This is a genomic window from Sphingomonas pruni NBRC 15498, from assembly GCF_001598455.1.
Lineage (GTDB): Bacteria > Pseudomonadota > Alphaproteobacteria > Sphingomonadales > Sphingomonadaceae > Sphingomonas > Sphingomonas pruni.
This window is the reverse complement of sequence record NZ_BCYZ01000008.1, coordinates 56,065-106,611: the sequence shown is the minus strand read 5'-3', so window position 1 is coordinate 106,611 and position 50,547 is coordinate 56,065. Positions and strand designations below refer to the sequence as shown.

Genomic DNA, 50,547 nt, shown 5'->3' with positions numbered 1-50,547 from the left:
TGCCGGGGAGGAATTCGCAGACCGCTCTCGCTCTCTCCCTAGTGCATCGCCAGTAATACTGCTAAATCGTCGCCAACATTTTCCGGGGGGAAATCATGGCCACTGCAGCCGACACGCAGATGCATCCGCTCGTCCGGGAGCGCCTGTTCTTCTTCGTCATGGCGCTGGTGATCGCGGCGACCGTCATCAGCGGCTTTTCGCTTCAACTGGCGATGGGCCGCTCGAGCTTTGGCGCGCCGTGGTGGGTGCACGTCCACGGCCTGACGTTCATGGGCTGGATCGGCATCTATCTGGCGCAGAACTTCCTGATCTGGCGCGGGGAATTGACGCTCCACCGTCGGCTCGGCCGCGTCGCCGCTTTTTATGTCGGCTGGATGGTACTGGTCGGGCTCAGCGTGAATACTCTGACGGCGATAAACCACCGCATTCCGCCGTTCTTCGAGCCCAATGTCTTCCTGGTGATGGACTGGCTGACCGTGCTGACCTTTGCCGGATTGACTCTCGCCGGCGTGGCGATGCGAGGACGGACCGACTGGCATCGCCGGCTGATGCTGTGCGGCGCGATCCAGGTCATGACGCCGGGCGTCGGGCGCCTGTTGCCGCTGCCGTTGATGGGGACATGGATCCTTTGGGGCATCTGGGCAGTGATGCTGGTCTATGTCGCGGTCGCGATGATCTATGACCTGCGCACCCGCGGTAAGGTGCATCCGGCCTATTTCTGGGGGTTCGGCGCGATCACTATAGTGGTGGCGTTGATGCGCCCGATCGCGTTTAGTCCGCCGATGCTCAGCCTGACGCATCACCTGATGGGTTGATCCGCTCCCCGCCCGGGGCCATGTGGGCGCCGACACTTGGCGGAGCGGATCATGGAACAGCGGACCAACCTCACGGGCCTCGATTTGCGCGCCGAAATCGATCGGCTGCGCAAGGAACGCAACGCCGTCATCCTGGCGCATTATTACCAGAAGCCCGAAATCCAGGACATTGCCGACTTTGTCGGCGACAGCCTCGACCTCAGCCGCAAGGCGCAGGCGACCGACGCCGATGTCATCGCGTTCTGCGGCGTGCGCTTCATGGCCGAGACGGCGAAGATCCTGTCGCCCGAAAAGATCGTGGTGCTGCCCGACATGAACGCCGGCTGCAGCCTGGAGGACAGCTGCCCGCCCGAACAATTCGCGGCGTTCCGCGCGCAGCATCCCGACGCGATCGCGCTGACCTACATTAACTGCTCGGCGGCGGTGAAGGCATTGAGCGACGTCATCGTCACCAGTTCGTCGGCGGAAAAGATCCTCAGTCAGATCCCCAAGGACCAGAAGATCATCTTCGGCCCCGATCGCAATCTCGGTGGCTATCTCGCGCGCAAGACCGGCCGCGACCTGATCCTGTGGCCGGGCGTGTGCATCGTGCACGAGGCATTCAGCGAGACCGAATTGCTCAAGCTCAAGGCGCAGCATCCCGGCGCCCCGGTCGCCGCGCATCCGGAATGCCCGGCGGTGATCCTCGACCATGCCGATTATGTCGGTTCGACCAGCGGCATCCTGAAATATGCGCAGGAATTCCAAGGCGACACGCTGATCGTCGCGACCGAGCCGCACATCATCCACCAGATGGAAAAGGCGCTGCCGAACAAGCACTTCATCGGCGCGCCGGGCGCGGACGGTAACTGCAACTGCAACATCTGCCCGTATATGGCGCTCAACACGATGGAGAAGCTCTACGTCGCGTTGCGCGATCTCGAACCGCGGATCGAGATGGAGGAGGACCTCCGTCTCAAGGCGAAGAAGAGCCTCGATGCGATGCTCGCGATGGCGAGCGGGACCGTCGGCATGGGCGATCTGGGGCCGGCGAAGGTAACCGGGGATTGAAACGCTTCGGCCTGATCGACTTCCTTCTTGGGCGTCGTCACAAGGCGACGAAATCACCCGGTGGCATCTTCGAGCGAACGGCCGAGCAGACCCGAACAATGTGGCGGCAGCGGTGGTTGGGGGCGCTAAGATACTTTGCCGATGAAAATACTCAGCGGCGCTGGTTGGATCGCGAGGATAACCCCTATTATTCGTACGTCGAGTGCATGGCTGGCTATTTCGACGATACCTTCTTCCCGGGCAATGAGATCGAACGATGGTTGCCGTACGGCTACATGACCGATGCGGAATATCAGCTGATGCTACCGTTCCATCGCTTGGCCGAGAGATATTGTCCTCCGAATAACGATGCCCGCGATTGCGATTCAATCCTGGCCGATGATCGGTGGAGGGAAGTGGTCGTCGCAGCGCGCAAGGCGCAGGAAGCTCTTGCTCAAATGATCTCCGACCCGAATGAGCTTATTGCTCTCAAAATGGCGCCGGACTGGGTTGAGCTGGAGGGGGGAGGTTTTCGATCGGATGGTGGCGCGTTCATCATCCCGGCTAGCTGATTATCGCTCCAGCCTCCCATCCTCCACAGCCTCGGCCTCATAGCCAAACAGCACCTTGGCATCCGGCGCCTTGATATTGTCGGACACCCGCGCAGTGCCCAACGTCCGGAGCAGATACCGAATGATCGCCCTATGCGCCTTCTTCTTCGCGTTAGCGCGGACGCAGGTCCAGGGCGCGGCGTCGCAGTCTGTCATCGCGAGCATCGTGTTGCGCGCCTGGGTATAATCGTCCCACTTCTTCTGCGCGACGTCGTCCAGCGGCGAGATTTTGAGCGCCTTGAGCGGATCGGTGCGTCGATCCTTCAGCCGCGCGGCCTGTTCGTCCTTCGATATGTCGAGCCACAATTTGACCAGCCGGATACCGCTCTCGACCAGCATCCGCTCGAACCCCGGCACGTCGCGCAGGAACTGGGCCTGCTCCTCGACCATCGAGAAGCCATTGACCACCTCGACGCCGGCCCGATTGTACCAACTGCGGTTGAAGATCACGAGTTCGCCCGCCGCCGGCAGATGCGCGACATAGCGTTGGAAGAACCATTGCGTGCGCTCGCGGTCGCTCGGCTTGGGCAGGGCGACCACCCGCGTGTTGCGCACCGACAGATGTTCGGTGATCGCCTTGATCGTGCCGTCCTTGCCCGAGGCGTCGCGCCCCTCGAGCACGATCACCGCGCGCTCGCCGCTCTCGACCATCGCCTGCTGGAGCCGGACCAGCCCGAGCTGGAGCGCGTCGCCGCCGTCCGTCTTCTTCGCCATCGCTCGTTCTCCGCGCCCGAGGAGCAAGTGTGTCCGAGTGCTCGCCCGGCTTCAAGCGGACATGCGCGGCCTGCTGGTCCGGGCGTGGAAGATCGCATCCGATCGACCCCGACCTGATGAGGACGGACCCTACAACTTGCCGGCCATCTCCGCGAGCTTTGCCACCGTGTTCATGTTGCGTGCGGTGCCCGACTTGGCGGCAGGGATTTTGAGCTTCGAATTGCCCATGCCGTGATCGGTGTAGCGGATGTATATCTCGCGCTCGCCGAGTGCCATTTCCTCGCCATCGACATTGGTCGCCTTCGCGAGAGCGTCCTTGGGCGGCGCCTCATCCAGGAACGTGGCGGCAACGCGATTGCCCGGGGCATCGGGAAACGGAATGGCGTCGCGTACCGCCGCCATTTCGGCGGCGGTGCGCACCATCACCCCGACCGGTTTGCCGGCATATTTTTCCATCGCGGCCTCGAGTGCAGCTTTCACCGCTTTCTCGCTCTTGTTCGAGGTGAAGACGACATTGCCGCTGGCGATAAAGGTCTTCACCTTCTCGAACCCGGCCGCTTCGCACATCGCCGTCAATTCGGTCATCGGCAGCTTGCCGGTCCCCCCGACATTCACAGCTCGGAGCAGGGCGATATAGGCGGTCATCTCGGTCTCTCTCCCTTTCGCGACAGGGTCGGCCGCTCCCGCGCCTCGTCATCGATCTTGCCTGGAATATGGCCGGAGACAAAGGTTTTTGGCCCTAAATTCAAAATCGACCTGCGCCGATTGACCTGGATCGATGCGCACGGCACGGGATGACGCTAGTTGGGGCCGGGGGGACCAATAGTGGACGATCGGGAAGCGCGTACGGCCGTATTGCGGCCGCTGGTGGGAATCAGGTTCATCGCCGTCGCGGCGACGGTATTTCATCATTCGGGATCGACCTGGCTTTCGGCGCAGCCCTGGGCACCCAAGATACTCGCCAATTCCGCGCTGCACGCCCAGATGGCCTTGGGCTTCTTCTTCGTGCTCTCGGGCTTCATCCTGCAGACACTGTATCGCGGGCGGCTGAGCGAGCCGGGAGCGTGGCGGCGCTACGGCGTCTCGCGGGTCGCGCGAATCTATCCCGTCTATCTGATCGGCGTCCTGCTGATGGCGCCTGCCTATGCCGTGGCGGCGTGGAGCGCCTTGCCGCAATTCGCGCTGATCCAGTGCTGGGCGACGCTCGGCAACACCTGGGGATGGCAGAACTGGAACCCGCCGGCCTGGATGCTGTCGGTCGAGTTCTTCTTCTATCTCTGCTTTCCGCTGCTGTGCGGCCTGGTCGAACGCGCCCCGCGCTACCTTCTGTTCGCCGGCGTGGCCCTGGTGGCGGTGTTCGCGATCGTCACCGGCAGCGTCGACCCGCCCACGGAAGTGCAGCGTTTCGCGTGGATGAACTACCTGCCGCTGCCGGTGTTGCGTCTGCCCGAATTTTTCGCCGGCATGTTGCTGGCCGAGTGGCAGGCGCTCCGCGGCGTTCGCGCGCTGCCGATCCCGCCCGAGCTTTCATTGCTCGTATTCGTCCTTGTGCTCGGCCAGGATTCGTTCGGCTTGCAGGCCGCTTGCGCCGTGATCCTGGCGACCTTGGTCATCCTGGGGCTGGTCAACGCACCGCGGGCGCCGTTCACGCGATTGATGAACACGCGTGGCTTCATGCTGTTGGGGGCGGCGAGCTATGCCCTCTATATCATCCACGAGCCGGTCAATTTCGCCTTGCGCGCCATCGCCGGCGGACGGTCGCTGCTCATGCTGCAATATCCGATCGATCTCGCGCTCTCGATCGCCATCCTGTTCCTGGTCGAGACTCCGGCGCGGAAATGGATCAACGCGCGCTTCGCCACGATCGGAAAGAGGCGTCCGGACGGCGCGGTAGCGGCGGTCGCGGAAGCGGCGGCCTGACGATTATGGGGTCGCGCGTCCGATCGCGGCGCGCTACCAGCATGGTCATGTTCGACCTGCCCGGTTTCGACCTCTCCGCTTTCGTTCGCGCCACGCTCGCTGAGGATCTGGGCGAGGGCGGGGACATTACCTCCGCTGCTGTCATCCCGGCCGAAGCGCGCTTCACCGGCGTGATGGACAGCCGCGACGCGATCGTCGTCGCGGGCCTGCCGATCGCCGAGGCGTTCTTTCGTGCGCTCGATCCGGACGTGGCGATCGAGCGGCTGGTTTCCGATGGTCAGCGCGTTGCCGCCGGCACCGACCTGATGCGCCTCGAAGGCATGGGCCGCGCGATGCTCACCGCCGAACGCTCGGCGCTCAATACTATCCAGCATCTGTCGGGCATCGCCACGATGACGCGCGCTTATGTCGACAAGATCTCCGGCACCGGCGCCATCCTGCTCGACACGCGCAAGACCATTCCGGGGCTCAGGCTGCTCGAGAAATACGCCACGCGGATGGGTGGCGCGACCAATCATCGCATGGGCCTGTGGGATGCGGCGATGATCAAGGACAATCACGTCGCAGTGGCCGGATCGGTCGCCGAGGCGGTGCGCCGCGCCGTCGCCGCCGGGATCGAGCGGATCATCGTCGAGGTCGATCGCGTCGACCAAATCGAGCCGGCGCTGGCGGCGGGCGCGACCCATTTGCTGCTCGACAATATGGACGTGCCGACCCTGCGCGGGGCGGTGACCCTGGTCGGCGGGCGCGTGCCGACCGAGGCATCGGGAGGCGTGCGCCTCGACACGATCCGCGCGATCGCCGAAACCGGCGTGACCTATATCAGCGTCGGCCGGCTGACCCAGTCGGCGCCGGCGGCGGATATCGGCCTTGATTTCGCGGCGATCGGCTGACCATTATAAGGATATCAGGGGTTTAGGGGGATTTCATGGTTAGACCGAAGTCGATCCGGCTGTTCGAACTTTTCTATCTGGGATCGGTGCTGGTCGAGGTGGTGAATACTGCTCTGACCTGGGCGGATACCAATACCAACTCGCAGACCATACAGGTCAAGCAGATGCTCGGTCCCTGGTTTCCGGCGCTGCTCACCGTCTTCACCTTCACCTTGTGGCTGTTGCTCTGGTATTTCACCGCGCGCGCACGCAGCAATGTCGCGCGTTGGGCGATCGTCATATTCTATGCGCTGGGGCTGGTCGGGTTCGTCTTTTCGCTCGCCGTCGGCGCGGCACCGGCTGCGGTTCCGCTGGGCTTGGCTGTCGCTTCGCTGGTGCTGACCACGATCGCGGTCTTCTTCCTTTTCCGCCGCGACGCCGTGGCCTGGTTTGGAGCATCAGCGTGAAACTGCCTCTGTCGTTCGCTACTGCGATGCTCGTCTCATTGCCGGGCGTGGCCAACGCGCAGGCGCTGATTTGTACGCCGAGCGCCAACCCGCCGCGGCCCAACCCGGAATTGCCGACGGCCGATCAGCCGCAGCGCGTGCTGCCGATCGGCGGCTATACGCTGGCGATCACCTGGGGTCCGCAATTCTGCCGCAACGGCGGGTTTACGCCCGCGGCGCGCTTTCAGTGCGGAAGCGGCAACCGGTTCGGGTTCACGCTGCACGGCCTGTGGCCTGACGGTGTCGGCAAGGACTGGCCGCAATATTGCACCGCAACCGATCTCGTGCCGCCGGCAGTGATCAAGGGAATGCTCTGCACGACCCCATCGGCGCAATTGATCCAGCACGAATGGGCGAAGCACGGCACCTGCATGGGAACGACCCCGGCTGCCTATTTCGCGCGGTCGAGCGCGATGTACGCCAAGCTTCGCTATCCCGATATGGACGCGCTGTCGCGCCACCCGCTGACCGTCGGCCAGTTCGCGGCGGCGTTCGCCGCGTCCAACCCGGGCATTCCCGCCAGCGCGGTCCGCGTCACCGCGAAGAGCGGCTGGCTCGACGAGCTATGGCTGTGTCTCGATCGGCGCTTTGCTTACGAACGCTGCAAGCCGAATACCGGCGGGCTTCCAGGGAATGCGCGGCTCAAGATCTGGCGCGGGCGGCGCTGAGGTTTCCAATACTATTTGGCAGATCGCCGTCCAGATTTTCCCCTCCCTGTAAGGGAGGGGATCAAGGGGTGGGTGAGCATCGGGCGAGGCTCGATGCCTCGTCCGATGCTATTTTGCTCGGCGGAATTTGAGTTTTTGAGAGCGCGCAGACGCGCGCGCCCACCCCCAGGCCCTCCCTGTTCAGGGAGGGGAGTTTGAATATCAAATGCGCATTCGTGTTTGAGACGGCGCCGGGCCGTTGCGCCCGCGGCTAACCCTCGACCACCGCCGTCGACGGGTGGTGCTTGTCGAGATGCTTGCGGATGATCTTCAGATTGCGGCTGTTCGAACGGAAGAAGAAGTCGGGCACCGCGCCCACCCAGGGGATCAGCCCCAGCGCGAAGTCGACGCCGACATTTCCGAACATCCGCGCCATCTGGGTTTTCGACATGCCCAGGTTGCGCGCTTCCCATACCATGTACGATCCCAGCGCCGCGCCGACCAGGTCGCCGATGCCGGGGACCAGGTCCAGGATCACGTCGAGTCCCAATTTCTGCTTGGTGCCGGGGATCGTGAACAATCCTTCGAGCAGATGCTCCAACCCCTCGATACGCTTGCGCACGGAGGCGGCATCACGCCCCATCGGGACGATCTGGCTGATATCGGGACGGGGGATACGGGTCGTGTTGGCCATGGTCCAGTCTAGTTGGTGTCGTTCCGTAGTCGATTCAACGGGTGCCACGCCCGCGGGTTCCCCTGCCATTGCTGCAGCCGCAGCGAGACCAGCGACCAGCGCAAGGGCGTAGCGATCGGGATAAAGGCGATATCGGCCGCCAGCGCGGCATCCGCCTCAGCGATGTGCGTGGCGCGCTCGGTCAGGGTCGGGGCATCGCGCGCGGCGGTCAGCGCGGCTTGGGCGTCGTCGCTGCACAGCACGCAAGCGGTGGCGAGATACCAGCGCGCGCTGTCATAGGGCGCGACCTCGTCGACCAGCCGCAGGTCCGCGTCGGCGCGCATCGCGACGCGGATCGGCCGGATCCCGATCGCCGCCAGCCGCGCGCCGATCTGGCCCCACAGCACGTTACCCCCCGGGGTATCGGGCAGCGCCACGCGCAACGCGATCTCTCCCGGGTTGGCGAGGCGATAGGCCGCCACTTGCTGGCGGGCGTCGGCCAAGCGGGCATCGGACGTCAGCGTCGCCCAGGAGGAGACTGATGGCGCGCTCGCGGAATCGAGCTTGTCGGGCAACAGCCGCTCGACCGGCTGCCCCCAATCGGGCGTGAAAGCAGCAATCAATGCCGTGCGATCGATCGCCTCGGCAATCGCGGCGCGTCCGGCCGCTGCGGCGAGAAAGCCGTCCCGCCTGACGACCGCCAGGCCGAACAGCCCGGCGGCGGGATCCAGCCGGATATTCGTCGGCGCGACCTTGGTCATCGCGATCAGCGGCCAGTCGCCGACCGACCCGCCGGCCACGAAATCCGAATCCTTGTGGGTGAAGCGCAGCACCGCGCGCGCGGCGCTTTCTCCGATCAGCTGGACGTTCTGTTCGGGGCCGGGTTCGGCGACCTCATCGTCGGGCGACCGTGCCGGATCGAAGGCTGGACGCACCATCACCGAATTGGCGGCGGCCGCGGACACCCGGAACGGACCGCTCCCGCCCGGCGGATTTTCGCGCCGCACGGCCAATTCGGGCTGGGCGAACAGCTTGAGCAGATCGGGACGCGGCCGGCTGAGCCGCACCTCGATAACCTGGTCGGTCATCGCCACGATGTCGTCGATCGCGGTCAGGAACGGCTTCAACGGATTGCGCGATTGCGGAGCGATAGCGCGCTTCAGGATGATGGCGACGTCCGCCGCGGTGATCTTGCCACCATTGCTCCATTCCGCCTCGCGCAGGCGGAAAATATAGGTGCGGCCCTGATCGATTACTATCCAGCGCTCGGCCAGCCCTGGCTCGATCTGACCGCTCGCGTCGAAGCGCACCAGCCCTTGCGCGGTCGAGTCCAGTAGCAGGCGCTGCGTGGTATCGGCCGGGCGCTTGTTGATGTCGGGATAGGAGGGCCGCCCGCCGATCGCGCTCACCACGACCGGCCCGGTGTCGGGGCGCGGATTGCACGACGCGAGCAGCAGGAGCAGCAGGGCGGGGATGCGGCGAAGCGCGGTCATTCCGGTCTTGTGCCAAACTCCTTGCGCCTGCGCCATGCTGCCGACGACGGGACCGAACGTCCGCCGGGAAGAAGGACGACAAGGTCCCAGGCATAAAGCATTCAAGTTCCAACTAATTTAAAGTTGCTGAAAGTTTCCGTGCGCGCCTGATTAGGTCATGAAATTGGTCGCGATAGTCCGTGTCCCCCAATCCGGACGCGATGACTGATAAGCGCGCCGACATTCGACCGTCCGGCATGTCGGCGAATTACCGGAAAATAGATCTTCGACTGTTGTGCCCGATCTTCCCGCAATCGAGGTCGGCCGGGGCGCGCGAACTAGTGCGCTGTGGTGCAACGCGATTCATCGGCTCGCCGCGCAATGCGCTCCAATCGTCCCTGAGAGCGGCTGGGGCACGTGCGTCGTTCATCTGCGAGAAAGGTTGGCCCGAACACCCAGCACCTCCCTGATGTTCGCGTACGGCTGCGCGTTGCACGTCCGGAGGGAAATTGGTGTGGCGCGCGCAAACTGCCCGATGGGCAACACGGAGAGGACGGCCGGACGATACGTGCGACCACCGAAGTCCGACTGGTTAGATTTCAAGGAGCAATGCGATGACTGCCATTTCCAAAACCCCCAGAATGCTTTTCATGCTCGCCCTGCTTACCGGCACGATGTCGGCTGGCGTGCATGCGCAGCAGACCCCGCAGGATACCGCTCCGGCCCCCGCTGCGGCGCCCGCCAACCCTGACATCACCGTGAACGGCACCGTGCCCGCCGATCTGTCCGGGATGCCGGACGGCCCCGAGGTCGAAGGCTTCATTTCGGCGCGCAATGACCAGAAGATGCAAGTGACCACCGCCGGCGGAGCCAAGACGGTTGTCCTGCTCAGCGACGCAACCCGGATCAAGTCCAAGGGCGGCCTGCTCGGCATCCGGAGCAACAAGCTTGCCGCCGACCGACTGCTCAACGGCCTGCCGGTCAGCATCAAGACCGTACAATGGGGCGGCGGCCTCGTCGCGGACCAGATCGCGCTCAAGAGCAAGGATCTGCGGACCGCGTCGATGATCCGCAACGGTACCGACCAGCGCTTCGGCGAACAGGCAGCGGCGACCGAGGCGCTGCGCGGCCGCGTGGCCGATATCGATCAGTATAACGTCAAGGGCACGACCAACGTGACCTTCGCCACCGGCAGGGCGGATCTGTCGCCCCAGGCGAAGGCCGATCTCTGCGCCGCCGCACAGCAAGCCGAAGGCATGAACAACGCCCTGCTTCTCGTCGTCGGTTACACCGATTCCACCGGCAGCCAGGATTTGAACCAATCGCTCAGCGAGAAGCGCGCCAGCCGCGTCGTCAATTATCTCCAGCAGGCGTGCCACTGGAAGCCCTATCGCATGCTGACCCCGACCGGGATGTCCGAAGCGGATCCGGCGGCCCCCAACGACACCGCCGCCGGCAAGGCGCAGAACCGTCGCGTCGCGGTGAACGTTATGGTCAGCAAGGCCGTCGACGGCATGTAAGCGCCTCGGGGTGGGCAACGCCCACCCCGAGTTCCGCTCTGGCCAAGGCAGGTCCTGACGATCCCGACGGCGGCGGGCCCAATAGCCGCGGGCCCAATGGCGGCGGGCGCGAACGTCCGTGCAGAGGTCGGGCGGCCTCGACCGCACCTGCAGGCGAGCTACTCCAGGTCGGTCTGAATCCATTGCGGGGAGTGGTGGATGTCGATCGTCTGAAGGCGGCCCGGCCCCAGATTCTCGAACTTGTGCGGCACCCCCGCCGGACCGAGCACGACCTCTCCGGCAGAAGCGTCGATCACGATGTCGCCTACGAAGAAGCGGGCGCGGCCCTGTATTACGATGAAGGTCTCGTCATACGGATGAACATGCAGGCGCGGCCCTACGCCGATCTCGTCGGTGCCATAAGCAAGCACCGTGACCGGCCCGTCGAGGTCCAGTCCCGCAACCGATCCTCTCCACGGTCCTTCTCCCTTGGGGTCAAACAAGGTTGCTCGTGACGCCGGGCGCCCATCCGGCCGAACGCTGGCCGGGTCGAAATCCTTTCGTGCCATTCTCACCTCCATCCCCGCCGGCATTTCGAACGGCCATGACGCCATAACGCGCGTCTTTCAGCAGCCCCGGGGTTAGCATCGGTTGCCACAATGCGCGACGGGGCGTGTTGGCCACCCGATGCCCGGTGCGACTCAATGGTGGCTTAATGAGCAGGGAGGGCTCATTGCGGAAGTCGACCGGCTCGCCGCCCTCTATGACGAGCCGAACGCCGGACAATGATGCGCGGACGTTCTCGCGCCTCCTGAAGATCGAGTAATCATGCGCGTACCCCGCTTTCTTTCCACGACCTCCAACGACATGGCGATCGACCTCGGCACGGTGAATACCATCGTTTACCTGCGGGGCCGGGGCATCGTGCTCAACGAACCATCGGTCGTCGCGATCGAGCTGATCGACGGCTTGAAGCGATTGCGGGCGTTCGGAATGGAAGCCAAGCTGATGATCGGGCGGACGCCGCAGGGCACCTCGACCGTGCGTCCGATGCGCGACGGCGTCATCGCCGACGTCGATATCGCCGAACAGATGATCAAGGCGTTCATCGACAAGGCGCATGGCGGCCCCTCGCGGCTCCCGCGCCGGCCCGACATTCTGGTCTGCATTCCCTCGGGCGCGACTCAGGTCGAGCGGCGGGCGATACGGCAAGCCGGGACCAATGCCGGCGCGCGCCGGGTTCGCCTGATCGAGGAGCCGATGGCGGCTGCAATCGGTGCGGGACTGTCGATCAACGATCCGGTCGGCACGATGATCGTCGACATCGGCGGCGGCACGACCGAGGTCGCGGTCCTCTCGCTCGGCAACCTCGTGCATCATGCATCGGCACGCGTCGGCGGCGACAAGATGGACGATGCCATCGCGTCGAGCATTCGCCGCAACCACAATCTGGTCATCGGCGAGACGACGGCGGAGCGGATCAAGATGGAGATCGGCATCGCGCGGATGCCGGAGGACGGGCGCGGGCTCGTCATGGCCGTACGCGGCCGCGATCAGGTCAATGGCGTGCCGCGCGAGATCGACATCTGCCAGGGCGACATCGCCGGGCCGCTCAGCGACCTCGTCGATCAGGTGATCGAGACCGTGCTGCGCACCCTCGGCGCCACCGAGCCGGAACTCGCGTCGGACATCCATGATCACGGTATCGTCATGACCGGAGGCGGCTCGCTGCTGACCGGCATCAGCGACGCGCTGGCCGAGGCGACGGGCGTGCCGGTCATCGTTGCCGAAGATCCCCTGACCAGCGTGGCCGTAGGAGCGGGCAGGGCGCTCGAGGACGAGGCCTACTCGGGGGTGATGATCGATAGTTAGGAGACGAGGGTGCTGGTCGGGCTTGCGCGTGTCCGGGTCAGAGCAAGCTAGGGCGATCTGCGATACTCCATGACGATGGCTTCTCCCTAGTGTGCTGGATAGCGTAGGAAATGCTCTCTTGCGGGCGCGGGCCGAACCGCGCAAGAGTCTGCCAATGGGCGACTGGCCGGCACCTAGCGCAACCTCTTGGACTTACCAATGGACGGCGGCGCTGCGGGGTTGCGTGGGCAAAATCGTCGCCAGTACCCGCGTGCATGAATTGGCGATCTACGGCCCCGACGAAGCGCCGTACTTCTCCGATCCTAAACTGCCTTTTGCACAGGCGATGACGCTCGAAATTAATTTCACGGACGGCACAATCCTGCATGTGCTGAATACCCAGGACGACGAGTCATTCCCGCTATGGCCGAGTATTGCGAGCGAACAGCTGTCGCCGAAAGCCGAATTGCTAGCGCTGCCATTTCGGCTTCGAGAGATGAACGAGTTTCCGAAAGGAGAGATCAGTGCGATTGACTGGTCGCTCGACGATGACGATCGGCTACAGAACATTCAGGTTCGGATTGGAGCTGAGACCGTGATTTTGTGTGCCGGTGAGGTCTACGAGGATTGGGATGCAAGTCTGACGGTCCGCACAGATGACGAAAGCGTTCTGATTTTCTTGGACGCGGACGCCTATCGCCAGACCGTGTTCGATCGACCCGTATACGCTGTGCCCGAAGCGCGCCGAACCTAACGTAACGGACTTGCTTAAGCGCTAGAACCGCACTTGGTGCGCTTGCTACCTAGTACCGACAAAATGGTGCTGCCGTTGAGAATTGAACTACGACTTCCACCGCACCAGGCCGTGCAATTTTTGGTCAGCTTCTCAAGTTACAAGCCTGGAAGTTGCCAGTCGGCTCCCGTCCCAAATTCCGCCATCGCGACCGAGCTGAATTGGCGCCGCGCACGCTCCATTCCCCGAAGCTTAAAAGGCGAGAATACGTGACGGGGCTTTAGCGTTCTGAGGCCGCGGCCAAGTCTCTCTTCGCCCTAAAGGATAATTCTTTGCGGTCCATCGTCGGCGTTGGTCAGCCTGGCTGCAACCCCTGACTTTCACGGCTGGGTCAGAAAGCCAGGTTGCCATACCGCGACACTCGCTCCGGGCGAACCCCGCTCCATCGATTCCGTCTTAGTGACGGCTGGCTTGCGGCTTGAGCTCTAAAGAGAGTTCTTCCATTCGCTGGAGCGTTCACTCTCCATGCATTGCGATATAAGCAATAAAAATGGGAAGGCGAGCGCGTAAATCATAGTTTAGAATAGATAGATTTCTCTCGGAAGAAAATTCGGTCGAATTGACTCGTTGCTAAAAAAGCGTCAAATATTACTCGGCGCTTCGAGAACCGACAGGAGCCGGCATGGCGCTTCATCGAAGGGAGAGAACTATGCGGCATATCCTGAAGGCGTCGGTCAGCTGCCCACTTGCAATGGTCGCGATGGCGGGGGCTTATGACATCGGGTGGCCCGAGGCGGCGTCGGCGGCGCCACCTGCGGGATATTCATTGGCCTATGCCGATGAGTTCAACGCGACCGCCCTCAACACCAATGACTGGTATTATCGCATCGCCGAGCCCTATGCCGGCGGCTATGTCCGATCCCAGAACGTCTCGCTCGACGGCAGCAGCCTGCGACTGAGGTTCGGCTACGAGGATGTGAACGGCGACGGTGTGTCGGACTATACCGGCGGCGGTATCATGTCGCGCAACAACTTCGGCTATGGCTATTACGAGATCCGCGCCCGTCTCTTCGGCGGCACGACCGGGTTGCATACATCCTTCTGGTCGATGGGCATTCGCCGCGACCTCTCGGGCGCCGGCGGCGACCCGAAGATCGATCAGGATATCGACGCCGCCCTGCAGCCCGAAAACAACCAACTCTACGAGATCGATGCGTTCGAACATAATTCGCCGGACAGCATGGACATGGGCGACTTCGTCCAGGCGGCCGGGGAAACCAGTCACCGGCTGGGGGCGCGAAACGGTGCGCTGATGGGCGTCAACTATAGCGACTGGAACGTATACGGGTTCGAGTACACGCCGACCTATACCAAATTCTACGTCAACGGCGTGCTCAAGTTCACCATCGACAACACCACTAACGGCTACGTCTTCACGCCGCAGACCTTTTGGCTCACCGCGATCCGCACGGCAAATCCGTCGAACCTCGGGGCGCTACCGGGATACAGCGATTTCGATTATTTCCGTTATTACAACAAGCCCTTCACCGGTGCCAATCTGCTCGGCAACGGCAGCTTCGATGCGACCCCCAACAACGCGTTCGCGCTGTGGAATCCCCCGGCCTGGATAGAGAATTACGACAAGGCCGCCAGCTATCTGGTGACGGACGACTTTTACAACGGCAACCGTGCTCTCGTTCAGATGTCCAACGCAGCCTATCAGGTGACGACCAAGCAGAATCTGAAGTTCATTCCGAATGGCACCTACCGGCTGACTGCGCGCGTCAAGAGCTCCGGCGGTCAGGCGCAGGCGCTGATGCGCGTGCTGAACTTTGGCGGAACCGAGCGCACGGTCACCTTTCCGACGACGAATAGCTGGACGCTCATCACCATCGATAACATCGCCGTGACCAGCAAATCGGCGACCATCGCCTTCACCTCAACCGCTGGCGCCAATCAGTGGATCAAGGTCGATGACGTTCAGTTCACCCAGACGGGCTGATGCGTTGCATACGGGGGCGGATTTGTCGCGATGGAGTGAGGCTAGCCCCGCCCGGCGCCAGCCCCTCTTCGCGGTCCTCCGTACCGTCCGCCGCCCGGGAATGCCGTCGCTAGTCGGGTAGCAAACTTCACGCGAACGATCGTCTTCCGATGCACGCATCCAGCTATGCGACGTTCAGCACGTCGCTTTCGACGCCACAAATAGAGGAACTTCCAGCATCATGAAGGACACGGGCCCGCGCTTCGGGCCGCACCGCAACGCCGGTTGCCGCCTGCGCGACCATGTCTGGCGGGGCCGGCGCTGCGTATCGATCGAGAACGAGACGCTGCGGGCAGTCATCTGTGCCGACAAGGGGACGGATAAGCGCTAGAACCGCACTTGATGCGCTTGCTACCTAGTACCGAGAAAATGGTGCTGCCGGTGAGAATTGAACTACCACTTCCACCGCACCAGGCTGTGCAATTTTTGGTCACCTTCTCAAGTTACAAGCCCGGAAGTTGCCAGTCGGCTCCCGGCCCAATTTCAGACAGCGCCTTGGCAAAACGATTGGCTTTGGCTCCCGTGGCATCCGGCCTCTTGCCCGCCGCCGATGAACGATAGATTGGGTTTACCTAGTCACGGGGCTCGCCATGACCAAAGCAGGATCATCGCTAAGGATTGCTGTCCGCCGCCTGATAGGCCGCAACCGAACCGCCAAGCGGAGGCGACGGATGGCGCTTGGCCCACGCCGCGCGCACCGCTCTGCGGCCGGGACGCTCGACCAGATGGAGCGCCACATTCGCCAGCGCCAAAACGACGATCGAGAAGGTCACATAGAGAGCGATGACACCTATCCAGCTGGCGTGCGACTTGCCGAGCGCGGCGAAAAAGAGGTTCAGGACCGGATAATGGACCAGATAGATGCCATAGCTGCGGTCCCCCAGCCACAATAACGGGCGCGTTTCGAACGTCTTGATGCGTAACACAAGCAACAACGCCGACGGCCAGGCCAGCAGGTCCAGCGGCAGCAATGGACTGAAAGAGCCGACATTGATCGTCGCGCCGATCGCCAATGCCGGGACTAGGACGATGGTCGGCACCCGCGCCAGTATCTCGCGATGCTGCCACATCAGCTGACCGATGAAGAAGCCGAGCACCCCGCCGATCAGATAGTCGGCGCCCCAGGGCCCACCGGGCAATCCGAGCAGGGCGAGTTTCGCCACGATGAGCACGGCCAGGGCCACCGAAACCCAGGTGACCGCGCGCTTGCCCGAACCGGCGGCCAGGGCGAACAGGAAGTAGCAGAGGATTTCGACCGAGATCGACCAGCTCGGTCCGACGAATCCGCTATCGGCCCCGGGCACGATCCCTTGCAGCATGAACAAATGGCACAGGAAGATCGGGAGCGTGTTTTCCGGCCTTCCCCAATCCAGCACCGCCACGATCAGCAACATGGTGAGGTGAAGCGGATAGAGCCGCGCGACGCGCGCCACGGCGAAGTCGCCGAACTGGCGCGCGGTGCGCAGGTCCGCGCCGCCGCGATAGACATGGGCGAAGATGTAGCCGGAGATCAGGAAGAACAGATCGACGAAGGTCCAGCCCCATCGAAAGAGCCAGCCGGCGACGCCGCCGAAGAAGTCGCTGAGGCCGTTATAATAGAAAATCTGGAGGTGATATCCGGCGACGACGCACGCGGCGATGCCACGCAGCCCGTCAAGCCGCGCCAGTCGGGGAACGGCCGAGGCATTGCCGGGGATATCTGCGCGCGGCTCCATCAGGGTCCGCGCTAACGACCCGACACTATTTTATGATTAACGCGAGTTGCTCGCGCGTCGGTCGCGCGCCAGTCTACCAAATCTGGTGCGGACGGCGGGACTCGAACCCGCACACCCATAGGGCGAGGGATTTTAAGTCCCGTGCGTCTACCAATTTCGCCACGTCCGCGTCGCGGCACAGGTCGCTCAGGCGCGCGTCTGGGTCAAGCCGGGAGTTGGAAGGCGAGGGTGCCGTCACGCGAGTGAATCGCGTGACGTCGGTCAGACGCGGAGCGCCTGCCGGCCGGCCTGCGGCGAGTCCTGGTTCAAGCTACGCTTCGCAGCGCTTGAACCAGGCCGCCTTGGCTCAAACGTTGAGCCGGACGCGCATTTCCTTGCCGGGCTTGAAATAGGGAACGCGCTTGGCGTCGACTTCCACTACTTCGCCCGTCCGCGGGTTGCGGCCGGTGCGCGCGCCGCGCGCGCGGGTCGAAAAAGCGCCGAAGCCCCTCAGCTCGACGCGGCCATCGGCCGCCAAGCGCCGCGAAATCTCATCGAAGAACGTCGTGACGATCGCTTCGACATCGCGGAGCGCAAGATCGGGATTGGCTTCTGCCAGTTTTTGAATCAGTTCCGAACGAATCATACGAACACGGTCTCCCCAGAATCGAAGGACCACCGGGGCATTCCCGGTCTTCTCCATCGACTACCCGTTTCCCGAGAATTCCCCCTCACGGAAAAAGGGCCCCCACCGACGTACATCATAAAGAAAATCAGTCGAACGCAATAGGACCGATTCGACAGTTAAATTGCAACAAAAAGGGTAGCATCCTCAGGATGCTACCCAATCTGTGTCTTACTTCTTGGTGTCGCGGGCCTTGAGCGCTTCGCCCAGGATGTCGCCCAGAGATGCGCCCGAATCGGACGAACCGTATTGCGCGACGGCCTGCTTCTCTTCGGCGATCTGCATCGCCTTGACCGAGAAGGTCGGCTTCTTCGAACGATCGAAGCCTGTGACCATGGCGTCGAACTTCTGGCCGACCTGGAAGCGCTCCGGACGCTGCTCGTCGCGGTCGCGGCCGAGATCGGTGCGCTTGATGAAGCCGGTGGCGCCATCCTCGCCAACCTGAACCTCGAGGCCCGCGTCGCGGACTTCGAGCACCGACACGGTGACGATCGAGTTCTTGTTGAGCTTGTCGCCGGCGCCCGAGACGACCGCGGCCGAGGGGCCGCCACGCTCAAGCTGCTTCATGCCGAGCGAGATGCGCTCCTTCTCGGCGTCGATGTCGAGCACGATCGCCTTCACCATCTCACCCTTGCGGTGCAGGTTGAGCGCATCCTCGCCCGAAATGCCCCAGGCGATGTCCGACATGTGGACCATGCCGTCGACGTCGTTGTCGAGGCCGATGAACAGGCCGAATTCGGTGGCGTTCTTGACTTCGCCCTCGACCGTCGAGCCGACCGGATGAGCAGCGGCGAACGCTTCCCACGGATTGGCCTGGGCCTGCTTGAGGCCGAGCGAGATGCGGCGCTTGTCCTCGTCGACCTCGAGCACGACGACATCGACTTCCTGGCTGGTCGAGACGATCTTGCCCGGATGGACGTTCTTCTTGGTCCAGCTCATTTCGGAGACGTGGACCAGGCCCTCGATGCCCGCTTCGAGCTCGACGAACGCGCCGTACTCGGTGATGTTGGTCACGCGGCCGGTCATCTTCGCGCCGACATGATACTTGGCGGCGGCACCATCCCACGGATCGCTCTCGAGCTGCTTCATGCCGAGCGAGATGCGCTGCGTGTCCTTGTTGATGCGGATGATCTGAACCTTGACGGTGTCGCCGATGTTCAGGACCTCGCTCGGGTGCTGGACGCGCTTGTAGCTGAGGTCGGTGACGTGGAGCAGGCCGTCGATGCCGCCCAGGTCGACGAACGCACCGTAATCGGTGATGTTCTTGACCACGCCGTCGATGATCTGGCCCTCATGCAGGCTCTGGATGAGGCCCGAACGCTGCTCGGCGCGGGTCTCTTCGAGCACCGCGCGACGCGACACGACGATGTTGCCGCGCTTGCGGTCCATCTTCAGGATCTGGAAGGGCTGCGGGATGTCCATCAGCGGCTGGACGTCGCGGACCGGGCGGATATCGACCTGCGAGCCGGGCAGGAACGCCACGGCGCCGTCGAGGTCGACGGTGAAGCCACCCTTGACGCGGCCGAAGATGACGCCTTCGACGCGGGCCGATTGGACGAATTCGGCTTCGAGCTTGTCCCAAGCGGCTTCGCGGCGCGCGCGGTCGCGCGACAGCATCGCTTCGCCATTGGCATTCTCGACGCGGTCGACGAACACTTCGACTTCGTCGCCGACCTTCAGGTCGGCCTTCTGACCCGGCGCGGCGAATTCACGCAGCGGCACGCGGCCTTCGCTCTTCAGACCGACGTCGATGACGGCCATGTCGTTTTCGATGCCGGTGACGGTGCCGTGCACCACGCGGCCTTCGAAACCATCGGCGTCACCGAGGGTCATTTCGAGCATTTTCGCGAAATCGTCGCGCGTCGGGTTTGCCGTAGTGGCCATAAAAATAGTGTTCCTAATCAACTGTTTCCGGCCAACCGGTTGTCTCCGGTGGTCTTGGCCAAAACGCCGCGGCGACCGAACGCCGACGCGGCATCCGAAGGGCAGACGCTGCGGAGGAGGGACTCAACGCTAAAATGCGAAAAGGGCGCGAGAGGAGTCCTCCGCGCCTTCCTCCGCGAGAACCTGCTCGCCGGACGGTCGCGCACATAGCCATTTCGCCCTTGGGAGGCAAGCCGGGTGTGAGGGTCAGGGCGCCTGATCGACGGGAATTGGGGCAGGGCGACCGAAAGTGCGGAAATGTCGTGGCGTCGAATGGCGGATTTCTCGCCGCGAGCCAAGGCAGTGACTGCCACGCCGAACGAAGCGGATCGCTGCTAACGGATTGCGGCCTAAACGATATCCCACCCCCGGCGAAGGCCGGGGCCCAGTTTCGCGAACATGGAGATGGCGTCCCCTCGCCGTGAATGCGTCGGTACTGGACCCCGGCCTTCGCCGGGGAGGGGAGTGGGAAGGTCAGCATTCAACCATCCGAGCACCGGCCGATCGGCCTATCGCTTTCGGTCTTCCAGCCTCGTCCACCGCGACCATCACGAACTCCGCTGTCGCGGCACGGCGGCGATCGCCGTTCAGCAGGTTTTCGGCCCATAACTCGACCCCGACGCGGACCGAACTCCTGCCGCTCATCATCACCCGGGCGATCAGCTCGACCATCTCGCCCTCGCGCACCGGCGAGCGGAAGTCGATCCGATCGGATGCTGCCATCACCATCACCGCGCGGGCGTGCCGGGTCGAGGCGATGAAGGCGGCCTTGCCGAGCATGCGGAGCGCATCCCCGCCGAACAAAGTGCCGTAGTGGTTGGTCTGCGGCGGGAACACCATGTCGACCATGTGAAGCCGGTCATCCGTCGGTTCGGGCTCCCCATGATCGAGTGGCGGCAGCGGCAGGGCGGTGTCGGGGCCCCTGACGGCGACCAAGGTGAACAGCCCTCGCGTGCACAGCCGACGCTCGCCGCTGAGCAGCGCCTCGGCGGTCAGTTCGATCTCGACATCGACCGACCGCGTGCCCGCGCGGGTGACTCGTCCCACCGCCTCGATCAGCTCGCCCTTCAGCGCGGGTGCGGCGAAGTCGATCCGTTCGGAGGCGGCAGTGACGAAGGGCGCCCGGCCATGGCGCGAGGCGGCGAGGAACGCCACCTTGTCCATGTGCGCGAGCGCCACCCCGCCAAACAGCGTGCCGTGATGGTTGGTGTCGCCCGGGAACACCATATCGATGAGGCGGACGACACCGGACATCAGGCCGGCTCCGCCACGCGGACGCGCAATTCGCGGGCGGCGGCGACCATCGCGTCGATCGCCGGCTTCACTTCCTCCCATTTGCGGGTCTTAAGCCCGCAATCGGGGTTCACCCACAATTGCTCGGGGCGGAGGTGATCCTGCGCCAGCCGCATCAGCGCGACCATTTCCTCGACCGTCGGCATGCGCGGGGCATGGATGTCATAGACACCCGGCCCGATCGCACTCGGATACCGATAGCGCGCGAACCCCTCGAGCAACTCCATCTGCGAGCGCGCGGTCTCGATCGAGATCACGTCGGTGTCCATCGCGCCGATCGACGGCAGGATGTCGTTGAACTCCGAATAGCACATATGGGTGTGGATCTGCGTCGCGTCGGCCACGCCTGCCGCCGAGAGCCGGAAGCAATCGACCGCCCAGTCGAGATAGGGCTGCCAGTCGCGCCGGCGCAGCGGCAAGCCCTCGCGCAACGCCGCCTCGTCGATCTGGATCGCCTTGGCGCCCGCTTTCTCCAGGTCGACCACCTCGTCGCGGATCGCCAGCGCGATCTGCCGGCACGATGCCTCGCGGGGCTGGTCGTCGCGGACGAACGACCAGTTGAGGATCGTCACCGGGCCGGTCAGCATGCCCTTCATCGGTTTGTCGGTCAGGCTCTGCGCGTAGCGCCACCATTCGACCGTCATCGCCCTGGGCCGCGACACGTCGCCGAACAGGATCGGCGGGCGGACGCAGCGCGAGCCATAGGATTGCACCCAGCCGCTGACGGTAAAGGCGAAGCCCGAGAGCTGCTCGCCGAAATATTGCACCATGTCGTTGCGCTCGAATTCGCCATGGACGAGCATGTCGAGCCCGGCGGCCTCCTGCCAGCGGATCGCGCGCTCGGTCTCCTCGCGGAGGAACTGGTCATAGGCCGCGGCATCGAGTGTCCCGCGATTATGATCGGCACGCGCGCGGCGCACCTCGGCGGTCTGCGGGAACGAGCCGATCGTGGTGGTCGGGAAAGCGGGGAGGGCAAGCGCATCCGCCTGTGCTGCGGCGCGGACAGGGTAGGGAGATCGCCGCTCGCGATCGGCCGGCGTCATCGCCGCGAGGCGCGCCGCCACCGCGTCATCATGGATCCGCGGCGAGGTCTTGCGTGCCGCGGCCGCCGCGCTTGATGCTGCCAGGTCGTCGGCGACGCTGTCACGGCCTTCATTGAGCGCACGCTTCAGGGTGGCGAGCTCGCCGACCTTCTGCACCGCGAAAGCGAGCCATTGCGCGATTTCCGGATCGATCTTGCGTTCCAGGGCCAGGTCGACCGGCGTGTGGAGCAGCGAGCAGGAGGGGGCGAGCACGATATCGCGCTTTGCGGCGATCGGCTCGAGCCGGTCGAGCAACGCGGCGAGGTCGGCGCGCCAGACGTTGCGCCCGTCGATCACGCCGAGCGAGAGCAATAGCGACTTGGGCGCCTTGGCCAGCACCGCGTCGAGTTGCTGCGGCGCGCGAACCAGATCGACGTGAAGCCCGGCGACCGGCAAGTGGATCGCGAGATCGAGATTGTCCTCGAGCCCGCCGAAATAGGTAGCGAGCATCAGCTTCACGCCGGCACGCGGCAGTTTGGCATAAGCGCGGGTGATCGCGTTGCGCTGGCGTTCGCTCAGGTCGAGCACCAGCACCGGTTCGTCGATCTGCACCCAGTCGGCGCCGGCCTGGCCAAGCTGGGTCAATATGGCGGTGTAGAGCCCCAGCACCTCGTCAAGATAGTCGAACGGATCGACCCCACGTCCCTTGGCGAGGCTCAGCCAGGTGACCGGGCCGAGCAGGACCGGGCGCGTCTCATACCCCTGCGCCTTGGCCTCGCGATACTCGTCGACGATCTTGGCCGAGCTCAGCGCCAGTTTCTGCCCGGCGACCAGTTCGGGGACCATATAATGGTAATTGGTGTCGAACCATTTGGTCATCTCGCACGCGGTCAGGCTGCCGTGCCCGTGCCCGCAATCGGCGTCGTCACCCGTCGTGCCCCGCGCCATCGCGAAATAGGTGGCGAGGTCGGAAGCGCCCGCCGCCTTGCCATAGCGTTCCGGGATCGCGCCCAGCATCAGGCTGGTGTCGAGCACATGGTCGTAAAGCGAGAAATCGTTGGACGGCAGCCAGTCGGCGCCGAGCGCCCGCTGCCGCGCCCAGGCGGCGGTGCGCAGTCCGGCGGCGGCTTCGAGCAACTCGCTTTCGGACGATTGGCCCGACCAGAATTTCTCGAGCGCGACCTTCAATTCGCGGCGCGGCCCGATGCGCGGGAATCCGAGAGTGGCAACAGTGACGGTCATGGTCTTCATACCCCGATGAAAGGCAGGGTAGGGACCAGACACGAGCACGCACGGACGGCACGGGGCCGACCGCAGGATGCAAGCGGCCAGCCCGGACACCCCGCCGGTGGACGTTATCGCGTCGGAGGCAGGTCTCCTGGCTCACGGGTCAACACGCCGGTCCGGCCTTCCCAGGGGCGAGCCCCCAGTGACACTCATCGACCGCCGCTCGCCGCTTACAGTTGCGGGGGCAGCGCCGGCCTTGGCCCCGAAGAACCGCACCGGCTTCCCGTCTTAGCTTCGGCGCGGGCGAACCCGTCCGAAGAACCTCGACACGCAGCTTATCCCGCTGAAAATGCATCAGGTCAAGCGAGATATAAAGAATTCTTTATATGATTATTCCTCCCCGTTTACGGGGAGGGGGACCGCCGCCGAAGGCGGTGGTGGAGGGGCAGTGCGGCAAGCGAGTCCGGCGCGGCCCGGCCCCTCCGCCACGCGCTGACGCGCGCGGTCCCCCTCCCCATGAATGGGGAGGAACTAGGAGGATTTACCGCCTCGCCGCCGCTTTCAGCTGCACTTGCCGCTCGACCAGTTCGATCGCGCGCTTCACTGCGGCCTCGATCGACAGGAAGCTGGTGTCGAGGATGCCGGCGTCGACCGCCATCACCAGCGGCGCGGCGTCGCGCCCCATGTCGCGCTGATCGCGCACGCGGATATCGGCCAGCACCTTGTCGAAGCTGAGCGTGCTGCCGCGTTCCTTCAGTTCCGCGTGGCGGCGGCGCGCGCGGATCTGGGGCGTCGCCTTGACGAACAATTTGGCGTCGGCGTCAGGCGCGATCACCGTGCCGATATCGCGCCCGTCGAGCACCGCGCCGCCTTCCTGCTGCGCGAACTTGCGCTGGCGCTGCAGCAACGCCGCGCGGACCAGCGGGTGCGCCGAGACGATCGAGGCGAGCTGCCCCGCTTCGTCGGTGCGCAAGGCGGGGTCGTCGAGCAAAGCGTCGTCGAAATTGCTCGCCGCAACCGCATCGGCTTCCCGGGTCGGGTCGAGGTCCATCCGCCGTACATTCTCGCCGACCGCGCGGTAGAGCAGGCCGGTGTCGAGATGCGGCAAGCCGTAATGCTTGGCCAAGGCGCGGGCGACGGTGCCCTTACCGCTGGCGGCGGGACCGTCCACGGCGATGATCATACGCTTAACTCCATGAACCGCGTCCTAGGCCCGTGCATCCTGTCGCGCCAGCCAACCGCGGATCAACGCGACCGTTTCCAGCGTCCGGTCGGCGAAGATACCATGCGCCGATCCGGGAATCGTGGCATATTCGGCACCGGGCACCCGCGCGGCGAATCCGGCAAGCGTGGTCGGGCGCGCTTCGTCATATTGGCCGCCCAGGAAGATCGTCCGCCGCCCGTCGAGCCTGGCCAGCAGCGGCTCTCCGTCATAATCCTTGAGGCTGCCGGTGCAGGCGAATTCGCTCGGCCCCCACATCGCATTGTAGAGCTTGGGGTTGAAGCCGTGGGGATGCGCGCTGGCATAAGCGATCGCGGCGGGCTTGGCCGGCTCGCGACCGTTGAACGCGCGGTAAAAGGCATTGACGCCGTCGTCGCAGCCCCGGCTGGGGCCTTTGTCGCAGCTGGCGATCTGCGCCTGTACCGCGGCCGGCAAGGTCGCTCGCAAGGCATTGGCATCGGCGATCCAGCTTTTGGTCGAAACCAGCGGGCTGGCCATCGCCAGGCCGCGCAACGCCGCCGGCCGCCGCGCGCCATATTCGAGCGCCAGCGTGCCGCCCCAGCTGTGCCCGAGCAGATGCCAGCGACCCACGCCAAGCGCCTTCCTGACCAGCTCGATCTCATCGACGAAGCGGTCGACCCGCCAATTCTTCGGATCGTTGGGCCGGTCCGACTGCCCGCTATCGAGCTGGTCGTAGAGAATCACAGCGCGCTCGTCGGCCAAAGCGACCGCCGGCATGAAATGCTCGTGATCGCCGCCCGGCCCGCCGTGCAGCATGACGATTGGCGGCTTGGGTCCGCCAAGCTTGCCATTGACCCGGACATAGACGCGCCCGCCCTCGACCGGGACCATCCTCTCGAGATCGGGCGCCGGATAGCCGTCCGTCTTGCGCGCGAAGAGCGGGTGGGGGAGGGCGAAGCTGGCGCCAAGCGTGAGGCCGCCCGCGAGCAATTCGCGGCGGCCGATCAAGCGCGTCATGCCTGGCCCGCCAGTTGCTCCAGCGTCTCGAAGAACACCGGATAGCTCGTCGCGACCGGCGCGACATCATCGATCGTGATCGGCCGCCGCGCGACCAGCCCCGCCACGGTCATCGCCATCGCGATGCGGTGATCGAGCAAGGAGGCGACCGTGCCACCGCCCGGAATGGGCTCGCCGCCGCTGCCGGTGATGGCAAGGCCGTCGTCGAACTCCTCGACCGTCACGCCGCACGCTTCGAGTGCGTTCTTCATCGCCGCGATGCGGTCCGATTCCTTGACGCGCAATTCGTGCGCGCCGCGCGCGACGGTGCGCCCCTCGGCCAGTGCCGCGGCGACGAACAGGACGGGATATTCGTCGATCATGCTCGGCGCGAGATCGGGCGGCACGTCGATTGCCTTCAGCGGGGCGTGGCGCACGACCAGGTCGGCGACCGGTTCGCCGCCGACGATACGCGGATCGATCTCGGTGATATCGGCGCCCATCATGCGCAGCGCGGTGAAGATGCCCGCGCGCGTCGGGTTCAGCCCGACATTGGCGATCGTCACTTCGCTGCCCGGCACGATCGATGCCGCCACCGCCCAGAACGCCGCCGAGCTGGGATCGCCCGGCACGACGATCTGCTGTGGCTTCAATTCGGCCTCGCCATGGACCGAGATGACGCGCCCGCGATTGCTTGCCTCGACCGTCAGATTGGCGCCGAACCCGGCCAGCATCCGCTCGCTGTGGTCGCGCGTCGGCACCGGCTCGATCACCCGCGTGATCCCCGGCGTGTTGAGTCCTGCCAGCAGCACCGCCGACTTGACCTGGGCCGAAGCGACCGGAAGCGTGTATTCGATCGGCACCGCCGGACAGATGCCGCGCACCATCATCGGCAGACGGCCCCCGGGGCTGGAGGTGAACTCCGCTCCCATCAGCGACAGCGGATCGATCACCCGGCCCATCGGCCGCTTGCTGAGCGAGGCGTCGCCGACGAACGTCGCGGTGATCGCATGGCTGGCGACCAACCCGGCAAGCAGCCGCGTCGACGTTCCCGAATTGCCCATGTCGAGCGCGCCTGCCGGCTGGAGCAGTCCGCCGACTCCCACGCCCCAGACGCGCCAGATCCCGTCTTCGCTGCGCTCAATGGTTGCCCCCATCGCCCGCATCGCTGCCGCCGTCGCCAGCACGTCCTCGCCTTCGAGCAATCCTTCGATTCGGCTCTCGCCAACCGCCAGGCTCGACAGCATCAGCGAGCGGTGGCTGATCGACTTGTCCCCGGGAACGGTGACGCGGCCCGACAGGCGGGCGGACGATTCGATTTGCAGGGATCTGGCGGGGGCGTGCGACATCGGTCGCGGGCTTTGACAGCCACCTTGCGCTATGGCAAGGCGCGCGCCACTTTAGGGGTCGATCCCCGAAATTTACATAAATCGAAAGGTACAAATCGGCATGGTCAAGCCGGAATGGGGCACGAAGCGTACGTGTCCGAAATGCGCAACGCGCTTTTACGATCTAGGCAAGGACGACCCGGTGACCTGCATCAATTGCAACACCGCCTGGGCACCCGAGCCGATCCTGAAATCGAAGCAGCCGCTGCCGTTCGAGGTCATCAAGGCCGAGAAGCCCGAAAAGGACGATTCGGACCTCGAGGGTGACGATCTGGAGATCGGCATCGAGGACGAAGGCGAGCCTTCGGCCGACGATGAAGTCGATCTTGGCGGCGACGACGATCTCGGTGTCGAGACCGGCGGCAACGAAGACGAAAACTGATCGACGCATTTTTTTTAAGGCAAGCGGGCTAACCCCCGCTTGTCAAAGGGGCGCCGTCCGGTTAGGGGCGCCTTCCTTCCCGGAATGTGTGGGGCCGTAGCTCAGCTGGGAGAGCGCTGCAATGGCATTGCAGAGGTCAGGGGTTCGATCCCCCTCGGCTCCACCAACCCCAAATCGCTGGATGTGCCGCGCGGTCGAGCGCCGTCTCGCGCCGCGCCCTGATTGCGGCAAGATAAGCTGCGATCGATCAGAGCGTCGGTGGATATGCCGACAGTCGATATCGCGCCCGAACACAGAGATCGATGGCCGGCCAATCGCATCCGCCGACAGCGGTGGGCGGTCCTAACGCCAATTCGCGTTTCGCCATTTGATTCCAAACACATGTTATTTCGCTATCGCAACGATGGGCGCAAGGTCGCCGCGAGAGTTCACCGCGTGTTCCGGGCGTTCAAACCAGGGTGCGACGCGGTCAGTGGGCTGGGCTCGCGTGACCGAAGGGGAAGCAGGTGGAGCGGATTTTCGTCAGAGCGTCCGAATTTCCGCGTCAATTTGGTCATTTGAGTCAGACGGGCAGGACCGTCTTCGTTACCCATCACGGCCGCGAAACCCACGCACTTCTTCCGATTGCCGATTACAACGACTTCGTCGCCGCGACACAGGGTGGGGATCAGGATGCGGCCGTCTCCGATGAGGAGCTTGCCGACTGGCTGCCCTTGATGCTGGTCGTCGTCGACGAATCGGGCACGATCGTGATGGCCAATCGCACGGCCCATGCGATGGCGCACAAGGCGAGCAACTCGCTGCCTGGATGCGGCCTGTTCGAGGCAGTGCCCACGCTGCGCGAAACCATGTTCCAGGGCTATTACAATCGCACCGCGCGGACCGGCGAGCCATGCTCGTTCGAACTGCCTGGCTTGTTCGGTATGGATACATGGCATCGGGTCGAAACGTTTCGCGTCAATCATGGGATCGCGATCCTGGCGCGCGACGTCACCGAGGAGGCCAAGGCGTTTCGCATGGCCGACACCAAGAAAGCGCTGATCGAGGCCATGCTGGCGCATGGCGGGATCGGCCATATCTGGATCAACGTCCGCGGCCGCATCGCGGAGGTCGATCGGGCGATGAGCGACTTGCTCCAACTCCCGCGCGAACGGTTCGACAATATTTCCGTCGTCGACCTCGTCCCGATCGGCCGGCGGGTCGCGCTCAGGGAAATCATCGAGGATGTGCTGTCGCACGGCGGCACGCGACGCTTCGAAACCGAATTCCTGCGTAACGACGGAAGCACCGTCCACGCGGTTGGCGCGATCAAGGATTTGAGCAGCGTTTACGGTTCGGAGGGCGCCGTGATGGTGGTAACTCGCGCATAAGTCGGCGGGCATCCTGCTCGCCCAGGTCTAACCTATGCTGGATGGGTCATTTCTAATTCAAGCTAATGCGGCGGCACCGTTTCCGGGTCATCGCTCATTGGTCGCGGCCGGGCCTCCCCCTCGTTCGGCCGCGGCGTCGCGCTGAAATCGGCAACGCCCGATCGGCATCGACGGCTATTGCAGCCGTTGAAACTATCGATCCTGGTCCGGCACTATTCGAACGGCATCCGCGAAACTCAACGAGTGGATCAGGTTGCCGCCTTCGTCCTCGATCTCGATCCGTTGCCGCAGGTTGATCTCCCCCTCCAGCGCTTCCTGCGCGACCACGGCCCGCGCTTCCTTCAATGCCATGCGCGCCAGCTGCGCCGGGTCGTCGACGTCCGCGCCTTGCGGGTCGAGCAGGCGTTCGACGCCATCGCGTAGGTGGAAATAGTACCTCACCACGTACCTTTCCGAATAGGCGCCCCATCATTTCCGGCGCATGCTGATCTATGATAGTTGAGAACTATCTAATCTAAAGCGTGGTCGCGACAACTAGCGTCATTAGGCCGAACGCATGACGAAGACCGAACGAGCTTGCGATACATCTCCGCTGGAAACGTGCGTCCGGCGCCTTCGGTTGCATTCTCCGCTGTCCGATGGCGATGCCGAATTGTTCAAGGCCTTGCCGTTTAAACTATCGAAACAATTGCCGAATTCCCAGCCCGTTCGTGAAGGAGACCCCACGACTAGCTGCATGATCCTCGTGTCGGGCTATGTGCACCGCTTTCGCCTGACCGAAAGCGGTGATCGCCAGATCATGGCGATTTATGTGCCGGGCGACCCGATCGACTTCGACCGCCTCTATCTGCCGGTCGCCGATGACAGCCTGCAGACCATTCGCGAAACCGTTGTCGCGCGCGTCTATCAATCGGACCTTCGCCAATTGATGGCGCGGCGGCCGGCCATCGCCGAGACGGTGATCCGATCGCTATTGGTGGATTCGTCGATTTTTCGCGAGTGGACGCTCAATGTCGGGCGTCGCGACGCGCGCGCGCGCATCGCGCACCTGTTTTCGGAAATTGCCGTACGCCTGGATGCGCAGGGTTATGATCTCGCGCGCGTGCCCCTGCCGCTCACGCAGGACCATATCGCCGATGCCACCGGCCTGACGCCGGTGCATGTCAATCGCACGCTGAAGGCATTGCGGGCAGAGGGATGTATCGAGCGTCTCACCGGCGGGCTGGTGGTGATTCCAGACTTGGACAGGCTGAAAGCGGTGGGCGGATTCGACGGGCGCTATTTGCATCTCGTCGACTGAAGAAACCGTGCCGGGCAGGCGGCGGCGCCGATCCCGCTACCTATGGCGCGTGTCGCGCATGCGCTGTGCTTCCGCCGACCCTTCGTCGAGGAAGACATAAAGCGCGGCGATCAGGCCGTCGCGGACCAAGATGACGTCCCAGCCGGTATAGGCCGGCGCCGCGCCGCGCGGCCCCGATCCCCAGCCGAGCCGCCCGGCATCGTGCAGCACCTGCGGTCTGCCCGGCACATAAGCGAAGTCGGGATGCGTCGCGCGCAGCACGCCTGCGAACTCGGCGATCGCGGCATGGCCGGTGATCGGCCCGGTCGGCGCATAGAGTACGCCGTCCTCCGCCCAGAGCTCGTCGATCGCGGCGCGGCGGCGCTCGCCATCGCGTTCGCCGAACACCTCCTGGAGATTGCGCAGCAACAGCTCGCGGACGCGGTCCGCGGATTCAGCGTTCGCTATCATCGTTCCCTCCGTCTTTAGACTCCCCCGGAGCCGCGCCCCGGGGGAATCCCTTCGTCAGATCTGTGCCTGGCCGCCATCGACGAACAGCTCGACGCCGTTGACGAAACTGGCATCGTCGGAGGCGAGGAACAGCACCGCCTTGGCGATCTCCTCGGGCTGGCCGACGCGGCCGGCGGGGATCAGGCTCGCCAGATAGTCCTTCGTCCCCTCGGCCTGCTCGCCGCCACCGAACAGCTCGTTCAGCCCGGCCGTGTCGGTGACGCCCGGGCTCACCGCGTTCACCCGGATGCGCCGGTCCTTGAGGTCGAGGATCCAGTTGCGGGCGAAGTTGCGGATCGCCGCCTTGGTCGCCGAATAGACGCTGAACGCCGGCGTGCCCGAAATGCTGGTGGTCGAGCTGGTCAGGACCACCGACGCCCCGTCCTTCAACAGCGGCAACGCCTTCTGCACCGTGAACAGCACGCCCTTCACATTGGTGGCAAAGGTCTTCTCGTAATGCTCCTCGGAGATCGCGCCCAGCGGCGCCATCTCGCCGCCGCCGGCATTGGCGAACACCACGTCGATCTGCGCGTGCTGCTGCTGGACCGCGTCATACAGGCGGTCGATATCGGCCAGCTGCGCCATGTCGCCGCGCACACCGGTCACCCGGCCGCCGATCGCTTTCACCGCCGCGTCCAGCGCATCCTGCCGGCGCCCGGTGACGAACACCGACGCCCCCTCGGCCGCGAACGCCTTTGCCGTCGCCAGGCCGATGCCGCTCGTGCCGCCGGTCACCACCACCACCTTGTCCTGAAATCTGTTTGCCATCGTCCGTTTCCTTCTCTCTGCGGCACAGCGCCGCTGCCCGCTTTAGATGCGGCGTGAACGATGGTGCGTGTAGTCGGCGAATATGGCACTTAGCGTTCCATTGGAGGAACGATGATGCGGATCGATCTCAACGATTATGCCTATTTCGCGGAAGTGGTCGCGCATGGCGGCTTCGCCGCGGCGGGGAGGGCGCTGCGCGAGCCCAAGTCGAAACTCAGCCGCCGCGTCGCCGGGCTCGAGCAGCGGCTTGGCCTGCGCCTGATAGAGCGGTCGAGCCGGCGTTTCCGCGTCACCGATACCGGCCAGGCATTTTACGAGCGTTGCCGCGCGATCCTGGCCGAGGCCGAGCAGGCGGAGGCATTGGTGATGCAGGCCCAGGCCGAGCCGCACGGCCGCATCCGCTTCAGCTGCCCTACCGGCATGATCGAGCCGATCTCCGGGCTGATCTCGTCCTTCCTGCTGCGCTATCCGAAGGTCCGGCTTCAACTGGTGGCGACCGATCGCCCGGTCGATCTGATTGCGGAGCGCGTCGATCTCGCGCTCCGCGTCCGCGTCAGCCTGACCAGCGACGCGGCGCTGACGATGCGCTCGCTGGGCAGATCGACCCGCATCCTGGTCGGCAGTCCGCACCTCGCCAACCGGATAGAGACGATCGAGCACCTCGCCCAAATCCCCGCGCTCGCGACCAACGATACGGCCGACGATCTCGAATGGCATCTGGAGTCCGAAGCCGGGCGAACGCACCTGCTGCGCATCGAGCCGCGCCTGGGGTGTGAGGACATGGCGGCGGTGCGCAATGCGGCGATCGACGGGCTGGGGGTCGCAATCCTGCCCGATCATGTCTGTAACGAAGCGCTGAAGGCGGGGCGCCTGGTCCGCGTGTTACCCGAATGGCGCGGCGTTCAGGGGATCGTGCATCTGGTCTTCACAACCCGCCGCGGCCTGCCGCCGGCCGTACGCGCGCTGATCGATCATCTCGCCGCCGGCTTTCCGAAAGGTCCTGCCAGCGGCGCGACGCGCGGGACGGGCGAATGACCGCGCGGACGAGAGCGGGGCGGGGCTAGGGTGTGCCCCATTCAATCTGAATCGGGCTCCTGCGAAAGCAGGAGCCCAGAACAGCAAGCATCGTGCTAGATAACTCTCAATTACCGTAACGGGTGCATAAATCCCTAAACACTAATTCGATGTTTTTGTACCTGTCGCCGCAACACATGTCACCGTAATACTGCCGCGCGCTGGGGCGAACTCGTGCCTTGGAACTGGCGCCCCGAATTCCAGACGATCCCGGAAAAATTCAATGTCGCAATTCGCCATAATAGCGGCGTGACAACGGTTCAACGTGGGTCGCTGCCGCCAACGACAATACCTTCGCTGGGGATGAAATAATCAACATGCCTGCTTCCAATCTTTCGTCCGTAGGCATTGGAATTGTTAAAATATTCTACCAGTCTGTAGTCACTGACATCTCGTAAACACATCAGACCCGTCATACCATCGTAGTTCCACTTCGCTTTTTGCCCGAGTGACGCAAGATTACCATCCTTCTCTTTGTTTCGAAGGCGATCTGAGGCGTCTTGTGAGAGCTTAAAAATGTAGCTTACACCGCCAGAAAGACGGTCGCAGACATCATACTTGATAAATTGCCCGTCTCGATATTCTGGTGGTAGGGACCGGCGAAATCCCTCTTGTTCGGCTGCCCGTTGCCAGTGACACGAGCCGACCAGCGCCAAAGACGCAGCGACGCACAAAGCGAGAATACGGGCTAGAACGCGTAACATCATTGGGTGGTTCTGCTCCACTTCCGATCGTGCAGCCGTCCTCAGGGCAGGTCTAGATTCCGTGCAGCCAATGCCCACTTTCCACCAGTTATCACAGTTCGAAATTACGGTGACGGGTGTATAAATCCCTAAACTCAAATTTGGCCGTATTGCACCCATCACCGTAACGTCGAAATTTTGGGTGAAATCATCATATCGCGCTCCTATGCTCCAGAGATACTGCGTTGGGGCGGGGGAAAATTGTGACGCGATTTGGGACGCAGGGGCGGATTGCCGCTGTTGTGTTGCTGACCATCACCGGACATGCCAGCCGGGCTCAATCCGCTCCCCCCACACCGGCGATCAGCGCCGACACAGTGGCCGTGCCCTCGCTCGCCTTCGATGAGCAGCCCGAGATGGTGAAGGCCTATGACAAATATTTCTACTATCACCGCGATGGCACGACTTTCGCCGAAGCGTTGTCGGACCTCCAGGAGTGCGACGGATATGCCAGGGGCCTGGCATACCGCATCAAGCCCGATCCAGACGATCCACTGGTCAAGAACTCGCCTATTGGCCCCGTTTTCGAAGCGATCGGCGCGCGCTGGGCCGACAAGATGTTCGGCGTGCCTGAAAGGCGCAAGGCGCGGCGCACGAACATGCGCGTGTGCATGGGCTATAAAGGCTATCAGCGCTACGGCTTGCCGCAGGCGATCTGGCAATCCTTCAATTTCGATGACGCGGCCACGGCACCGGCCGAAGCCGACCGCCAGAAGATGCTGATGCAGCAAGCGAAGATCGCTTCTGGCCCGCGCCCCCTCAAGACGGAGCTGAAGTGATGCGCTTATTGCAAGCGGCTCTTGCCCTTCTGCTTCTGCCGCTCATCTGCAAGTCGGCAGTCGCGGTCGATTATGCCGAACATGTCACCGGCAACGGTCCCGTCACCATCGATCCGACCAAGGCATACATCGCCTTTCGCATCCTTCAGAAAAGCGAATTCCGGTTCGAGCGCCTTCCGTCGAACGAGGAGATCGCCCAATATGATCAGGACCGCAGAGCAGCGTTCGACGACTACAAGAAGAAAAAGCCCAAGGGCAACGATTTCGAATTCGACCCGCTTGAAGCCCGGTTCTCCGTCAACACGCAGATCGGCAAGATATTCGACAAGCAAGACGGGCAATATGTCTATCTGATCGCGGTCAAGCCGGGCACCTACGTTCTGTACGGCCATATGTGGCAGGAGGGTCCAGGCGACATGGATACCTGCTTTTGTATGGGGACCGTCAAGTTTGAGGCGGCCGCCGGCAAGGTGACCGATCTCGGCCGCATCCGGATGCCCGATGACTGGGACGTGCCCGCACCGCCAGCCAATCCCGCCGGTATCCTGCCGTTCGTCCTGATCCCGCCCGCGACTCCTCTGCGGCCAGCCGGGCGGCTGCAAGGGTTGCCCGTGGAGCCAGCCGTCCTTCACGCGATGGACAAAATGCCGAACTCATTCGGTGTCGTCATCGACAGGCTTTTTCCCATCCCGGGCGTGCTTGCTTACGAACGCGACAAGGTGGTCGACCCCAAAAGCACTGCACGATCGCGCTGAGCAACATTGACAACTTGCTGGCCAAGCCCCGGCTCACCCCGCCGCGATCACACTGATCTCCACCGCATATTCCGGCCCGGCCAGCCGCGCCTCTACCGTCGCGCGTGCCGGTTTGGCGTCGGGCGCGACCCAGGCGTCCCACACCGTATTCATCTCGGCGAAGCCGGCGATGTCGGCCAGATAGATGGTCGCGCTCAGGATGCGGCTCTTGTCGCTGCCGGCCTCGGCGAGCAGGCTGTCGATCGTGCGCAGGATCTCGGCGGTCTGGTCCGCCACGCTCTCGCCGGCATTCTCCTCGGCGACCTGGCCGGCGGTGAAGATCAGGCCGTTAAACGCCACCATCTGGTTCATGCGCGCGGTCGGGTGCCAGCGTTTGATCTCGGTCATGCGATTGTCCTTCGATACGGGTGACGGGTTCGGGCCAAGGGGAGCCGGCGAGCTAGGGCGCAGAATGCGCTGTCGACGATCATCTACGGATCGTCGAGGCCATGGAAAGGGGTGATGATCGGCAGGCGCATGATCTGATGAAAGCACGTCCGGCACCGCTACCCGATGCCGCTGCAACCGTCCCATTCGGGGACGGAAATTAACCAATGTTAACGATGGTCGAAATCGTAAACAGCGCGTTAACTACTGGCTATGCCAGGGTATCTCGAATTCGCCCCACGGGGGGCCAGCCACCCTTTCCGCCGCCGGCTCGGGCTTGACGATGCGTTGCCGCGAAGGAGTGAAGATGGCGACCTGAGGCTCTTTGTGATGAGCTTCACCGCCTTCTTCATCTGCATCTACACGCTCATTCTCTGACCCGCTCCGCCGAGCGGAAGGCTGTCCGCTAGTCGCAGGCCTTGTGCAGTTTCTGCGCGAGCCACGCCGATATCGGACACATGGCAGCGACGACGAACAGCATGTTGGTCGGGGTCACCCCGGCATGCGACAGCGCGGTGACCATCGCCGCGCCGATCGCCATCGAACCCGAATTGACGACATTGTTGGCGGCGACCGTCCGCGACGTCTCGTCCTTGGTCACCGTCGTCGTCAGGAAGGCGTAGAGCGGCACGACGAACATCCCGCCGAAGACCGCGATCCCCATCAGGGCGCCGATCACCAGCAGCGCGCGCGGCATCGCGATGAATTCCAGCCAGCCGTAATAATGGCCGACCGCGGGCGGCCACGTCTTGCACAGGATCGAGAACAGGACGACGAACGCGCCCATGATCAGCACCGAGGCGGGGCCGTATTTGGCCGAGGTGTGGCCCTTGAGCAGCGAGTTGATCGCGACCGATCCGATCGCGATGCCGATCGAGAATAGAGCGGTCAGCAAGGTGGCGACGTGCTTGTCCGCGGTCAGCACGTTCTTGGCCAGCGGCGTGAAGATGATGATCAGCACCGCGCCCATCGTCCAGAAGAAGCTGATCGCGCAGATCGCCAGGAACAGCCGAGGGATGTGCATCGTCCCGCTGATCAGCCGCCACGAGGCGGTGAAGGGGTTGTAATTGATCTTCAGCTCGGGGCCGACGCGCGGGGCAGGGGGGACCCGCCGCCCGGCGAACCAGCCGATCCCTGCGACCACCAATGTCCCGATGACGGCATGCTCCACCTTCATGAAGCCGGCGAGCACGGTGCCGAGCAGGATCGCCAGATAGGTCGCCGATTCGACCAGCCCGGTGCCGCCCAGCACCTCATCCTCGTCGAGATGCTGCGGCAGGATCGCGTATTTGATCGGACCGAAAAAGGTCGAATGGATGCCGAGCGCCAGCACCGCGGTCAGCATCGATGCCATGCCGATCGTGGTATAGCCCGCTTTGGCGAGCAGCAGCCCGGCGCCGCCGACCGCCATGATGACGATTTCCGCGGTCTTGACGATGCGGATGATCTTGCTCTTGTCGTTGGCGTCGGCGAGCTGACCGGCCAGCGCGGACAGCAGAAAGAAGGGTATGATGCTGATCGCGGTGGCCAGCGCGGTGAAGCTCTGTTCGTACTGTGGGTTGTTATAGATCTGATAAACCACGACGATGACCATCGCCTGTTTGAACAGATTGTCGTTGAAGGCACCGAGGAACTGCGTGACGAACAGCGGCAGGAACCGGCGCTCCTTCAACAAGCCGAGCGCACTATGCATTACGAGTTTGGGGCCCCGTCGTGGCGAAAGAAGTCGGTCCCTTAGCCGAGCGGCATAGCCAGCGACAATCGCTCAATTGGTGAATGTGGTTTGGCGCGGGGCACTTTTTGCCGGCGTTGCCGGTTACGGGTAGACGCCTTAGGAAGTGCGATCATGTGGACGCTGCCCAACATCCTGACCCTGTCGCGCATCCTCGGCGTGCCCTTGCTCGTCGCCTTCTTGTGGTGGCCGGGCTGGGAGCTCGGCTATGCGTTCGCCTTCGTCCTCTACGCGCTGATCGCGCTGACCGATTATCTCGACGGCTATCTCGCCCGTGCCCAGGGCACGGTGTCGAAGCTCGGCATCTTCCTCGACCCGATCGCCGACAAGATCATGGTCGCCGCCGTCATCCTGATGCTGGTCGCGACGCGCGACATCGGCGGCTGGCACGTAATCGCGGCGATCATCATCCTGGTGCGCGAGATCATGGTGTCGGGATTGCGCGAGTTCCTCGGCGGGCTGCAGGTGTCGGTCCCGGTGTCGCAACTCGCCAAATGGAAGACGACGCTCCAGCTCGTCGCGCTCGGCGCGATGATCCTGGCGGGTGCGCTCCCGGCTTGGCCGATCGTCCACAGCATCGGACTGGTCGCTTTGTGGGGCGCCGCCGCGCTCACCATGGTCACCGGGTGGGACTATCTGCGCGTCGGCCTGAAGCACATGGACTGATGATCGACCTGCTCTATTTCGCCTGGGTGCGCGAAAGCATCGGAATCGGCCATGAACGCGCGACGCCGCCGGCCGAGGTCGCCAACGTCGCCGGACTGATCGACTGGCTCGCGATGCGGGGCGGGGGCTATGCCGAGGCGCTTGGGGACAAGACCAGGCTCAGGGCCGCGGTCGACCAGCTGTTCGTGCCGCTCGATGCGTCGATCGCTGGGGCGCGCGAAGTCGCGATCTTCCCGCCGGTGACCGGAGGATGATCCGCGTGCTCGTCACCGAGGCGGCGATCGATATCGCGGCCGAATTGGACGCGCTCGAACGCGCCTGCGGCGGCGCGGTGGCGACGTTCACCGGACTGGTGCGCGACGATGGCGGGGTCGAGGAACTGTTCCTCGAACATTATCCGGTTGCTACCGAAAAGGCGCTGAGCGACCTGGCGGCGGAAGCGGCTCGACGCTGGTCGCTGGCGGCGGCGACCGTGATCCACCGCGTCGGCGCGATGGCGCCAGGCGAGCGCATTGTCTTTGTCGGCACGGTTGCTGCGCATCGCGCCGAGGCGTTGGAGGCCTGCGCTTTTCTGATCGATCGGCTCAAGACCGACGCGCCGTTCTGGAAGCGAGAGACACGCGGCCAGGACGCGCGCTGGGTCGGCGAACGCGAAAGCGATCGCGACGCCGCCGACCGCTGGAAGCGGTCATAACTGCGGCTTTTAAAGATAAGTTAAGGACGTTCCTTCTCCGTCATGCCGGCCTTGTGCCGGCATCCAACCAACCGCACCGGAATCCTTAGAACCTCCGGCTTTTCCGCTGCCGCCCGTTGGACCCCGGAACAAGTCCGGGGTGACGGAAGGCAACGACGAGAGCCTTACCACCACCCCGGTCAGGTGCGATGGCCCCGTCCCTGGCGGGAGGGGATTGGTTGAAAGTCGCTCGTCGCCGAGATCAGTTCAACTTCGGCAACAGCACGCCGTTGACGACGTGGACGATGCCGTTCGACTGGTGGACGTCGGGCGTCTCCAGATAGCTGACATTGCCGTTGACGCTGGTCAGCGTGACGACGTTGTTGCCGGTGATCGTCACCTTGAGCGGCTGGCCGGCGACGGTGGTCAGCGTGGCGGTGCCGTTGCCGGCTGCGATCTGCGCCTTCAACTGCGCGAAATCGATCGTGCCAGGGACGACGTGATAGGTCAGCACCTTGGCCAGCAGCGCCTTGTTCTCGGGTTTCATCAACTGCGCGAGCGTATCCGGCGGCAGTCGCGTGAAGGCGTCATTGGTCGGCGCGAACACGGTGTACGGTCGGGGACCCGACAAGGTGGCGGTCAGATCCGCGGCGGTAATCGCCTTGACCAGCGTCGAGAGGTTGGGCGCGGCGGAGGCGTTGGCGACGATCGTCTTGCCGGCGTCCATCGCCACGCCGCCGACCGACGGATTGGGAGCGGCCGCAGCGGCGGGGGCAGGAGCGGCGGTCTGTGGGGCGGGTCCGGCCGGCGGAGCGGCGGGCGTGGTCTGCGCGAAGGCGGGAAGGGCAAGGACCGGCGCGAGAGCAAGTGCCGGGATACGTAACAGCTTCATTCTAAGAGCATCCTTTCATAGGTGCACCCGTCCCGGGTGTCCTTCAGGATACGCTTGAATGGTCGGTTGGTTTCCTTTCGCCCGACGCGGAAAAGCATCAGGCCGCCGCCTTGAGGATGTCGGCCAGCAGCCGGAAATCGCGTTCGCGCGGCGATGCGCGCCGCCACACCAACGCGATGGTGCGCGTGGCGTGATCCCCCGCGAGCGGCCGCGCCGAGATCTCGGTATTGTCCAATATGCCCGCCTGCACTGCCATTTCGGGCAGCATCGTCACACCCAGGCCATTGTCGACCATCTGCACGATGGTGTGGAGCGACGTGCCCAGCATCATCGCATGCGCGCCAAGTTCGGGCCGGTTGCAGGCGGCGAGGGCATGGTCCTTCAGGCAATGTCCGTCCTCGAGCAGCAGCAAGCGGTCCTCGTCGATATCGGCCGCCGCGATCACTGCGGGGGGATTGGGCAGCTCGGCATCGGGAAAGGCGACGAACAGGCGGTCGTCGAACAGCGGCGCCGCGGTCACTTCGCCACAGGCATAAGGCAGTGCCAGCAGCACGCAGTCGGTGCGGCCGTTGTGCAGGCCTTCGCACGCCGCGCCCGTGGTCTCCTCGCGCAGGAACAGTTTGAGATCGGGATAATCGCGACGCAGCGCCGGCAGGATGTGCGGCAGCATGAATGGCGCGATCGTCGGGATGACGCTCATCCGCATTTCCCCCGACAACGGCCGCCCGGCGGCGCGCGCCATGTCGCCCAGTTCCTCCGCCTCGCGAATTACCCGCCGTGCCTTGTCGGCGATGCGGTCGCCAAGCGGCGTGAACCGCACGACGCGTCGCGTCCGCTCGACCAGGGTCACGCCGATCAGCGTCTCGAGCTCGCGAATCCCCGCCGACATGGTCGACTGGGTGACGAAACAGGCTTCGGCCGCGCGGCCGAAATGGCCATGGTCCTTCAGCGCGACCAGATATTGCAGCTGCTTCAAGGTGGGGAGGTAGGTAGTGCTCATTCATCGCCTCAATCGATCAAGGTCGCGTAAATAACCTATTGGATCGTTCAAAGGCCAGCCTATATGCGACCGTGACGGAAGAGGCCCGAAGGCCCGCCGATCCCGAGAGGATGTCCAAGAAGGCCGACCCCAATTCCTTTGGCAGGAGGCCCAAGATCATGTTGACCGTCGGAGACAAGTTCCCCGCCATCACCGTTCCCGTCCAGCAGGGCATCGACGCCTTGCCCGCCGGCGAGACGATCGATGTCACCACCCATGCGCCGGGCAAGTGGAAGATCGTATTCTACTGGCCCAAGGACTTCACCTTCGTCTGCCCGACCGAGATCGTCGGTTATGCCGGGCTGAAGGGCGATTTCGAGGATCGCGACGCGGTGCTGATCGGCGCCTCGACCGACACCAGCCATGTCCATCTGGCCTGGCGCAAGTCGGATCCGGATCTGGCCGCCGCCGACTTCCCGTGGATTGCCGACAATGGCGGCAAGCTCGCCGCCGCGCTCGGCATTCTCGATGCGGACGAGAACGTCGCCTATCGCGCCACCTTCACCGTCGATCCCGACGGTGTGATCCAGGCGGTGCAGGTCAACGGCCTCAACGTTGGCCGCAACCCGCAGGAGACGCTGCGCGTGCTCGACGCTCTGCAGACCGACGAGCTTTGCCCGTGCAATTGGAACAAGGGCGACGATGTCCTCAAGGTTGCCGCGTAACGACTTCGTCTAACAGGTGCGGCCTTTGAATCAGGGGCCGTATCCCCCGGCGCGGGGTCTTTCCCCCCCTCGGCCCCGCGCCACCTATTTTCCGAACTTTCGCCCCGGCTTCGGCCGGGGCCTTATCCCAACGCCGGCGATCATCGCCGCGAGGAGCCTATCGCATGTCGCTCAAGGATTTCGCCCAGTCGCTGCCCGATTTCGCCAAGGACATCCGGCTCAATGTCGGTTCGCTGCTCAACGAGACGTCGCTCGGCGACCAGCGCAAATACGGCCTGCTCCTGGCCTGCGCACATGCCTCCGGCCATAAGCCGCTGGTCGAGGCGGCCGAAGCGGAAGTCGCGGACAAGCTGTCGCCCGAAGCCGCCAACGCGGCACGCGCGGCGGCGGCGGTGATGGCGATGAACAACGTCTATTACCGCTTCACGCATCTCGCCGGGAACAAGGAATATGCCAACATGCCGGCCAAGCTGCGCATGAACGTGATCGGCGCGCCTGGAATCGAAAAGGACGATTTCGAGCTGTTCAGCCTGGCGATCAGCGCGATGAACGGCTGCGGCCTGTGCATCGACGCACATGAGAATGTGCTCAAGAAAGCCGGCGTGACGGCGCAGGCGATCCAGGACGCGGTGCGTTGGGCGGCGGTGATGAAGGCAGTCGCGACGGTGCACGCCGCGGTCGCCTGACGGATTCTATTTGCTCAACGCCTGATAGATTGAGAACGCGCTGGTCAGGGTCAGTAGCACGCCGACCATCGCCATCAGCGGGCGTGCCGGCACCTTCTTGGCGAGCCAGCCGCCCAGCGGCGCCGCGAGCAGCCCGCCGATCAAGATGCCGAGCGTCTGCAGGGTGAAAGCGGCGAAGCCCAAGGTGAAGATGAACGTCGCCGAGATCGTCGCGGTCAGGAAGAATTCGGCGGTGTTTACCGTGCCGATCGTCTCGCGTGGGCTGGCGCCCTGCACCAGCAGGTTGCTCGTCACCACCGGCCCCCAGCCGCCGCCGCCCGCCGCGTCGAGAAAGCCGCCGACAAGCCCCAGCGGTTCGATCACCTTGGGCGTCCGCGGTTCGACGCGGCCACGCCAGGCGCGAAACAGCAGATAAAGGCCGATCGCGCTCAGATAGGCCATGACGAACGGGCGCGCGACCGAGGCGTCGATCGACGACAGCACATAGGCGCCGAGCACGCCGCCGATCATCCCGGGGATCACCAGCCGCGCGAACAGCCGCCAGTTCACGTTGCGGTGCAGGACATGGCTGATGCCCGACGCGGCGGTGGTGAAGGTCTCGACCGCATGGACGCTGGCCGAGGCGACGCGCGGCGGCAGGCCCATCACGCTGATCAGCAGCGTCGAGTTGATCAGCCCGAACGCCATGCCCAACGCGCCATCGACCAATTGTGCGGCGAACCCGATCGCGATGAAGGGCAGAATCGCCTCGATCGAGGCCAGCGAAACATCGACCATTATCACCGCAAACTCCCTGCGATCCGGTCCGTTGCATGACGTACGCACCTAATTCCCACAACAAAGATGGGCTTTTGTCCGGGGAAGTTGCGGCGGGCCGGTTATGGAAATCGCCGGCATGGCGTCCTAGATATGCTGAAACCGGCGAAGGGGACGCGCCCATGCTTGCTGGCCTCAGGGCTTATCTCGACTCGATTCGGGCGCGCGACCCAGCGCCACGGTCGAACTTGGAAATCCTGCTTTATCCGGGCGTTTGGGCGCTCGGCTATCACCGTATCGCGCACGCTCTGTACAAGGCGCGGCTGTTTTTCCTGGCGCGCTGGGTGAACCATATCGCGCGCTTCTTCACCGCGATCGATATCCACCCAGGCGCCACGATCGGCAAATTTTTCTTCATCGATCATGGCTTCACCGTGATCGGCGAGACCGCGGTGATCGGCGACAATGTCACGATCTATCAGTGCGTCACGCTCGGCGGAACCAACCCGGCCGACGGCGTTGCCGGCAAGCGCCATCCGACGCTCGAGGACAACGTCATCATCGGCTCGGGCGCGCAGATCCTGGGTCCGATCACCGTCGCGACCGGGGCGCGTGTCGGCGCCAATGCGGTGGTGACCAAGGACGTGCCGGAAGGCGCGGTTATGGTCGGTATTCCGGCGCGGCCGACCATGGTCGAAGGGAAGGGCGAAAAGCCGTTCCTCGCCTATGGCACGCCGTGCAGCGAGATGTTCGACCCGCAGACGCAAAAGGTCGAGTTGCTCCGCTGCGAGATCGAGACATTGCGCAAGCGCCTCGATGCGTTGCTCGCCGAGCATGAAACGCCGGAGCGTGACCGCGCCTGATGGGAACGGTCACTCCGTTTCCTTTGCAGGGGCGTCAACCGAGCCAGATCGGTTTCGAGCGGCTCGAACTCAACCGGATTCTCGACCTCTACGGCCGCATGGTCGCCGCCGGGCATTGGCGCGACTATGCGATCGAGCTCGGGCAGGCGGCGGCGGTGTTTGCTGCCTTCCGCCGCGCCGCCGAGCGTCCCGAATTCAGGATCGAGAAACGCCCCGATCTGCGCAACCGCCAGGGCATGTGGGCGCTGATCGCCGAGCACGGCCAGGTAGTGAAGCGGGGGCATGAGCTCGGCCCGGTGCTCGCGCCGATCGAGCGGCGGTTGATGAAACTCATTGAAGATTGAAGCCGCAAACCTGTCGCGGGGCGTGTGGGAATGGTCGTTCGCCGATTTTAGGTGTAACTGCCGAAAAGTTGCCCGGTGATCATGAGGACGAGTAACGAAACACCGGGCAATAACAGCACCATAGCGATCCGGCGGACGTTTCCGGTATTAAGTGCAGCGCCGACCAAAATTGGGACGCCAACAATCCAGATGAAGTTCAAAGGCGTTCGGACCTGCCAACGATCAACAAGGATCGTAAGTGCGGCTGACCCAAGTGCCACAGCGAAGACTTGAGCGATCCGAGACAGATTTAGCGGAAGCGGCATCATGCCTTCGTCTCACTCGCTGAGGATGTCTGCAAGTGGGTCGTTCCTGACTGGCCGCTTTACACGGTTGCCCTTCGGGGTAGCGCCCTGCAATGCCGTTAGATCCGTAGCGCCGACAAAATCCACCGGCCAACGAAGGCCCGTCGGCCTCACAACAAGATGTGCGGCGCATCGCATCACGTGGCCTCGGCGCTCGGGTGGGGCTCGGTCGGCGTGCCCCCGCTTGCCGCCGCGATGCCGAACAACCACGCTGCACCCAGAAACAGCAGGACGAAAAAGCCGTTCAGCACGATTAGCCCGACGATGCCGGGCGGTTCGTTGCGGCCCGCCACGGCCGCAACCACGCCGACCAATGCATTGGCGATGGCCGCCACCGTCATTGCGCGCGCCGCACCCTTTGCCCGGAAGCGGGCCCAGGCCATGCCGCCGAACGCTATGGCGATAACGCCGAAATAGAGCAGGTTGAGCGGGTTCTCCTCATCGCCGACGATGCCGACCGCGCCATTGATCCAGAGGAGCAGGAACGCGGCGGCCAGGGCGATCGCCAGCGCGCCGCGATAGGCGTTGTTGCGCGTTGCCCTGACCGTCACCTCGAACGCGGTGCCGACGGCGCCGATCATCACTGCCGCAACCGCGAAGTCGAAGGGCGTCCAGTTCACTTCCGCCGTGAAGTGCATCGCCACGAGCGGCAAGAGCAGGAGCAAAGCGGCGAAACTCCAACCCGCGATCCTCCAGGGGTTCGCTCCGCCTCTGCGCTCGATCGCCTTTGCCATCCTGTCGTCTCCATGCTTGAATAGAGCGTCATCCTGGCGGAGCCGCCGGTGAGCGGCATGAGCAACTCCTGAGGTTTCGCTGAAAAATGGCGTCCGGCAGCTTTCGCTTCGACCGTTTCGAGCTCGACCCGGACGAGCGCCGGCTGTCGCGCGATGGCGCCACGGTCGAGCTCAACGCGCGCTATTTCGATGCGCTCGCCCTGTTGCTGCGGGAGAGCGGCAAGCTCGTCACCAAGGATCGCTTTCTGGGGGACGTTTGGCACGGCGTGCCGATCACCGACGAAGCCTTGACCCAATGCGTCAAGACGCTGCGCCGGCAACTCGGCGACGATGCGAGCAATCCGCGCTTCATCGAGACGATTCCCAAACACGGCTATCGCTTCGTCGCGCCGGTGGAGTGGGTGGAACAGGCAAGTATCGAACCGGTCGCGGCACCCGGGATGCCGGCAACTCCGCCCTATGCGTGGCGCGATTTCGTGTTGCTCGGCGGCGCTGGAACGATCGGGGCGGGTATTGCCGGCGCAATCGGCGGGCTGTTCTACGGATTCGTCGCCGCGGCGCAGCCGCCGGAGTCCGGGGGCGGGGCGTCGGTGCTGTTCGTGTTGCTGTGGCTGACCGTCGTCGTGGCGCTGGTCGGCGGCGCGGGCGTGAGCTTCGGGATCGCCGCGGCCGGTTTCGCCCGGCGCAGTTGGTTGGCCATCCTTGGCGGCGCACTCGGCGGCATGGCGATCGGCGGAATCGTCAAATTGCTTGGCCTCGATGCGTTCAGCTTGCTGCTCGGTCGTTCGCCGGGAGGCATCGCCGGCGCGCCTGAGGGATTGTTGCTCGGCGGCGCGGTGGGCCTTGGCGCGTGGCTGGCCGGCCGGCGACGGTCGACCTCCATGCGGCGCAGGATCGCCATCGCCGGTCTGGCCGGCGCGGCGGGGGGCGTACTAGTGCCGCTATTGGGTGGACGACTGATGGTCGGCAGCCTGGATTTGCTGGCGCGAACCTTTCCCGGCTCCCGCCTGCGGCTTGGTCCACTCGGCGCGCTGGCGGGCGACCGCGACTTCGGTCTTGCCGCCCAGCTCGTGATGGGCGGAGCTGAGGGCGCGCTGTTCGCTGCGTGCATCGTGGGCACGTTGTTGCGGGCGCGCGACCGGTTGAACGGCACGGCTTGACTGATACATAACTACGCGGTTATGGGTCAAATCCATAGCCCGTGAGTTATACGTTTCATGCCTACACCACACGACGTCATTTTCAGCGCCCTGGCGGACCCCACGCGTCGTGGGATTTTCGAGCGGCTGTGCCGGGGCGGCGAGCAGACGGTGGGCGGGCTGACGGCGATGGCGGGCGTCTCGCAGCCGGCGGTGTCCAAGCATCTCGGTGTGCTGAAAAAAGCCGGCCTGGTGCTCGATCGGCATGAGGGGCGGCAAACCCATTACACCGCGCGGCGCCAGGCGCTTGCACCACTGGTCGACTGGACCAGCCAGATGACCGAATTCTGGGGAAGCCGGTTCGACGATCTCGATGATTTGCTCAAGAGGATGGACCAATGACGACGACCTCGACCGAAACGCGTTCCGTGGTGATCGAGCGCGACTTCGCGCACGCGCCGGACAAGATCTGGCGCGCGCTGACCCAGCCGCACCTGATCGCGGAATGGCTGATGAAGAACGATTTCGTGCCGGCGCTCGATCATCGCTTCACGCTGACCGGCGATTGGGGATCGGTTGATTGCAGGGTCCTCGAGATCGAGCCGCAGCGGGCGCTCGCCTATAGCTGGGACGCGATGGGGCTGGAGAGCGTCGTCACCTGGACGCTGACGCCGTCGGCCGCCGGCACCCATGTGCGGATGGAGCAGGCCGGTTTCCGGCCCGATCAGCAGCAGGCCTTCGCCGGCGCCAAGTTCGGCTGGCAGAAATTCCTCGCCAACCTGGACGAGGTGGTGGCGCGGATCGACTGATCGGCGCGCTTTCGGATCCTTAAAGGGAGGAAGAGATGAACGGGAATTCGGGTCTCCGGCAATTTCACCGCTGGACGTCGATCGTCTTCACGGCGGCGGTGATCTTCAACACCATCATGCTCGTGATCGGCCGGCAGGCGACATGGGTTGGGCTGACGGCGCTTTTCCCCTTGATCCTGTTGATGTTAACCGGTCTCTACATGTTCGCGCTGCCTTATCTGGCGAAGAGCCGCACCCCGTCGCGCGCAAGCGACGTCGCCTGAGGATCGAAAGGAAGAACGATGACCACGGCCGAAGCGGGCGCCAAATCGCCGTCCGAATTGATCGACGATCGGGTCGCGTCGCTGGACGACTGGCGCGGGGCCACGCTGGCCAAAATCCGTGCCTTGATCCACGAAGCGGAGCCCGATGTCGTCGAGGAGTGGAAATGGCGCGGGGTGCCGACCTGGTACGCCAACGGCAAGATCGTCTGTACCGGCGAAACCTACAAGAACGCCGTCAAGACGACATTCGCCAAGGGCGCGGCGCTCGACGATCCCAAGGGATTGTTCAACTCGAGCCTGGACGGAAATGTCCGGCGCGCGATCGACTTTCACGAGGGCGACAGGATCGACGCGGAAGCATTCAAGGCACTGGTCCGCGAGGCGGCGGCGGCGAACGCTAGCGGCAAGAAACGCTGATCGCCTCCTGCCGGTCGCGGATTGACTCCGCGCATCGTCGTGCAATCGTCATTCGACCCGGTCGTAATGGTCGAGAACGAGGGGAGAATGTCGATGCCCGCAGTCAGCACCTGCCTCGCGCCGTCATGTCGTAACCAGGTCGAGGGGAGTGTTGGCACTTGTCCGACCTGCGGCGGCAAGATGCGGACGCCGCGAACGGTGCGGATCGCCGGTTGGGTGTTGCTGGTATGCGGCGTCTTCCTCGCCGGATTCATGAGCTATCTCTGGTCCCTCCTCGCGCCCTCGATGGCGCATCCTGGCGCCACGACGGGCGGCACAACCTTTACCGGCACCGCGGAGCAAGCAGAGACGATCTTCACCGTGTTCGCCGCCGTAATCGTGTTCGGCCTGGGCTCGATCGCCTACGGCTTGTGGATGATCGTCACCGGCCGGCGCAGCATCGCCATGATGATCGGCGTGCTGGTCCTCGCCGCCGCGCTGATCGCGATAAGCTGGCGGGCGATGGCGGTGTTGCCGGGCTGACGAACCTTAGGGTAATTCCGCCTTGGGGAAGCCCGACCAGACCTGGTCGTAATCCTCGTCGAGTGCGCTCGTTTCCAGGGCGTAGTCGGTGCAGTGGAACACCCAGCGGCTCTCGATCATGAAGGCCATCGTCCCGTCGATCTTGTGTGGTTTGAGCTCGGCCTCGCTCGCGCCTTTCCACGACGCAAGGTCGAGGCCGTGGCCGGACATCATGTTGTGGAGCGACATCGCACCGGGCCGGAATCCCTCGGCCTTGGCGTCATAGGCGCCGTAGAGCAGGCCCATGCATTCGCTCATCACGTTGCGGTGGAACCAGGGCGGGCGGAACGTATCCTCGGCGACCATCCAGCGCGGCGGGAAGATGACGAAGTCCGCATTGGCGGTGCCCGGCACGTCGCTGGGCGAGGTCAGCACGGTGAAGATCGACGGATCGGGATGGTCGAAGCTGATGGTGCCTATTGTATTGAAATGCTTGAGATCGTAGCGGTAGGGCGCGTAATTGCCGTGCCAGGCGACGACATCGAGCGGGCTGCGGCCGAGTTCGGTCTGCCAGAGCGCTGCCTCGAATTTCTGGATCAAAGTGAAGTCGCCCTCGCAATCCTCGAACCAGGCGACCGGCGTTTCGAAATCGCGGGAATTCGCGAGGCCGTTCGAGCCGATCGGGCCAAGCTCGGGCAGGCGGAACGGTTGGCCGTGATTTTCGGCGACATAGCCGCGGGCAGGGCCGCCGGGTAGCTCGACACGGAAACGGACGCCGCGGGGGATCACCGCGACCTGGCCGGGAGCGAGATCGATCCGGCCCATTTCGGTTAGTAGAAGGAGTGCCCCCTGCTCGGGCAGGATCAGCAACTCGCCGTCGGCCGACGCGAAAGCGCGGTCGGTCATGTCGCGGGTGGCGTGGTAGAGATGCATCGCCACGCCCGCCTGGGTGCGCGGTCCATCGCCGGCGACGACCATCGTCGTCAGGCTGTCGAGCCAATCGGCGTCCTGCGCCTCGTCGAGCGGGCGCCAGCGCAAGCGGTTGGGGGCCAGGGGAGATTTGCTGAGACCGGGAGCGAAGCGCTTCGCGCCCTGGTAGCGGGTGAAGGCCGGGTGCGCGGCCGAGGGACGCAGGCGGTAGAGCCATGTACGGTGGTTCTCGTGGCGCGGCGCGGTGAAGGCGGTGCCGCTGAGCTGTTCGGCATAAAGGCCGAAGGCAGGCTTTTGCGGCGAGTTGCGGCCGATGGGGAGGGCACCGGGGATCGCCTCCGTCGCGAAATGGTTGCCGAAGCCGGTCATGTAATTCGTCATCGTGCCTCGCCTCAGACTCCCTCTCCCATTGGGAGAGGGAGGGAGCCCGCAAAGCGGGCGGAAGGGTGAGGGTCGCGCGCAGTCACCCTCATCCAAGCTGCGCTAGGCGGCTGCGCCGCCAAGCTTCGCTATCCTTCTCCCAGCGGGAGAAGGAGTCACGCCTCCGCCTTCACCGGCACGACGCCGCGGCGGATCTGGTCGAGTTCGATGCTCTCGAACAGCGCCTTGAAATTGCCTTCGCCGAAACCGTCATTGCCCTTGCGCTGGATGATCTCGAAGAAGATCGGGCCGACCATATTCTCGGTGAAGATCTGCAGCAGCAGGCCGCCGCCGGTTTCCGGCGCGCCGTCGATCAGGATGTGGCGCTTGCGCATTTCCTCGACGCTATGGCCATGGCCCGGCAGGCGCTTGTCGATCATGTCGAAATAGGTGTCGGGCGCGGTCTGGAAGCGGATGCCGTTGGCGCGCAGCTGGTCGATCGTCGAGAAGATGTCGTCGGTCGCCAGCGCCAGGTGCTGGATGCCTTCGCCCTTATAATCCTTGATGAATTCCTCGATCTGCGAATGCTCGTCCTGGCTTTCGTTCAAGGGAATGCGGATCTTGTCGTCGGGCGCGGTCATCGCCTTGGAGAACAGGCCGGTCGCCTGGCCCTCGATGTCGAAATAGCGGATCTGGCGGAAGTTGAAGATGCGCTCGTAATAATCCGCCCAATAATCCATCCGACCGCGGTTGAGATTATGGGTCAGGTGATCGAGCGTGTGCAGGCCGACGCTATTGTCGTTCTCGCTTTTGCCGGTCGGCACGAAATCGGTCTCGTAGATCTTCGACTTCTTGTCGACGAGATAGAGGTTGGCGCCGCCAATTCCCTCGATCGCCGGAATGTCGAGTTCGCCGGGGCCGTGCTCGCCTTTCACCTCGGTCGCGCCGCGCTCGAGCGCGAGGTCGCGCGCCTTCTCGCCGTCTGCGACACGGAACGCCATCGCGTTGGCGCTCGGGCCATGGGCGTTGCGGAAGCCCGCGACCTGGCCGGCATCGTCCATGTTGAGCAGGAAATTGATGTCGCCCTGGGCATAGCGGCGCACGTTCTTCGACTTGTGCGTGCCGACATGGGTGAAGCCCATTTTCTCGAACAGATCGGCCATCTTCTCCGGGTCGGGCGAGGTGAATTCGACGAATTCGAACCCGTCCAGGCCCATCGGATTGTCGTGCGCGTCGGTCATTGGAACATGCTCCAGGGGGAAAAGTCGTTTCAGGTGAAACTATATAACGTTTGTGCGGTCGCGTCCACCGCTGCCAACGCATGTCACGCAACGCTTGTTTCGCGCGGCAATGCACCGCAAAGTGGCCGGAAATGGCCGATTTGAAGCTCGATCTGTTCCTGCCCTACCGGCTATCGGTCGTGTCCAACCGCGTGTCGGCGGCGATCGCCACCGCTTATGATCGGCTGTTCGGGCTGAAAATTCCCGAGTGGCGCCTGATCGCGGTTATTGCCGAAGGGCCGGGAATCACCCAGCAGGCATTGGGTGTGGCGACGCGGATGGACAAAGTGACGGTGAGCCGCGCCGCGCAGGCTTTGGTCGAGCGCGGACTGGTCGCGCGCACGCCCAATGAGAACGACAAGAGGTCGCACCTGCTCGCGCTGACCGCGACCGGCCGCACGCTCTATGATCAGGTGGCGCCCAAGGCGCTCGAGCTCGAAGCCAAGATTCTCGAACAGCTCGATCCAGCTGAACGTGTTGCCCTGTCGGCAATGCTCGATCGCATCGAGGCAGCCGCCAGCGAAGTCGCTCCCGAGGGCGTTGGAGCGTTTTGAGCGTGAACCGATTGGGCTGC

At 64.0% G+C, this 50,547-nt stretch carries 58 protein-coding genes, 2 tRNA genes and 1 riboswitch; of the genes, 33 read left to right on the top strand and 27 right to left on the bottom strand.

Annotated features, from left to right (window positions below; all coding sequences use genetic code 11):
• The first annotated feature begins 95 nt into the window (after positions 1 to 95).
• Genes SPR01S_RS04095 through SPR01S_RS04085 form a run of 3 tightly spaced genes read left to right on the top strand, consistent with a single transcriptional unit; the run spans position 96 to position 2,416 of the window.
• Positions 96 to 815, top strand: a complete 720-nt coding sequence (locus SPR01S_RS04095) for a hypothetical protein (protein ID WP_066585315.1) — start codon at positions 96 to 98, stop codon at positions 813 to 815.
• Between the two features lie 51 nt (positions 816 to 866).
• The gene (gene nadA / locus SPR01S_RS04090; protein ID WP_066585312.1) at positions 867 to 1,865 is read left to right on the top strand and encodes a quinolinate synthase NadA; all 999 of its coding nucleotides are present in this window, start codon (positions 867 to 869) and stop codon (positions 1,863 to 1,865) included.
• Complete coding sequence (locus tag SPR01S_RS04085) at positions 1,862 to 2,416, top strand: hypothetical protein (protein ID WP_066585309.1); 555 nt, start codon at positions 1,862 to 1,864, stop codon at positions 2,414 to 2,416. The genes nadA and SPR01S_RS04085 overlap by 4 nt, the downstream gene beginning before the upstream one ends.
• Here the strand turns inward: SPR01S_RS04085 and ppk2 are convergent, their stop codons facing one another.
• Positions 2,417 to 3,169, bottom strand: a complete 753-nt coding sequence (ppk2, locus tag SPR01S_RS04080) for a polyphosphate kinase 2 (RefSeq protein WP_066585307.1) — start codon at positions 3,167 to 3,169, stop codon at positions 2,417 to 2,419.
• A gap of 129 nt (positions 3,170 to 3,298) precedes the next feature.
• Positions 3,299 to 3,814: a DUF1697 domain-containing protein gene (locus tag SPR01S_RS04075; protein WP_066585304.1), complete on the bottom strand. Its 516-nt coding sequence runs from the start codon at positions 3,812 to 3,814 to the stop codon at positions 3,299 to 3,301.
• A gap of 180 nt (positions 3,815 to 3,994) precedes the next feature.
• Here SPR01S_RS04075 and SPR01S_RS04070 point away from each other — a divergent pair, with 180 nt between their 5' ends.
• The 4 genes from SPR01S_RS04070 to SPR01S_RS04055 are packed head-to-tail and all read left to right on the top strand — an operon-like array spanning position 3,995 to position 7,135.
• The gene (locus SPR01S_RS04070; protein WP_169803372.1) at positions 3,995 to 5,089 is read left to right on the top strand and encodes an acyltransferase family protein; all 1,095 of its coding nucleotides are present in this window, start codon (positions 3,995 to 3,997) and stop codon (positions 5,087 to 5,089) included.
• 41 nt (positions 5,090 to 5,130) lie between these two features.
• Positions 5,131 to 5,982, top strand: a complete 852-nt coding sequence (gene nadC / locus SPR01S_RS04065) for a carboxylating nicotinate-nucleotide diphosphorylase (RefSeq protein ID WP_066585295.1) — start codon at positions 5,131 to 5,133, stop codon at positions 5,980 to 5,982.
• Positions 5,983 to 6,017: 35 nt separating this feature from the next.
• Positions 6,018 to 6,428: a hypothetical protein gene (locus tag SPR01S_RS04060; RefSeq protein WP_066585290.1), complete on the top strand. Its 411-nt coding sequence runs from the start codon at positions 6,018 to 6,020 to the stop codon at positions 6,426 to 6,428.
• Between the two features lie 26 nt (positions 6,429 to 6,454).
• On the top strand, positions 6,455 to 7,135 hold the full coding sequence (locus tag SPR01S_RS04055; RefSeq protein ID WP_066585279.1) for a ribonuclease T2 family protein: 681 nt from the start codon (positions 6,455 to 6,457) through the stop codon (positions 7,133 to 7,135).
• 250 nt (positions 7,136 to 7,385) lie between these two features.
• On the opposite strand, the gene SPR01S_RS04050 is transcribed toward SPR01S_RS04055, so the two are convergent.
• Positions 7,386 to 7,808 carry a DUF4112 domain-containing protein gene (locus SPR01S_RS04050; RefSeq protein WP_066585276.1) on the bottom strand — a complete coding sequence of 141 codons (423 nt, stop codon included), beginning with the start codon at positions 7,806 to 7,808 and terminating at the stop codon, positions 7,386 to 7,388.
• Between the two features lie 8 nt (positions 7,809 to 7,816).
• Entirely contained in the window at positions 7,817 to 9,280 is a 1,464-nt protein-coding gene (locus tag SPR01S_RS04045) for an ABC transporter substrate-binding protein (RefSeq protein ID WP_066585274.1), read from the bottom strand.
• A gap of 593 nt (positions 9,281 to 9,873) precedes the next feature.
• On the opposite strand from SPR01S_RS04045, the gene SPR01S_RS04040 reads away from it, so the two are divergent.
• Positions 9,874 to 10,779, top strand: a complete 906-nt coding sequence (locus tag SPR01S_RS04040) for an OmpA family protein (RefSeq protein ID WP_066585271.1) — start codon at positions 9,874 to 9,876, stop codon at positions 10,777 to 10,779.
• A 158-nt stretch (positions 10,780 to 10,937) separates the two neighbouring features.
• Here SPR01S_RS04040 and SPR01S_RS04035 read toward each other — a convergent pair whose 3' ends face one another.
• Positions 10,938 to 11,327: a cupin domain-containing protein gene (locus SPR01S_RS04035; protein WP_066585343.1), complete on the bottom strand. Its 390-nt coding sequence runs from the start codon at positions 11,325 to 11,327 to the stop codon at positions 10,938 to 10,940.
• A 259-nt stretch (positions 11,328 to 11,586) separates the two neighbouring features.
• Here SPR01S_RS04035 and SPR01S_RS04030 point away from each other — a divergent pair, with 259 nt between their 5' ends.
• The 4 genes from SPR01S_RS04030 (at position 11,587) to SPR01S_RS21450 (ending at position 15,714) form a co-directional block, all read left to right on the top strand.
• Complete coding sequence (locus SPR01S_RS04030; RefSeq protein ID WP_066585268.1) at positions 11,587 to 12,630, top strand: rod shape-determining protein; 1,044 nt, start codon at positions 11,587 to 11,589, stop codon at positions 12,628 to 12,630.
• Positions 12,631 to 12,784: 154 nt separating this feature from the next.
• Positions 12,785 to 13,363, top strand: a complete 579-nt coding sequence (locus SPR01S_RS04025) for a hypothetical protein (RefSeq protein ID WP_157081925.1) — start codon at positions 12,785 to 12,787, stop codon at positions 13,361 to 13,363.
• Positions 13,364 to 14,051: 688 nt separating this feature from the next.
• Positions 14,052 to 15,344: a glycoside hydrolase family 16 protein gene (locus tag SPR01S_RS04020; protein ID WP_066585265.1), complete on the top strand. Its 1,293-nt coding sequence runs from the start codon at positions 14,052 to 14,054 to the stop codon at positions 15,342 to 15,344.
• 220 nt (positions 15,345 to 15,564) lie between these two features.
• Complete coding sequence (locus SPR01S_RS21450) at positions 15,565 to 15,714, top strand: hypothetical protein (RefSeq protein ID WP_157081924.1); 150 nt, start codon at positions 15,565 to 15,567, stop codon at positions 15,712 to 15,714.
• 280 nt (positions 15,715 to 15,994) lie between these two features.
• On the opposite strand, the gene SPR01S_RS04015 is transcribed toward SPR01S_RS21450, so the two are convergent.
• The 9 genes from SPR01S_RS04015 to aroA all read right to left on the bottom strand — a co-directional run bounded on the left by SPR01S_RS04015 (position 15,995) and on the right by aroA (position 26,755).
• A complete protein-coding gene (locus tag SPR01S_RS04015; protein ID WP_066585260.1) occupies positions 15,995 to 17,098 on the bottom strand; it encodes an acyltransferase family protein in 1,104 nt (367 codons plus the stop codon).
• Positions 17,099 to 17,181: 83 nt separating this feature from the next.
• A tRNA-Leu gene (locus SPR01S_RS04010) sits at positions 17,182 to 17,267 on the bottom strand.
• A 177-nt stretch (positions 17,268 to 17,444) separates the two neighbouring features.
• Positions 17,445 to 17,723 carry an integration host factor subunit beta gene (gene ihfB, locus SPR01S_RS04005; protein WP_066585257.1) on the bottom strand — a complete coding sequence of 93 codons (279 nt, stop codon included), beginning with the start codon at positions 17,721 to 17,723 and terminating at the stop codon, positions 17,445 to 17,447.
• A gap of 210 nt (positions 17,724 to 17,933) precedes the next feature.
• Positions 17,934 to 19,646 (bottom strand): 30S ribosomal protein S1, encoded by a 1,713-nt coding sequence (gene rpsA, locus SPR01S_RS04000; RefSeq protein ID WP_066585255.1) that lies wholly within the window; start codon positions 19,644 to 19,646, stop codon positions 17,934 to 17,936.
• Between the two features lie 513 nt (positions 19,647 to 20,159).
• Positions 20,160 to 20,939 carry an acyl-CoA thioesterase gene (locus tag SPR01S_RS03995; RefSeq protein WP_066585253.1) on the bottom strand — a complete coding sequence of 260 codons (780 nt, stop codon included), beginning with the start codon at positions 20,937 to 20,939 and terminating at the stop codon, positions 20,160 to 20,162.
• Positions 20,939 to 23,242, bottom strand: a complete 2,304-nt coding sequence (metE, locus tag SPR01S_RS03990) for a 5-methyltetrahydropteroyltriglutamate--homocysteine S-methyltransferase (protein ID WP_066585338.1) — start codon at positions 23,240 to 23,242, stop codon at positions 20,939 to 20,941. Before metE ends, SPR01S_RS03995 begins: the two co-directional genes overlap by 1 nt.
• Before the next feature lie 109 nt (positions 23,243 to 23,351).
• Positions 23,352 to 23,567, bottom strand: a riboswitch (cobalamin riboswitch).
• Between the two features lie 201 nt (positions 23,568 to 23,768).
• Positions 23,769 to 24,410 (bottom strand): (d)CMP kinase, encoded by a 642-nt coding sequence (cmk, locus tag SPR01S_RS03985; RefSeq protein WP_066585250.1) that lies wholly within the window; start codon positions 24,408 to 24,410, stop codon positions 23,769 to 23,771.
• 24 nt (positions 24,411 to 24,434) lie between these two features.
• Positions 24,435 to 25,427 (bottom strand): proline iminopeptidase-family hydrolase, encoded by a 993-nt coding sequence (locus SPR01S_RS03980; protein ID WP_066585249.1) that lies wholly within the window; start codon positions 25,425 to 25,427, stop codon positions 24,435 to 24,437.
• Positions 25,424 to 26,755: a 3-phosphoshikimate 1-carboxyvinyltransferase gene (gene aroA / locus SPR01S_RS03975; protein WP_066585247.1), complete on the bottom strand. Its 1,332-nt coding sequence runs from the start codon at positions 26,753 to 26,755 to the stop codon at positions 25,424 to 25,426. The genes SPR01S_RS03980 and aroA overlap by 4 nt, the downstream gene beginning before the upstream one ends.
• Before the next feature lie 100 nt (positions 26,756 to 26,855).
• On the opposite strand from aroA, the gene SPR01S_RS03970 reads away from it, so the two are divergent.
• From SPR01S_RS03970 to SPR01S_RS03960, 3 genes are all read left to right on the top strand, one after another.
• Positions 26,856 to 27,176, top strand: a complete 321-nt coding sequence (locus SPR01S_RS03970; RefSeq protein WP_066585240.1) for a TIGR02300 family protein — start codon at positions 26,856 to 26,858, stop codon at positions 27,174 to 27,176.
• 90 nt (positions 27,177 to 27,266) lie between these two features.
• Positions 27,267 to 27,342, top strand: a tRNA-Ala gene (locus tag SPR01S_RS03965).
• A gap of 340 nt (positions 27,343 to 27,682) precedes the next feature.
• A complete protein-coding gene (locus tag SPR01S_RS03960; RefSeq protein ID WP_169803371.1) occupies positions 27,683 to 28,546 on the top strand; it encodes a PAS domain-containing protein in 864 nt (287 codons plus the stop codon).
• A 192-nt stretch (positions 28,547 to 28,738) separates the two neighbouring features.
• Here SPR01S_RS03960 and SPR01S_RS21445 read toward each other — a convergent pair whose 3' ends face one another.
• Positions 28,739 to 28,990 carry a DUF6894 family protein gene (locus SPR01S_RS21445; RefSeq protein ID WP_157081922.1) on the bottom strand — a complete coding sequence of 84 codons (252 nt, stop codon included), beginning with the start codon at positions 28,988 to 28,990 and terminating at the stop codon, positions 28,739 to 28,741.
• A gap of 208 nt (positions 28,991 to 29,198) precedes the next feature.
• Here SPR01S_RS21445 and SPR01S_RS03950 point away from each other — a divergent pair, with 208 nt between their 5' ends.
• Complete coding sequence (locus tag SPR01S_RS03950; RefSeq protein WP_169803370.1) at positions 29,199 to 29,846, top strand: Crp/Fnr family transcriptional regulator; 648 nt, start codon at positions 29,199 to 29,201, stop codon at positions 29,844 to 29,846.
• 36 nt (positions 29,847 to 29,882) lie between these two features.
• On the opposite strand, the gene SPR01S_RS03945 is transcribed toward SPR01S_RS03950, so the two are convergent.
• Both SPR01S_RS03945 and SPR01S_RS03940 read right to left on the bottom strand, forming a co-directional pair.
• Positions 29,883 to 30,296, bottom strand: a complete 414-nt coding sequence (locus SPR01S_RS03945; RefSeq protein WP_066585229.1) for a nuclear transport factor 2 family protein — start codon at positions 30,294 to 30,296, stop codon at positions 29,883 to 29,885.
• Positions 30,297 to 30,350: 54 nt separating this feature from the next.
• A complete protein-coding gene (locus tag SPR01S_RS03940; RefSeq protein WP_066585227.1) occupies positions 30,351 to 31,103 on the bottom strand; it encodes an SDR family NAD(P)-dependent oxidoreductase in 753 nt (250 codons plus the stop codon).
• A 111-nt stretch (positions 31,104 to 31,214) separates the two neighbouring features.
• Between SPR01S_RS03940 and SPR01S_RS03935 the strand changes: the two genes are divergently transcribed.
• Entirely contained in the window at positions 31,215 to 32,138 is a 924-nt protein-coding gene (locus SPR01S_RS03935; RefSeq protein WP_245661854.1) for a LysR family transcriptional regulator, read from the top strand.
• Positions 32,139 to 32,437: 299 nt separating this feature from the next.
• Here the strand turns inward: SPR01S_RS03935 and SPR01S_RS21440 are convergent, their stop codons facing one another.
• Positions 32,438 to 32,884: a hypothetical protein gene (locus tag SPR01S_RS21440; RefSeq protein ID WP_169803369.1), complete on the bottom strand. Its 447-nt coding sequence runs from the start codon at positions 32,882 to 32,884 to the stop codon at positions 32,438 to 32,440.
• A 278-nt stretch (positions 32,885 to 33,162) separates the two neighbouring features.
• Between SPR01S_RS21440 and SPR01S_RS03930 the strand changes: the two genes are divergently transcribed.
• The gene (locus tag SPR01S_RS03930; RefSeq protein ID WP_066585225.1) at positions 33,163 to 33,699 is read left to right on the top strand and encodes a hypothetical protein; all 537 of its coding nucleotides are present in this window, start codon (positions 33,163 to 33,165) and stop codon (positions 33,697 to 33,699) included.
• Positions 33,699 to 34,454 carry a hypothetical protein gene (locus SPR01S_RS03925; RefSeq protein WP_157081918.1) on the top strand — a complete coding sequence of 252 codons (756 nt, stop codon included), beginning with the start codon at positions 33,699 to 33,701 and terminating at the stop codon, positions 34,452 to 34,454. The genes SPR01S_RS03930 and SPR01S_RS03925 overlap by 1 nt, the downstream gene beginning before the upstream one ends.
• Positions 34,455 to 34,487: 33 nt before the next feature.
• On the opposite strand, the gene SPR01S_RS03920 is transcribed toward SPR01S_RS03925, so the two are convergent.
• On the bottom strand, positions 34,488 to 34,841 hold the full coding sequence (locus SPR01S_RS03920) for a RidA family protein (protein ID WP_066585219.1): 354 nt from the start codon (positions 34,839 to 34,841) through the stop codon (positions 34,488 to 34,490).
• A 445-nt stretch (positions 34,842 to 35,286) separates the two neighbouring features.
• The gene (locus SPR01S_RS03915; RefSeq protein WP_066585218.1) at positions 35,287 to 36,573 is read right to left on the bottom strand and encodes an MFS transporter; all 1,287 of its coding nucleotides are present in this window, start codon (positions 36,571 to 36,573) and stop codon (positions 35,287 to 35,289) included.
• 153 nt (positions 36,574 to 36,726) lie between these two features.
• Between SPR01S_RS03915 and pgsA the strand changes: the two genes are divergently transcribed.
• Genes pgsA through SPR01S_RS03900 form a run of 3 tightly spaced genes read left to right on the top strand, consistent with a single transcriptional unit; the run spans position 36,727 to position 37,972 of the window.
• On the top strand, positions 36,727 to 37,278 hold the full coding sequence (gene pgsA, locus SPR01S_RS03910) for a CDP-diacylglycerol--glycerol-3-phosphate 3-phosphatidyltransferase (RefSeq protein ID WP_066585217.1): 552 nt from the start codon (positions 36,727 to 36,729) through the stop codon (positions 37,276 to 37,278).
• The gene (gene moaD / locus SPR01S_RS03905; protein WP_066585333.1) at positions 37,275 to 37,532 is read left to right on the top strand and encodes a molybdopterin converting factor subunit 1; all 258 of its coding nucleotides are present in this window, start codon (positions 37,275 to 37,277) and stop codon (positions 37,530 to 37,532) included. The genes pgsA and moaD overlap by 4 nt, the downstream gene beginning before the upstream one ends.
• The gene (locus SPR01S_RS03900; RefSeq protein ID WP_066585215.1) at positions 37,529 to 37,972 is read left to right on the top strand and encodes a molybdenum cofactor biosynthesis protein MoaE; all 444 of its coding nucleotides are present in this window, start codon (positions 37,529 to 37,531) and stop codon (positions 37,970 to 37,972) included. Before moaD ends, SPR01S_RS03900 begins: the two co-directional genes overlap by 4 nt.
• 241 nt (positions 37,973 to 38,213) lie before the next feature.
• Here the strand turns inward: SPR01S_RS03900 and SPR01S_RS03895 are convergent, their stop codons facing one another.
• Together SPR01S_RS03895 and SPR01S_RS03890 are read right to left on the bottom strand one after the other, a co-directional pair.
• The gene (locus tag SPR01S_RS03895; protein ID WP_066585214.1) at positions 38,214 to 38,843 is read right to left on the bottom strand and encodes a fasciclin domain-containing protein; all 630 of its coding nucleotides are present in this window, start codon (positions 38,841 to 38,843) and stop codon (positions 38,214 to 38,216) included.
• 97 nt (positions 38,844 to 38,940) lie between these two features.
• On the bottom strand, positions 38,941 to 39,843 hold the full coding sequence (locus SPR01S_RS03890) for a hydrogen peroxide-inducible genes activator (RefSeq protein ID WP_066585213.1): 903 nt from the start codon (positions 39,841 to 39,843) through the stop codon (positions 38,941 to 38,943).
• Between the two features lie 158 nt (positions 39,844 to 40,001).
• Here SPR01S_RS03890 and SPR01S_RS03885 point away from each other — a divergent pair, with 158 nt between their 5' ends.
• The gene (locus SPR01S_RS03885; RefSeq protein ID WP_066585330.1) at positions 40,002 to 40,547 is read left to right on the top strand and encodes a peroxiredoxin; all 546 of its coding nucleotides are present in this window, start codon (positions 40,002 to 40,004) and stop codon (positions 40,545 to 40,547) included.
• A 164-nt stretch (positions 40,548 to 40,711) separates the two neighbouring features.
• On the top strand, positions 40,712 to 41,233 hold the full coding sequence (ahpD, locus tag SPR01S_RS03880; RefSeq protein ID WP_066585212.1) for an alkylhydroperoxidase, AhpD family: 522 nt from the start codon (positions 40,712 to 40,714) through the stop codon (positions 41,231 to 41,233).
• A gap of 6 nt (positions 41,234 to 41,239) precedes the next feature.
• Here ahpD and SPR01S_RS03875 read toward each other — a convergent pair whose 3' ends face one another.
• Positions 41,240 to 42,010 carry a sulfite exporter TauE/SafE family protein gene (locus tag SPR01S_RS03875; protein ID WP_066585205.1) on the bottom strand — a complete coding sequence of 257 codons (771 nt, stop codon included), beginning with the start codon at positions 42,008 to 42,010 and terminating at the stop codon, positions 41,240 to 41,242.
• A gap of 161 nt (positions 42,011 to 42,171) precedes the next feature.
• On the opposite strand from SPR01S_RS03875, the gene epsC reads away from it, so the two are divergent.
• Together epsC and SPR01S_RS03865 are read left to right on the top strand one after the other, a co-directional pair.
• Positions 42,172 to 42,852 (top strand): serine O-acetyltransferase EpsC, encoded by a 681-nt coding sequence (gene epsC / locus SPR01S_RS03870; protein WP_066585195.1) that lies wholly within the window; start codon positions 42,172 to 42,174, stop codon positions 42,850 to 42,852.
• Positions 42,852 to 43,196: a DUF2794 domain-containing protein gene (locus SPR01S_RS03865; protein WP_066585192.1), complete on the top strand. Its 345-nt coding sequence runs from the start codon at positions 42,852 to 42,854 to the stop codon at positions 43,194 to 43,196. The genes epsC and SPR01S_RS03865 overlap by 1 nt, the downstream gene beginning before the upstream one ends.
• Positions 43,197 to 43,243: 47 nt before the next feature.
• Here SPR01S_RS03865 and SPR01S_RS03860 read toward each other — a convergent pair whose 3' ends face one another.
• Both SPR01S_RS03860 and SPR01S_RS03855 read right to left on the bottom strand, forming a co-directional pair.
• Positions 43,244 to 43,504 (bottom strand): hypothetical protein, encoded by a 261-nt coding sequence (locus SPR01S_RS03860; RefSeq protein WP_066585189.1) that lies wholly within the window; start codon positions 43,502 to 43,504, stop codon positions 43,244 to 43,246.
• A 173-nt stretch (positions 43,505 to 43,677) separates the two neighbouring features.
• Positions 43,678 to 44,274, bottom strand: coding sequence for a hypothetical protein (locus SPR01S_RS03855; protein WP_066585186.1), 597 nt, complete (start codon positions 44,272 to 44,274; stop codon positions 43,678 to 43,680).
• 86 nt (positions 44,275 to 44,360) lie between these two features.
• Here SPR01S_RS03855 and SPR01S_RS03850 point away from each other — a divergent pair, with 86 nt between their 5' ends.
• The 6 genes from SPR01S_RS03850 (at position 44,361) to SPR01S_RS03825 (ending at position 47,424) form a co-directional block, all read left to right on the top strand.
• Positions 44,361 to 45,434, top strand: a complete 1,074-nt coding sequence (locus tag SPR01S_RS03850; protein ID WP_066585183.1) for a winged helix-turn-helix domain-containing protein — start codon at positions 44,361 to 44,363, stop codon at positions 45,432 to 45,434.
• Positions 45,435 to 45,491: 57 nt separating this feature from the next.
• Positions 45,492 to 45,815 (top strand): ArsR/SmtB family transcription factor, encoded by a 324-nt coding sequence (locus SPR01S_RS03845; protein WP_066585180.1) that lies wholly within the window; start codon positions 45,492 to 45,494, stop codon positions 45,813 to 45,815.
• Complete coding sequence (locus tag SPR01S_RS03840; protein WP_066585178.1) at positions 45,812 to 46,222, top strand: SRPBCC family protein; 411 nt, start codon at positions 45,812 to 45,814, stop codon at positions 46,220 to 46,222. The genes SPR01S_RS03845 and SPR01S_RS03840 overlap by 4 nt, the downstream gene beginning before the upstream one ends.
• Positions 46,223 to 46,257: 35 nt before the next feature.
• The gene (locus SPR01S_RS03835) at positions 46,258 to 46,485 is read left to right on the top strand and encodes a hypothetical protein (protein WP_066585175.1); all 228 of its coding nucleotides are present in this window, start codon (positions 46,258 to 46,260) and stop codon (positions 46,483 to 46,485) included.
• A gap of 18 nt (positions 46,486 to 46,503) precedes the next feature.
• Entirely contained in the window at positions 46,504 to 46,902 is a 399-nt protein-coding gene (locus tag SPR01S_RS03830; protein ID WP_066585172.1) for a DUF1801 domain-containing protein, read from the top strand.
• 87 nt (positions 46,903 to 46,989) lie between these two features.
• A complete protein-coding gene (locus SPR01S_RS03825; RefSeq protein ID WP_157081916.1) occupies positions 46,990 to 47,424 on the top strand; it encodes a hypothetical protein in 435 nt (144 codons plus the stop codon).
• Positions 47,425 to 47,430: 6 nt separating this feature from the next.
• On the opposite strand, the gene hmgA is transcribed toward SPR01S_RS03825, so the two are convergent.
• Positions 47,431 to 48,714, bottom strand: coding sequence for a homogentisate 1,2-dioxygenase (gene hmgA, locus SPR01S_RS03820; RefSeq protein WP_066585166.1), 1,284 nt, complete (start codon positions 48,712 to 48,714; stop codon positions 47,431 to 47,433).
• A 155-nt stretch (positions 48,715 to 48,869) separates the two neighbouring features.
• Positions 48,870 to 49,934 (bottom strand): 4-hydroxyphenylpyruvate dioxygenase, encoded by a 1,065-nt coding sequence (gene hppD / locus SPR01S_RS03815; RefSeq protein WP_066585164.1) that lies wholly within the window; start codon positions 49,932 to 49,934, stop codon positions 48,870 to 48,872.
• Positions 49,935 to 50,065: 131 nt separating this feature from the next.
• Between hppD and SPR01S_RS03810 the strand changes: the two genes are divergently transcribed.
• Positions 50,066 to 50,527, top strand: coding sequence for a MarR family winged helix-turn-helix transcriptional regulator (locus SPR01S_RS03810; RefSeq protein ID WP_066585162.1), 462 nt, complete (start codon positions 50,066 to 50,068; stop codon positions 50,525 to 50,527).
• The last annotated feature ends 20 nt before the right edge of the window (positions 50,528 to 50,547 follow it).

What these genes read in the sequence shown, in the direction of transcription:
- SPR01S_RS04095 (WP_066585315.1), top strand. Translation starts at nt 96, where the DNA reads ATGGCCACTGCAGCCGACACGCAGATGCATCCGCTCGTCCGGGAGCGC.
- nadA (WP_066585312.1), top strand. Translation starts at nt 867, where the DNA reads ATGGAACAGCGGACCAACCTCACGGGCCTCGATTTGCGCGCCGAAATC.
- ppk2 (WP_066585307.1), bottom strand. Translation starts at nt 3,169, where the DNA reads ATGGCGAAGAAGACGGACGGCGGCGACGCGCTCCAGCTCGGGCTGGTC.
- SPR01S_RS04075 (WP_066585304.1), bottom strand. Translation starts at nt 3,814, where the DNA reads ATGACCGCCTATATCGCCCTGCTCCGAGCTGTGAATGTCGGGGGGACC.
- nadC (WP_066585295.1), top strand. Translation starts at nt 5,131, where the DNA reads ATGGTCATGTTCGACCTGCCCGGTTTCGACCTCTCCGCTTTCGTTCGC.
- SPR01S_RS04060 (WP_066585290.1), top strand. Translation starts at nt 6,018, where the DNA reads ATGGTTAGACCGAAGTCGATCCGGCTGTTCGAACTTTTCTATCTGGGA.
- SPR01S_RS04055 (WP_066585279.1), top strand. Translation starts at nt 6,455, where the DNA reads ATGCTCGTCTCATTGCCGGGCGTGGCCAACGCGCAGGCGCTGATTTGT.
- SPR01S_RS04050 (WP_066585276.1), bottom strand. Translation starts at nt 7,808, where the DNA reads ATGGCCAACACGACCCGTATCCCCCGTCCCGATATCAGCCAGATCGTC.
- SPR01S_RS04045 (WP_066585274.1), bottom strand. Translation starts at nt 9,280, where the DNA reads ATGACCGCGCTTCGCCGCATCCCCGCCCTGCTGCTCCTGCTGCTCGCG.
- SPR01S_RS04040 (WP_066585271.1), top strand. Translation starts at nt 9,874, where the DNA reads ATGACTGCCATTTCCAAAACCCCCAGAATGCTTTTCATGCTCGCCCTG.
- SPR01S_RS04035 (WP_066585343.1), bottom strand. Translation starts at nt 11,327, where the DNA reads ATGGCACGAAAGGATTTCGACCCGGCCAGCGTTCGGCCGGATGGGCGC.
- SPR01S_RS04030 (WP_066585268.1), top strand. Translation starts at nt 11,587, where the DNA reads ATGCGCGTACCCCGCTTTCTTTCCACGACCTCCAACGACATGGCGATC.
- SPR01S_RS04025 (WP_157081925.1), top strand. Translation starts at nt 12,785, where the DNA reads ATGGGCGACTGGCCGGCACCTAGCGCAACCTCTTGGACTTACCAATGG.
- SPR01S_RS04020 (WP_066585265.1), top strand. Translation starts at nt 14,052, where the DNA reads ATGCGGCATATCCTGAAGGCGTCGGTCAGCTGCCCACTTGCAATGGTC.
- SPR01S_RS21450 (WP_157081924.1), top strand. Translation starts at nt 15,565, where the DNA reads ATGAAGGACACGGGCCCGCGCTTCGGGCCGCACCGCAACGCCGGTTGC.
- SPR01S_RS04015 (WP_066585260.1), bottom strand. Translation starts at nt 17,098, where the DNA reads ATGGAGCCGCGCGCAGATATCCCCGGCAATGCCTCGGCCGTTCCCCGA.
- ihfB (WP_066585257.1), bottom strand. Translation starts at nt 17,723, where the DNA reads ATGATTCGTTCGGAACTGATTCAAAAACTGGCAGAAGCCAATCCCGAT.
- rpsA (WP_066585255.1), bottom strand. Translation starts at nt 19,646, where the DNA reads ATGGCCACTACGGCAAACCCGACGCGCGACGATTTCGCGAAAATGCTC.
- SPR01S_RS03995 (WP_066585253.1), bottom strand. Translation starts at nt 20,939, where the DNA reads ATGTCCGGTGTCGTCCGCCTCATCGATATGGTGTTCCCGGGCGACACC.
- metE (WP_066585338.1), bottom strand. Translation starts at nt 23,242, where the DNA reads ATGACCGTCACTGTTGCCACTCTCGGATTCCCGCGCATCGGGCCGCGC.
- cmk (WP_066585250.1), bottom strand. Translation starts at nt 24,410, where the DNA reads ATGATCATCGCCGTGGACGGTCCCGCCGCCAGCGGTAAGGGCACCGTC.
- SPR01S_RS03980 (WP_066585249.1), bottom strand. Translation starts at nt 25,427, where the DNA reads ATGACGCGCTTGATCGGCCGCCGCGAATTGCTCGCGGGCGGCCTCACG.
- aroA (WP_066585247.1), bottom strand. Translation starts at nt 26,755, where the DNA reads ATGTCGCACGCCCCCGCCAGATCCCTGCAAATCGAATCGTCCGCCCGC.
- SPR01S_RS03970 (WP_066585240.1), top strand. Translation starts at nt 26,856, where the DNA reads ATGGTCAAGCCGGAATGGGGCACGAAGCGTACGTGTCCGAAATGCGCA.
- SPR01S_RS03945 (WP_066585229.1), bottom strand. Translation starts at nt 30,296, where the DNA reads ATGATAGCGAACGCTGAATCCGCGGACCGCGTCCGCGAGCTGTTGCTG.
- SPR01S_RS03940 (WP_066585227.1), bottom strand. Translation starts at nt 31,103, where the DNA reads ATGGCAAACAGATTTCAGGACAAGGTGGTGGTGGTGACCGGCGGCACG.
- SPR01S_RS03935 (WP_245661854.1), top strand. Translation starts at nt 31,215, where the DNA reads ATGATGCGGATCGATCTCAACGATTATGCCTATTTCGCGGAAGTGGTC.
- SPR01S_RS21440 (WP_169803369.1), bottom strand. Translation starts at nt 32,884, where the DNA reads ATGATGTTACGCGTTCTAGCCCGTATTCTCGCTTTGTGCGTCGCTGCG.
- SPR01S_RS03925 (WP_157081918.1), top strand. Translation starts at nt 33,699, where the DNA reads ATGCGCTTATTGCAAGCGGCTCTTGCCCTTCTGCTTCTGCCGCTCATC.
- SPR01S_RS03920 (WP_066585219.1), bottom strand. Translation starts at nt 34,841, where the DNA reads ATGACCGAGATCAAACGCTGGCACCCGACCGCGCGCATGAACCAGATG.
- SPR01S_RS03915 (WP_066585218.1), bottom strand. Translation starts at nt 36,573, where the DNA reads ATGCATAGTGCGCTCGGCTTGTTGAAGGAGCGCCGGTTCCTGCCGCTG.
- pgsA (WP_066585217.1), top strand. Translation starts at nt 36,727, where the DNA reads ATGTGGACGCTGCCCAACATCCTGACCCTGTCGCGCATCCTCGGCGTG.
- SPR01S_RS03900 (WP_066585215.1), top strand. Translation starts at nt 37,529, where the DNA reads ATGATCCGCGTGCTCGTCACCGAGGCGGCGATCGATATCGCGGCCGAA.
- SPR01S_RS03895 (WP_066585214.1), bottom strand. Translation starts at nt 38,843, where the DNA reads ATGAAGCTGTTACGTATCCCGGCACTTGCTCTCGCGCCGGTCCTTGCC.
- SPR01S_RS03890 (WP_066585213.1), bottom strand. Translation starts at nt 39,843, where the DNA reads ATGAGCACTACCTACCTCCCCACCTTGAAGCAGCTGCAATATCTGGTC.
- SPR01S_RS03885 (WP_066585330.1), top strand. Translation starts at nt 40,002, where the DNA reads ATGTTGACCGTCGGAGACAAGTTCCCCGCCATCACCGTTCCCGTCCAG.
- ahpD (WP_066585212.1), top strand. Translation starts at nt 40,712, where the DNA reads ATGTCGCTCAAGGATTTCGCCCAGTCGCTGCCCGATTTCGCCAAGGAC.
- SPR01S_RS03875 (WP_066585205.1), bottom strand. Translation starts at nt 42,010, where the DNA reads ATGGTCGATGTTTCGCTGGCCTCGATCGAGGCGATTCTGCCCTTCATC.
- epsC (WP_066585195.1), top strand. Translation starts at nt 42,172, where the DNA reads ATGCTTGCTGGCCTCAGGGCTTATCTCGACTCGATTCGGGCGCGCGAC.
- SPR01S_RS03865 (WP_066585192.1), top strand. Translation starts at nt 42,852, where the DNA reads ATGGGAACGGTCACTCCGTTTCCTTTGCAGGGGCGTCAACCGAGCCAG.
- SPR01S_RS03860 (WP_066585189.1), bottom strand. Translation starts at nt 43,504, where the DNA reads ATGATGCCGCTTCCGCTAAATCTGTCTCGGATCGCTCAAGTCTTCGCT.
- SPR01S_RS03855 (WP_066585186.1), bottom strand. Translation starts at nt 44,274, where the DNA reads ATGGCAAAGGCGATCGAGCGCAGAGGCGGAGCGAACCCCTGGAGGATC.
- SPR01S_RS03850 (WP_066585183.1), top strand. Translation starts at nt 44,361, where the DNA reads ATGGCGTCCGGCAGCTTTCGCTTCGACCGTTTCGAGCTCGACCCGGAC.
- SPR01S_RS03845 (WP_066585180.1), top strand. Translation starts at nt 45,492, where the DNA reads ATGCCTACACCACACGACGTCATTTTCAGCGCCCTGGCGGACCCCACG.
- SPR01S_RS03840 (WP_066585178.1), top strand. Translation starts at nt 45,812, where the DNA reads ATGACGACGACCTCGACCGAAACGCGTTCCGTGGTGATCGAGCGCGAC.
- SPR01S_RS03835 (WP_066585175.1), top strand. Translation starts at nt 46,258, where the DNA reads ATGAACGGGAATTCGGGTCTCCGGCAATTTCACCGCTGGACGTCGATC.
- SPR01S_RS03830 (WP_066585172.1), top strand. Translation starts at nt 46,504, where the DNA reads ATGACCACGGCCGAAGCGGGCGCCAAATCGCCGTCCGAATTGATCGAC.
- SPR01S_RS03825 (WP_157081916.1), top strand. Translation starts at nt 46,990, where the DNA reads ATGTCGATGCCCGCAGTCAGCACCTGCCTCGCGCCGTCATGTCGTAAC.
- hmgA (WP_066585166.1), bottom strand. Translation starts at nt 48,714, where the DNA reads ATGACGAATTACATGACCGGCTTCGGCAACCATTTCGCGACGGAGGCG.
- hppD (WP_066585164.1), bottom strand. Translation starts at nt 49,934, where the DNA reads ATGACCGACGCGCACGACAATCCGATGGGCCTGGACGGGTTCGAATTC.
- SPR01S_RS03810 (WP_066585162.1), top strand. Translation starts at nt 50,066, where the DNA reads ATGGCCGATTTGAAGCTCGATCTGTTCCTGCCCTACCGGCTATCGGTC.